The organism is Sorangium aterium, assembly GCF_028368935.1.
GTDB classification, from domain to species: Bacteria; Myxococcota_A; Polyangia; order Polyangiales; family Polyangiaceae; genus Sorangium; species Sorangium atrum.
Genome location: NZ_JAQNDK010000006.1, coordinates 272,672 through 330,342, shown reverse-complemented (window position 1 = coordinate 330,342; position 57,671 = coordinate 272,672). Strand labels below are relative to the sequence as shown.

Below are 57,671 nucleotides of genomic sequence, written 5' to 3'. Positions count from 1 at the left end.
AGGTGCGGCGCCTCTCGCTCGCAGCCGTGGAGTTCGACATACGCGCGCTGTACTTCCTGAACTCGAGCTGCCTGAAGGCGTTCATCGCCTTCATCGCCGGCGTCACCGGCGATGGCCCCAAGTGCAAGGTTCGGTTCATCACGGACGCGAGGCTCGGGTGGCAGCGGCGGAGCCTGGCGGCCCTGGAGCGCATGTCCCCCGGCCTCGTCTCCATCCACGACAAGTGAACGGGGAGCGATAGATCATGGCGGCGAAGCGCCACACGATCGCCCTCCTGACCGACTATCTTTGCGGCGAGTACCAGTCCGAGGCGCGCTTCGGGGTCGAGCGCGCGGCCGAGGCGCACGGCGTCAACCTCATCGTGGCCTTCGGCGAGACGCGCGCCCGCCAGGGCTACACGCTGGACGCCCGGGGCGGGATCTATTCGCTCATCGGCGCGACGACGGTCGATGGGGCGGTGATCATGTCGTCGGCGCTCACCAACTACGTCGGCTCCGAGGGAGCGCACGAGTTCTGCCGAGCGTTCGCGCCCTTGCCCGTGTGCAGCGTGGGGCTCGCGCTGGACGGCATCCCGAGCGTCATCGTCGACAACGCGGTCGGGGGGGAGGCGGCGGTCGCGCACGTGCTCGACGATCACGCGTGCAAGCGCGTCGCCTACATCAGCGGGCCGGCCAACAACGAGGAGGCGAAGCTGCGCGCCGGGGCGTACCGGAGGGCCCTCGAGGCGCGCGCGCTCCCCTATGACGAGCGCCTCTTCGTGTACGGCGATTTTCTGATCGACGGCGGCCGCCGCGCGATGCGCGAGCTCCTCGGGCGCAGGGTCGAGTTCGATGCCGTCGTCGCCGGCAACGACAACATGGCCCTCGGCGCGATGGACACGCTGAAGGCGCACGGCGTCGACATCCCTGGCGACGTCCTCGTGTGCGGGTTCGACGACGTCGCCGTCTCGCGCGTCACCAGGCCGTCGTTGACGACCGTCCGCCATCCGATCAAGGAGCTCGGGGCGCTCGCCGTCGAGACCGTCGTGCGCCAGCTCCGCGGCGAGCGTGTGCCGGAGTGCAGCCTCCTTCCCGTCGAGCTCACGCGGCGCGAGTCGTGCGGCTGCGGCTACTATTCTGCCCTCCCGCGCCCGACCGGGGCGCCTCCGCGCCGCGAGCCGCTCTCCGTCGCCGCGCAGCAGGAGCCCCTGGAGCGCGCGCTCGCGCGGTGCGTGACGGTCCCGGCGGCGTCGCTTCAGGCCTGGCCCCGAGAGCTGCTGTCGGCGCTCGAGGAGGAGCTGACGGGGCGGGAGGACCGCTTCCTGACGGCGCTCCAGGACGTCCTCGACGCGGCGGCGCGCGAGGGCGTCGCCCTCGACCAGTTCCAGGGCGCGATCACGCTGCTCCGCGCGAAGATCGGCCGGGCGCCCGGCCGCGCCTCCGACGACCGCCTCGAGCGGCTCTGGCACACGTGCCGCGTCCTGATCAGCAACGCCTCCGTGCGCGCCGAGGGCGAGAAGCGGCTGTACCTGGAGCGCGCGTCGGTCAACCTCAGCTGGACCGGCATGTTCTTCTCGACCTGCCTGGGCATGCCCACCCTCCGGCGCACGCTCGCGGCGGAGCTGCCGAAGCTGGATCTCACGCACGTCGCCATATCGCTCTTCGACGACCCCCAGCGCGCCACCTTGCAGTCGCTCTTTCTGATGGAGAACAGCCGCGAGGTGGAGCCGCCGCCCGGGACCTTCGCGTCCGCGTGCCTCGCGCCGCCCGGATTCCTGAGCTCGTCGGAGCGCTGGAGCGTCGTCGCGATGCCGCTCACGTTCGGGGAGACGGAGCACTACGGCATCGCGCTCGTCAACAGCGGCGCGAACGAGACGGTCTACGACGCGGTGCGCCTCCAGATCGGCTCCGCGATGAAGGCGGTGTCGATGCACCGGGAGATCGTCCGGCACGTGGAGATCCGCGAGCGGCTGGAGCAGGAGAGGGTCGATCAGGAGACCCTCGTCGCGAAGCACATCCAGACCACGCTCGTCCCGGCGCACCTCTTGGTGGACGGGCTCGAGCTCTCCGCGATGATGCGGCCGGCCGCGGAGGTCGGCGGCGACTACTACGACGTGCTCCCGACGCGGGATGGCGGGTGGCTCGGGATCGGCGACGTCGCGGGGCACGGGCTCGTGGCGGGCCTCGTCATGTTGATGATCCAGAGCATGGTCGCGGCCATGACCCGCAGGGATCCGAGCGCCCGCCCGAGCGAGGTCGTCTCGGCGCTCAACCGGGCGATCTACGACAACATCCGCGACCGGCTGAAGCGCGACGAGCACGCGACCCTGCTGCTGCTGCGCTACGAGCGCGGCGGGCGGGTGACGTTCGCGGGCGCGCACGACGACATCATCGTGTGCCGCGCGAGGACGCGGAGGAGCGAGTGCATCCCGAGCTCCGGCGTGTGGGTCGGCGTCCTGCCGTCCATCGACGCGATGACCAGGGACGCCGAGCTCCTCCTCGAGGACGGCGACCTGCTCGTGCTCTACAGCGACGGGGTGACGGAGGCGCGCAACGCGCACCGGGAGCAGTTCGGGCTCTCGCGGCTCTGCTCCACCGTCGAAGCCGCCCAGGACACGCCTGTCGACGACATCCGCGACCGGATCCTGCGGGAGGTCGACGGCTGGTGCCCGAGCCCGGACGACGACATCACGCTCGTCGTGGCCAGGTACCGCGCGCCGCGGTGATGGCGGCTCGCCGGGCTCGTCAGCCCGTGACGCGGCCCTCGATGATGCCGCCGTCCGCGGTGATGGCGACGACCACCTCGCCGTCGACGAACAGCGACACGACCGGGCCGACCCACGCGTCGTTCTCCCAGACGCACTCCCACACCCCCGCCATGGGCGGGATGCCGCCGCGCCGCACCCAGATGCGCCCCGCGCTGCCCGCCCAGGCGCGCCCCTCCGCGTCGATCGTCGCGGCCGACAGGGCGCGCCGCGGCTCGATGTTCTCCGTGAAGATGCTCTGCCCGTACCGCCAGACGACGCTCCCCTCCGCGCCGACGGCGATGCCCACGCCGAGATCGGGCCGCCCGGCGCACGCGACGAACGCCCGCGCGGGCGGCGCCGGGATGCGCTCCAGGTGCCAGTCGAGCGGCGCGTAGAGCGCGACGAGCCCCTCGCCCTTGCTCGATCGGCCGACGACGAGCCACCGCTCGTCCTCGACGCGCGCGACCGCGGCGAGGAGCGCGACGCCGTCGGCCGGCATCGGCCGCAGCCAGCGCTTGGCGATGAACGCGTGGAGGAGCGGCCGCGGATCGTTCGGCGTCGTCGAGACGAGGATGCCCATGTCCTCGAGGTCGCCGCTCAGCGCGACGTGGCTCTGCGGCTCTCCCGGCAGCTGGAAGACGCCCGTCACGCCGCCCGTCGTGTACACAGCGAGCGTCGAGGCGTCGCCGCCGATCAGCCACCGGCCGGGCCCGATCCGGTGCACGAAGCGCACGCCCTGCGGGCTCGGGAGTCCGCCGGACGACGCCTCGCTCCAGCTCGTCCCGTTCCAGAAGAGCAGCCCCCCCGTGGCCGCGGCGAGGCACCGGCCATAGCCGTCCCAGGCCACGCTCCGGATGACCGAATCGAGGCTCGGGTGGTGGAGCACGCTCCACGTCCAGCGCTCGACGACCGCCGACAGGCGCGGCGCGGGCTCCCGCGAGGCGCGCGGGGGCACAGTGATGATCTCGGCCTCGATCGGGCGGTCCTGGCTCGGGCGCTCGGCGGCCTTGGCGTTTCGCGGCGACAGCAGCGTCTGGCCGAGCTCCCCCTTGAGCAGCACCGGCGCCTTCAGGTGCGTGGACGGGACGGTCATCGGACCGACCTCCTCGGCGGCGCGCACGCGCTGCTCGCCGGCGCTCGCCACGATCCGCTGCTCCAGCGCGGAGATCGGCGAGGCGGGGCGGAGGTACGGCGAGAGCATCGCGGCCACGGCCACCGCCTCCTGGAGGCGCTCCTGCGCCTCGCCGGTGGACGCCCAGCGGAGCGCGAAGTCGATCGACTTGCACGCCTGCTCGTTGGCGCGCAGCGCGGGGTGGAGCCACCGCGTCTCGACGATGCTCCGGCGCGCGCGCGCCATGGCGGCCATGAGCGCCTGCGCCTGCGACTCCGCGATGATGTACTCCTCGCCCGTGAGCAGGAAGAAGATGACGGACGCGAGGTTGAAGATGTCGGTCCACGGGCCGATCGTGCTCGGATCCGCGGACAGCATCTCCGGCGGCGCGACCCCGGCGTTGCCGACGACGCCGGCCATGATCGTCTCGCGGATGCCGCGCGGCCGCGCCATGCCGAAGTCGCTGATCTTGAACAGCTCGTCGTCGCCGGAGCCGCAGCAGAGGATGCTCTCCGGCGTGAGCTGCCGATGGACGACGCCGACGTCGTGCACCGCCGACAGCCCGCTCGTGATGCACTCGATGGCGCGCGTCGCGCGCGCAGGATCGAACGCGTGGCCCGTGGCCTGGATGGTCCCCTGCACCCGCTGCCGGAGCGTCACGCCCTGCACGCCGCCGTGCACGTACTCGATGGTGATCCAGGGAAGATTGAGCGCCTTCGTGCCGCGGCGGACCTCGAACGTGCCGGTGTCGATGAGCCGGACCACGAAGGGGGTCGGAGGGACCTGCTCGTTGAGGCGGCCGAGGGACACCGCCTCTTTCTTCACGATGACGGCCGCTGACGGACCCATCTGCCTGAAGAGCGACGGCCGGAGGATCTTGACGACCACGGGCGTCTCGCCTTCGGGCGCGGTGCGGACCGCGTAGAACGAGACGAACATCGCCCCGGCCCCGGCGCGCGACACGATGCGGTAGCCGATGCTTGACGAGAGGTCGCTGGCGATCGTGGCACCCTGCAGACCTCCGAGGGCCTCTTCATCGCTGGGTATTGTGAGCACGTGAACGACCATAGCGCACCCGGCGCGGCGTGGAACAACTTGCCGAGGGGGAGCAACGCCGCCGCCTCGGGCATCGCCGGAGCGCCTCGGGGAGCGGCCCGTCGGTCTGCTCGCGGCGGCGAGCGCCGAGGGGGCGCCCCCCTGTAAGCCGCCGTGGGCGGCGCGCGTTGCACGGGCATGAAGAACCAGCGCTCCCTGTCCCGCACGTGCCTCGCCGGGCTCCTGCTCTCGGTCACACCGCTCCTCGCCGCGTGCGCGGCGCAGGCGTCGCCGCCCCTGGCCAACGCTCCGGAGGTCAACACCATCACGGTCGTCGGCCGCGGCGACGTCAGCGCGAGGCCTGACGTCGCCCGGGCCCAGATGGGCATCGAGGTGATGGCGCCGACGGTGCACGAGGCGACGAAGCTGGCCGCGGCGCGCATGACCGAGATCCTCGCCGCGCTCAAGAACGCCGGCCTGGCCGAGAAGGACATCCAGACCAGCAACTACTCCATCCAGCTCGTGCGGCAGTCCGACGTGCCGCCCTGGATGGCCATGGGCTACGCGCCGCCGGCGCCCGCGCCCGCGCCGGCGGCGCCGGCCGCGGCGCCCGCGGCGCCCGCGGGGCGCGGACCGAAGCCGACGCCGACGCCCGCGCCGAAGCCGCCGCCTGCCGACCTGGCGCCGGCAGCGCCGCCTCCGCCGACGCACTTCTATCAGGTGAGCAACACGGTGATGGTCGTGATCCGCAAGCTCGATCAGGTCGGGGCGGTGCTCGACGCGGCCGTGGCCGCCGGCGCGAACAACGTCTGGGGCGTCTCGTTCGGCCTCGACGAGACCGACCCGCTCGAGGCGCGCGCGCGGGAGAAGGCGATCGCGGACGCGCGGGCTCGCGCCGAGGCGCTCGCCAGGCTCCAGGGCGTCTCGCTCGGCCACGTCGTCTCGATCAGCGAGGTCGTCGAGCAGGGCCCGATCTACGCCCCCCGCCCCATGGCCGCCTCCGGCGGGTACTCCGCGGACATCGGTACGCCCGTGTCGTCCGGCGAGGTCCCGTTCGGCACGCAGGTGAAGGTCGTCTACGCGCTGGAGAGCGCGCCGGCGACCCCGCGCAAGTGACCTCGCGGCGCAAGTGGCGGGGCCGCGTGGGCCCCGCCCTGCGCGGCGGCCGCCAGATTCCAGCTAGATCAACCGCACATCGCCCCAGCAGGTAGAGTCCCAGAATCCAGCACGGCCCCAACCCCATCGGTCCCTGCACAGCGCCACCATGATCGCTCCGTCCCGCCCTTTCCCTCGCCGCGCTGCCGCCTTCGCGGCGCGCTCGCGCTGCCCCGCCGCGCTCGTTCGCTCGCTCGCGGCGGCAGCGCTCGCCGTCTCGACCACGGGCTGCCTCGTGGTCTCGCCGCCGGTGTACGAGCATCCCGAGCAGACCGCACCGGTGCTCACGGCGGTCTCCCCTCTCCCGCACAGGCCCATACACGTCACTCCGGAGGACAAATCCAACTACAGATCGAAGGATTTCGTCGCGACGGTGCTGTCCGAGGACAGCGGTGATCCCGTGCGGATCGCCCTGTACGTCGACTACGGGAGCCGCACATCGGAAGACTACCCGTATCCGTACCGGAGGTTCGCGGAATTGCCCTCGTTCCCGGCCGGGGCCATCGCCGACGGACAGCGCGTCATCACGGCCACGTTGAACTTCGGCCTCGTGGCTTTCCCGAACGACGGAGCGACGCCGGTGCGGGAGTGCCATACCGTCACCATGGTGGCAACACACGCCTTGAACGCGAACAAGTGCAATTGTCCGGACAACCCGGACGACATGGGCTTGCTCACCTGGCAGATCATCGACTGTGACCCGAGCGAGCCGACATGCCCCAAGTCGTGCCCTCCGCTGGACTGCGAGACCATCCCGTGCCTCTTCTGCGATGATCCCTCGCTCGAGGATCGCTGCGCGAACCGCTGAAGCCGCGGGGCCGCCGCGCTCCACGCGGGGCCGCGCGTTCGAGGGGGATGGCGCGCGCCCCTGGCGCCGCAGGGGCGTGGTACATGGGGTCGATGATCGCTCCCCCTGATGTCCAGCCGTCCCTCGCGCCGCGCGGCGGGGTCGTGCGCCCTGCGCGCCGGCCGCCCGGGTGGGTCGTCCCCGGGCCGCAGCCGGCGACGCCGGATCGCCCGGACGTCTGGCCCGGCCCCGGCGAGGACCTCTGCTATCTGTCGGGCGACTTCCGGATCCTGCAGCGGCTCGACGGGCACCGCTGGTCGGCCGACGACCTCGTGACCGCCTGGTTCGCGGCCGAGCGGGTGGCGCACGCGCCCCCGCTCCGCACGGTCGACCTGGGCTGCGGCATCGGCACGGTGCTCCTGTTCACCGCGTGGCGCTTCCCGGACGCGCGCTGCGCGGGCGTGGAGGCGCAGGAGGTGAGCGCCTCGATGGCGCGGCGCTCGGTCGCGTGGAACGGCGTCGACGCACGCGGCGAGGTCCGGTGGGGGGACCTGCGCGATCCGGCGGTGCTCGACGGGCTCGCGCCTGCGGACCTCGTGACGGGGACGCCGCCGTACCTGCCGGTCGGCACCGGCATCGAATCCGGTCGGGTCCAGTGCGGGCCGTGCCGCTTCGAGCACCGCGGCGGCGTGGAGGACTACTGCCTCGCGGCCGCGCGGCTGCTCGCTCCCGGCGCGCCGTTCGTGGCCTGCGCGGCGGCGCGGCAGCGGCCTCGCGTCGAGGCGGCGGCGGCTGCGGCGGGGCTCGCGCTCGAGGCGTGGCGCGACGTCGTCCCCAAGGACGGCAAGGTGGCCCTGTTCTCGGTCTATGCCCTGCGCCGCGCCGAGGCCGTGACGTCGTGCCACGACGAGCCGCCGCTCGTTCTGCGAGGCCGGAACGGGCGCTTCACCGAGGAGTTCGACGCGCTCCGCCGGACGATGGGAATGCCGGTGTAGCCGGGCTCCTGCGCGGGTGTCGCGCCGGTGGCTCACCGCTGTTGGACAGCACTCATTACCGGCAGATCCGCACCGGCAGATCCGCCTCTTTCGGCGGCGGTCAGCTCGGCTGCGACACGAGCGGAAGGGTCATGGTCTGCGCGCGGAACAACGGCCGTCCGTCGCGCGACGCGGGCGCGTCCTTCGCCTGCTGGCCCTGGGCCGGGCGCGGGCGCGCCGGGCGCGCCGGCTTGTCTCCAGGCTCTGGCGCAGGCGCAGGCGCAGCGGACACGCTCTCGACCGGGGCCTCCCATGCGTGCCGGGTCCCGCCGGCCTCGTTGGCCTGGAAGAACACGGCGCGGAGCGCCCTCCCCTCGACGTCCGTCTCGACGGCCATCATCCAGAACCACGGGCCATCCGGCTCGGTTTCTCCCCCCATGAACGAGAAGGCCATCTGTCGCGACTCCGCGCGGCGACCGTGCTCGCTGCGCGCGGCCTCGAGGTGCCGCTGCGAGGGTTTGTCGGCCGGACCGCGGTACACGCGCACCGCAACGCCCTCGATGTGCGGCATGAAGTACAGCCCATCTCGATGGACGGAGAGCCAGGGGTGTTTCCCGCTCTCTTCCAGCTTGCAGAGGGAATGACCGAACCGCTCGTGCGCCTTGCAGCCGATGCCCCAGCTGGTATCGCCCTCCTCGCGGTTCGCCTCGCTGAACGCCTTGTTGCGGACATCGACCGCCGTCTGCGCCAGGAGGACGAGCCGACTCTGCTGGAGGACGGGGTTCAGCTCCCAGGGCAAGGACGCATCCATCGGGTCTGGCACGGTACGCGTGTTCACTGAAAAGTCAATCGGTACCGGCGCTTGCACGTGCGCGAGGTGGCTCCGTGCGCCGCGCGGGCGGCGCGGCTCGCGCAGCGGGGGCGGCGGGTCGACCGGACGCCTTTCGAGCGGCGCCGCTGCGCGCCTTGCCAGAGCGCGCCGTGCTAGAGCGCGCGCCACGCACGACGGGTGTCGCGCGCGGGAGGTGTCCTTGGGAGAGGCGATCGTCGGAGGGAACGCCGCGGAGCGGCCGCTGGTCGGCGTGGGCGTCATGATGGTGCGCGACGGGCGCGTGCTGCTCGCGCGGCGGCGCGGCAGCCACGGCGACGGCAGCTACTCGTGGTGCGGCGGCCACCTCGAGCTCGGCGAGTCGTTCGAGGACTGCGCCATCCGCGAGGTGCGCGAGGAGAGCGGCCTCCTCGTCAGGAAGCTCTCCTTCCTTTGCCTGAGCAACATCCTCGCCTACGGCAAGCACTACGTGGACATCCAGCTCCTCGCGGAGGAGTTCGACGGCGAGCTCGAGGAGCGCGAGCCCCACAAGATCGCCGGCTGGGGCTGGTACCCGCTCGACGCGCTGCCCAGCCCGCTGTTCCGGCCGGTGGAGCTGGCCATCGCGAGCTACCGCAGCGGCCGCCGCTACAATCCCTGATCCCGTCCGCCGTGCGCTGGACGGCCCCGCACAGGCGGCGGGAACGCGCGCTCATGGATGCGGCTGCACCGGATCCCGAGCCCAAAGAAACCATGAGATCTTTTTATGTGTTCGCCCGGACCTCGGCGAGCGAACCGTCGAACCGTCGACATGGCTCGACCCGATGGCGCAGCGCACGCCTGGCACCGCCCAATGCCTCTACCCGAGCCCAGCAGGAGGGTCCTCTCCATTGAGCTTGCGGAGGATCCATGCGATGAGCTGGTGCCCGACACGATGCGATTCACGTTCATGGGGAGGAGGAGAGCTCGATGATCGCCGACCCGTCGCCCCTCAGACCGCGCCAGCCGCCCGTGGCCTTCGAGCAGGGCCTCACCCGCCACTGGCTCGGGGGCCAGGCGCTGCCGACCCACATCGCCAACGCCGTCAACCTGCTGTTCCCCGCGGGCGAGCGCTTCTTCATCCGGAGCGTCGCGCGTTATGCCGACCGCGTGGAGGACCCGGCGCTGCGCGCCCAGGTGAGGGCGTTCTTCGGGCAGGAGGGCCACCACGCGAAGGCGCACGAGCGGTTCTTCGACCTGCTCCGCGAGCAGGGCTACGAGATCGACCGGTTCCTCCGCGCCTACGAGCGGATCGCCTACGACGGTATCGAGCGCCTCTGCTCTCCCGAGCTGCGGCTGTCGGCCACCGCGGCGCTCGAGCACTACACCGCGATCCTGGCCGAGGAGGCGCTCCAGGAGGGGACGCTCGACCTCGCGCACCCGACCGCGAGGGCGCTCCTGCTCTGGCACGCCGCCGAGGAGATCGAGCACAAGGCCGTCGCCTTCGACGTGCTGAAAGCGATCGACCCGAGCTATCGCCTGCGCATGCGCGGCTTCGCGCTCGCCACGTCCACGCTCGCGATGTTCTGGCTCGCCGCCCTGCTCGTGCTGCTCGTCCAGGAGCTCCCCCGCCGCGGCGAGCGCGAGCGCGAAAAATCGACGGAGCGCATCCCGCCCGTGCGGCGCAGGTTCATCGTGAGGCGCGTGTTCCTCCGCGGCGCCCGCGAGTACGTGCGACGCGATTTCCACCCCTCCCAGAACGACAATCTCCACCTCGCCAGGGCGTACCTCGCCGGGATCGGCGTCCTCTGAGCGCGCGACGGCCTGGCCTGGCCGGCTGGCGAGCGCGGCGCAAAGCCACGCTCGCCGCGCAGCGTGGCATCCTGCCACAGCAGCGACACCCCGCTTGACCGTGACGCGCCCGCGACACGCCGCCAGACCGCCGCGTGCACCGCGGTTCGCAGCTGCAGCGCATGACGCTCTCCGTTGATAGGCATGCGCAGGGCACGTATCATGCGCACCATGGCAGACGCGGCGGACGGCTCGCCCGGCTTCAGCACTGGAAGCGCGAACGGCGGCGATCCCCCCGCGCCGCTCGTGCCCGACGTCGCGGATACGCTGCAGGGCGTCGACACCGTGGTACGCGACCGTCCTCCCGGGCGGGCGGAGCCGCCGGCCGAGCGGGACGGCGACGGCTCCACGCTGAGCGACGAGGACCTCTGGAAGGCCGCGGCGCGCTCGAGCATGCACGAGGGAGGCAGCGCGGTTCAGGTGCCGCCCGAGGGCACCTTGCTTGGAGGGGTCTACCGCGTCCTCGGTCGCCTTGGAGAAGGGGCGATGGGCGTCATCCTCCTGGCGCGCGACGAGCAGCTCCAGCGGGACGTCGCCATCAAGCTGCTCCGGCCCGAGCAGCTCGACAACGCGCAGATGCAGGCCCGCCTGCTGGCGGAGGCGCGGGCGATGGCGCGCGTCCACCACCCGAACGTCGTCGAGATCTATGCGTTCGGCGAGTACGAGAACGCGCCGTATTTCGTCATGCAGTACGTGCCCGGGGTCACGCTCGACACGCATGTCCACAGCAAGGGAGGCCGGCTCGGCCTCGACGAGGCCCTGAGCGTCCTCGACCAGGCCTGCCTCGGCGTCTCGGCGATCCACGCCTCGGGCATCGCCCACCGCGACGTCAAGCCGAGCAACATCCTCGTCGGCCAGGCCCTCCGCGTGGTGGTGGCCGATCTCGGGCTCGCGAAGCGGATCCCCCGCGGCGATCGGATCGAGCTCGCCTTCTCCGGCACCCCGGCGTACCTGGCGCCGGAGGTGGCGCTGGGCCGGCAGCTCGATCCCGCGCTGCTGCCGCGCATCGACGTCTACGCGCTCGGGGTGGTCGCGTACTACCTGCTCGCCGGCCGCCTGCCGTTCCAGAGCACGAGCACCGTCGATCTGGTCATGCAGCACGCGTATCAGCCCCCGATCCCGCCGAGCGAGCTCTGCACGGAGCTGCCGGCGTCGTTCGACGCGCCGGTGCTCGCGGCGCTGGCCAAGGAGCCCGACCAGCGCACGGCGAGCGCGGAGGCGCTGCGCGAGGCGCTGCTCGACGCGCGCGGCGCCATGCCGGCGTACGCGCGCACGACGCGCGTCATGGTCGCCGACGACAGCCCGTCGTTCCGCAGCTTCCTCACCAGCGTCCTCGCGGAGGCGCTGCCCGGCGCGGCCATCGAGACGGCGCCCGACGGCGCCGCGGCGCTCGCGGCCATCGAGGCGAACCGCCCTTCCCTCGGCGTGTTCGACCTCGACATGCCCGGCCTGGATGGGATCGCGCTCACGGCGGCGGTGCGCAAGCTCCCACAAGGGGATTTTCCGATCATCGTGGCGACGGGGACCGGGGGCGCGGCCGACTGGCAGTGCCTGTCGCGCCTCGGCGCGTCGGCGTTCCTCGTCAAGCCGTTCGACGCGGGGCAGCTCATCACCCTGGCGCGCGCGCTCGTGGGCGTCGCCGAAGAGCAGAAGCGCCGGCAATGAAGGTCGGGGCGAAGACCCTGGCCCCCGCCACGGTGGGGGTGGAGCAGGCGGCGTGGCGCGAAGCTTGCCGGCGGGAGATCGCCGATGTCCGGCGTGGGCGAGGCCCCCGATGAACGACAGCGAGATGAAGGTCCTGCTTGTGGATGACGACGAGGTCGACCACCTCGTCACGCGGAGGCTCCTCCGCGACGCTCCCCGCACCCGGTACGACGTGACGTGGCTGAGCAGCTCGGACGAGGCGATCCGGGCGCTGCGCGCCGGCGGCTACGACGTCTGCCTCCTCGACTTCCGGCTCGACGCTCGGACGGGCCTCGACGTCGTGCGCGAGGCCAACCACCTCGGCTGCGCGATCCCCATCATCATGCTGACGGGGGTCGGCGACGACGAGATCGACATGGCCGCGATGAGCGCGGGCGTCGCGGATTACCTGGTGAAGGGGAGGTTCGACGCGCAGATCCTCGAGCGCACGATCCGCTATGCCATCGAGCACAAGCGGAGCCAGCTCAAGCTCAAGCAGTACGCCGACACGCTGGAGGAGAGCAACCGGCAGCTCGTCCAGATGCACGAGGAGCTCGCGGCGAAGAACGCGGAGCTGGTCCGGCTGAACGAGGAGAAGAACCGCTTCGTCGGCATGGCGGCCCACGACCTCAGGAACCCGCTCGGCGTCATCCTGGGCTACAGCGATTTCATGCTGATGAGCCACCGGCGCGGGGAGCCGTCGTCGCTGCTCAAGGAGGGTGGCGTCGAGATCGTCAACATGATCAGGAGCTCGAGCAAATTCATGCTCTCGCTCATCAACGATCTGCTCGACGTGTCGATGATCGAGCTCGGCAAGCTGAACCTCGACAGGAAGAGCACGGATATCGTCCAGCTCGTCGAGTCGAACGTGGCGCTCAACATGGTGCTGGCGGGGCAGAAGAACATGAAGCTCGTCGTCGAGAGCGACGAGGGCGTCCCGCGGGTCGAGGTCGACGTCCACAAGCTGGAGCAGGTGCTCAACAACCTCATCAGCAACGCCATCCACTACTCGCCTCCGGGCACGACCATCCGCGTCCGGGTCGAGGGGGGCCGCGGGGGTGACGCCGGCGGAGGGGCCGAGGTGATTCTGTCGGTGAGGGACGAGGGGCCCGGGATCGCGGCGGAGGACCTCGGGAAGCTCTTCCGGCCGTTCGGGCGGGCGAGGACGGTCAGCACCGGCGGCGAGCGCTCGACGGGGCTGGGGCTCGCGATCGCGCAGCGGGTCGTCGAGGGCCATGGCGGGCGTATCTGGGTGGAGAGCGTGGTCTCCAAGGGGTCGACGTTCTTCGTGGCGCTGCCGGTGGCGCGATTGGAAGAGAAGGAAGAGGCGGCCTGACGGGGCGCGACGAGCGCGAGTCCCGCCCCGCTCGACGTCACGATAGAGGGCGTCGAGCGCCCCACAGACCGGCACGAGCCGAGGTCGACCAGCGCCGCGTCGCGTGGGCAGACGCCGCCACATGTAAGCGTTCGGCGCTCCACTCCACCCAAGACACCCTGCTGCGACACGCCGAGCGATCCGCTCTGCCGCCGTTCCGTCGCAGCATTCCACGTTGAGCGGCTCCTCCAGAAGGTGGATACTCCGCTGGATGCAAGCTTACGGTCCGCCGTAGCACGAAGGCGCGAAGACCGGCTCGATTGCGGGCAGCGCCGTGCCGGACGCGCCCTCGACCGCTCGCCGGGACTCGCCGCACCGCCGCCCTCGGGCCGCGACGTTCCGACCACGTTGAACCGTGGTCGAGCCATCGATGTGTGCAGTCTCCGTACCTCGAGCGAGGTACCAGGGAGGAGTGAGCCGTGGTGATGAGAAGAGCACTGTTCAGAGGCGTGCTGTCGGCGCAGGCCAGCGTGATGGCCGCGCTCCTCTTGATGCTCGGACAGGGATGCGGGCGCGACGACACCAAGCCCGTACCCCAGGAGCAGACCCCGCCGGAGCCGGACGAAGAAGAGAACGAGAACCCTCCGCCCGAAGAGGAGGAGCCTGATCCCGATCCTCCCAAGGAAGAGCCCGAGGAGCCAGAGCCCGAGACCCCACAGGGGCCCACCGATTTCGTGTCGGCCGATGATCCGTTCACCGAGGGGTACCTCGGCGAGGAGGAAGAAGAGGAAGAGGAGGAGGAGGAAGAAGAGGAAGAGAGCCGCGAGCTCGAGGAAGGCGACATCTACCGCGTCCTCGGCGGCGGGCAGCTCCTCAACCTCAACACCTTCCGCGGCCTGCAGGTCATCGACATCCAGGACCCGTCGGACCCGAAGTTCCTGGGCCAGATGCAGATCGCCGGCACCCCTGTCGAGATGTACGTCGTCGGCGACCGCGCGGTCGTGCTCCTGAACGACTGGGCCGGCTACCAGCTCAAGGCCGATGGCCTCACCGTGGAGCGGCGGACCGGCGGGACGGTGCTGTTCATCGACATCGCCGACCGCGCCGCGCCGAAGCTCCTGTCGCAGTACCCGGTCACGGGCGCCATCATGACGAGCCGCCTCGCGCGCGGCGAGAGCGCGAGCTCGCTCTACATCGCCTCGAACGGCTCGGAGCTCGAGGAGATCAACCCCGGGCAGTTCCAGTGGGTCAACAAGACCCTCGTCCGGAGCTTCGATGTCGGCGTCGACGCGCTCGTCGAGAGGAGCGCTATCGAGCTCGGCGACACCGTGACCGCCATCCACGCGGAGGCGGACGTGCTCCTCGTGGCGCGCAACAGCGGCAGCTGGTCGCAGGATCCCAGCGAGATCTCGATCATCGACATCTCGAACCGCGACGGGTCCATGGTGCTGCGCGACAGCGTGAGCGCGGCCGGCTACGTGCGCTCCCAGTTCCACATGGACTTCCGCGACAACATGCTGCGGGTCTTCTCCGGTCCGCAGTGGGCCGACGGGTCGCCCAGCTACCTCGAGACGTGGAACGCGGCCGATCCCGACAACATCGTGCCGATCGACAGCGAGGATTTCGGCGCCGAACAGTCGCTCTACGGCGCCATCTTCCTGGACGACAGGGCGTTCGCGGTCACCTACCGGCGCCAGGATCCTTTCCACGCCTTCTCCATCGATCCGAGCGGGAACATCACCGAGGAGAGCGAGTTCATCGTGTCCGGGTGGAACAACTTCTTCCGCCCGGTCTTCGGCGCGACCCGCCTGATCGGCATCGGCGTGAACGATCAGAACGGCCGGAAGCTCGCCGCCAGCCTCTATGACATCACCGATCTGACCAGCCAGGATCCGCTGGTGGCGCGCGCCGAGATCGACGGCGGCGCCCAGGGCTGGAGCTGGTCCGAGGCCGACTGGGACCACCGCGCGTTCACCGTGCTCGACGACGCGGTGGACGCCGTGGCGCCGAGCGGGGAGCCCGAGACGGGCCTCGTGCTGCTCCCGTTCTCCGCGAGCAGGACCGTGGACAACTACCGGCGGCCGTTCTCCGGCGTGCAGATCTTCACCTTCTCGGACACCACGCTGACCCGCCGCGGCGTGATGGAGCACGGGACGCCCGCGCGCCGCACGTTCCGCGCCGAGGACATCGCCACCGCGAACGTCTCCGATGAGGAGCTCACCCTCTATGCGCAGGACAAGCTCGACACGCCCGAGAAGCTCGGACACCTCGATCTCGCCCCGGATTATGTGAAGGTCTTCGCGTTCGGCGAGCACCGCGTCCGCGTGAAGATGCCTTACGATCTCTACTGGACCCCCGCCGAGAACCGGAAGATCAAGGCGGAGGTCGTGCCGAGCGCCGGGCTCACCCAGCTCGCGCAGCCGATCGCCACCTTCGATCTGCCGGCCGACGCGCAGCTGCATCAGGTGGGCGACCTGCTCGTGTCGCTGACCACCACCTTCGAGAACTGGGTGGGCAAGGTGACCCACCTCGAGGTGATCGACCTGTCCGATCCGACCGCGCCGCGGCGGGCGGGCACGCTCGACACGAGCGATCTCCCCGCCACGGGCGGCTACTACGGCGGGGCGAGCTCGTTCTCGACCGTGCACCCCGGGCGCGATGCCCTCGCCTTCCTGCGCGTCATCGGCCACTCCGAGGACCTCGGGGTCGGCTGGGCGTGCCGGACCAACTCGGTCGAGGATCCGGGCTGCTTCGGGCAGGAAGGCTGCACGTACATGGCCGGAGAGCGCACGTGCCGCAACATCGGCGGCGAGGAGTACTGCAACGGCGGGTTCGCGGAGTGCACGGACCACCCCGGCGCGGACACGAGCTGCGCGCCGGTCGAGGTCGACCGGAACGACATCGTGGGGATCACGTCGACGTATTGTTATGAGTACGTCCCGCGCCGCAGCTGGGCGCAAATCGAGGTCCACGTGGTCGACCTCTCCGACCCGGACCACCCGACGGTGGCGCCGGCCGTCGCGCTGCCGGACGACAACGAGACCGTGAATGTCCTCAACGACAACGGGGAGCTCTACTTCAATATCAAGCGCTCGATGAGCGGGCTCGCGCCGGACGATCCGCGCCCGCGCACGCAGTACTTCCTCACGCACCTCGATCTGACCAACCCGTCGCAGCCCGCGCTCGATCCGGGGATCAACGTGCCCGGCGAGGTGCTCGCGATCCAGGGGGCGTCGATCTACGCGAGGGACAGGGTGTGGGGCCAGCAGTTCATCGAGACGGCGATCGCGCGGCTCGAGGTGCACGAGGGGCTCGCGTACCTGCAGGAGTACCAGAAGTTCCCGGACCGCCAGGTCAACGCGATCTCCATCGACGGCCGCGGGCTGCCCGTCCTGTCCCACAGCCTGATCTGGCGTCCGGGCAACGGGTGGTACGGCGGATGGGATCCGAACCAGAAGCTGACCACGCTCTCGCCGACAGGTGAGGCGCCGCCGCCCGAGCCGGAGAACGAGAACCCCGCGATCCCCGAGTTCGACGTGCTCTCCACCGTCCGACTCGCCTCGTGGGCGTCGCTGCGCCACACGGCCGACATGCGGGCGCTCTTCGAGGTGCCCGGCGGCGCCCTGGCGATCTCGCTCGAGGAGCCGGAGGCGCCGAAGGCACAGGCGTTCTTCCCCACGTGGGGCTGGCCCGAGAGGTTCGTGACCAGCGGCGAGGAGGTCCTGTTCGCCGCCGGCCGATTCGGGATTCACCAGCTCGACCGCGAGACCGTCAACCTCGTCCCCTACCTGGGCGAGTAGCCGGGCCGCAAGGCAAGCCGGCCGGGGCCGAGCGCCCCGGGCCGGCTTGCCGCGACGGCGCGCAGCTCCGCACGGCGCGGCCGCTTCATCCCTCTCTTCGCTCTTCGAACGGCACGCATCGCGCAGGCTACGCGCCGCGGCCCTGCCGACCTGCTCCGGCGTCGGCTTGCGCCTGGAACGAACGCCTCGCACCGCGCCGGCCACGCGCCGCGAGAGGTCGACGGGCCGTCACGGGCGCGCGCTCGTGGTTTCGCGCGCCGACCATCGATGGGCTCGCGCGGTCCGCGGCACACGCAGGGCAGCGGGCCGCGCCCCCGCCACGCGTACGAGGCGGTGAGATCCGGTTTCGCGGAGCGCCCGACAACGCTATGGAGGAGCCCCATGGTCGAGCAAAGCACAGCGGAAAACGGGGAGGGGCAACCGGAGAGCGCGGGGCCCGTCGAGGAGCGCGCGACGGAAGCCGCCGGAGGGGCGGCGGAAGCGAGCGTGGAGGCCTCTTCCGGCGGCACGGCGACGACCACGACGGCGGGCGCAGCGAGCGCAGCAGACGCCGTGGTCGTGCCGGCCGACGCTGCGCCCGCTGCACCCTCCGCCGCTGCGCCCGCTCGATCGCGGCCGCCGCGGGTCATCGACATGCGCCGACCGCGCACGCCAGCGCCCGCGCAGGAGCCGCCGCCGCGGCGCTCGGCGCGGCCGGCGGAGCGTGGACCTGCCGACCGTGGAGCGCGCGAGCGCGGGCCGGCGGAGCGCGCAGGACGCGACGGCGGCCCGGCCGAGCGCGGAGCGCGCGAGGGCAACGCGGCCGAGCGCCGCTCGCCGGACAAGGCCAGGTGGACGCGGGATGGGGCGACGCCGCGCGGCCGGACAGGCGCCGGGGGTGCTACCCAGACCCACGCGCCCGCGGCCCCTCCAGCACAGGGCGCCGCCACGCGAGAGCAGCGCGCGGCTGCCGCCGCGGATCCCGCGCAGAACGAGGCGGAGCGCGCCGCGCTCGCCGACGCGAAGCGCGCGCCCGCCGCCGGAGAGGCCAACGCTTCCCGCAAGGCGTCGCGGCAGTCGCAGCCCGCCGAGACGCGCGGCGTGGCGCCGGCTCCGGCGCCAGAGACGACGGCGACTCCCGAGCCGCGCCGGGACGCCGCGTGGGTGCCTCCCCCCAGCGCCGCATTCCCGCGGAAGAAGAAGCCCGCGCTCACCGCGAAGGAGGCAATGAAGGCCAGAGTCCAGGCGCGGGCCGAAAGGAAGGCAGGGAAGCAGGCACCGAGCCGCGCGGCCGAGCGCACCGCGGACCAGAGCGTAGAGGCCGCCCGTGAGGAGCCCGGAGCGCCTCCTGCTGCAGCAAAGCCCCGTGACGCCGCTGTGGCAAAGCCCCGCGATGCGGCGCCAAGGTCAGCACGCCGCGACCAGGCGGAGCCGGCAGCGGCCGCGCCGACCGCGAAACCGGGGCTGCTCAGGCGATTGATGAGCCTGTTCCGGCGATCCGGCTAGCACCGCGGGACAGAAACCCCGCCAGAGAAAGCCGCCGATGGCGAGCGGCCGCCGGAAATGGTAGCGATTTTCATAGCTTCCGCCTGTTTCGCCGCCGAGGGCGGCTCCGGTGTGGCCCAACGGAGCGCCCTCCGCCGCCGCGTCGTCAAAGGGGCCGCGCTCACTCCACGGTCTGCGGCGGCAGGAACAGGGTGAGCCGCCGGTGCCGGCGCTCGATCAGCGCGTAACCTCGCTCCGCTCGATGCTCAGCTCAGGATGGTTCGCCTGGATCCACGCGAGCGCCTGCTCGATCACCGCAGGTTCGTCCGCATAGAGGATACAGGGGGACACGCAGAACTCGAGGTAGGCGGGCGTCGACCAGATTACCAGGTCGTCGCTCGTCCAGAACGACTGCGTCCGTCGCGCTCCTGCACGAGGGAATGGCCCTCGCGGCGCTCGGTGTTTACGGGGTCGTGCGTCCGACCTGAGGAGCCCTGGGATCCTCACTTCCCGCCGGGAGCGCCGAGCAGGCCGAGGCGGAGCCGGCCTTGGTCAGGTCGCTGCTGCGGCGCCGGTGAGGCGGGGAAGCCCGGCGCACCAGTCGAGCACCTCGGCGAACCGGCGCGTGATGAGTACGCCGAAGAGCGGATCGCGCGCGAGCTTGGCCTGGGTGGTCGCCGGGCTCGAGAGGCCGCAGAGGAAACGCGCCGCCTGGCGAGGATGGCCCAGGGCGCCCGCGTGCGCCGCGCGCAGCGCCGTGAACGCGGCGACGTCGAGCCCCACCGGCATCGGCGGCGCGTGCGCCGGCTCCGGCAGCGTCACGGCGACGCCGGCGCGGCAGAAGGTGCAGCGCCCGCACGCGGCGTCGAGGCGTTCGCCGAAGTACGCGGCGAGCGCGGCGGCGTGACAGCGCTCCGAGGTGAGCAGCTCGATCACCTGCCGCACGCGCCCGATCTCGGCGTCCTCGCGCCTCGCGAAGCGCGCGAGGAGCTCGCCGACGAGGGCGCCCGCGTCGTCCGTCGAGGCGACGCGCACGAAGCGGTGCCGGATGTCCGACGCCTTGAGCTCCGCGAGCCCCTGCCGCTCGAGGTACTCGAGCGCGCGCACCACCCGCTCGCGCGGCTGCTCCAGCGCGGCGGCGGCGGCGGCCGGGTCGACCGCGTACAGGACTCGCCCCTTCCTCGCATGGCCGAAGAGCGCCTCGAGGAACCGCGCCGGCTCGCCCTTCACCGACGCGATGACCTCCTCGAGCCTGCGGTGGAGCCGCACCTCGTAGCCGGCGTAGTGCGGCGTGAGCTGCCGGACCGCGCCCATCAGCTCGAGGTAGGTCAGCGCGGTGCGGAGCACGAGCGGCCGGACGTCGTGGCGCGTCCCCAGCGCGTGCAGGCCGAGCTCCACCTGGGGCGCGGCGAGCACGGCGCCGACCACCCCGTGGAGCGCGTCCTCGGTCGGCGTGTCGCCGTAGGCGAAGTTCTCGAGGACCGGCAGATCGTCGCCGCACACGAAGACCTCGACCACCGAGTGCGCCTGGTCCCTGCCGGCGCGGCCGATCTCCTGACTATAACTCTCGAGGCTCTTCGGGAGATTGTAATGGTCGACATAACGCACGTCGGGCTTGTCGATCCCCATCCCGAACGCAATGGTGGCGACCACGATGCCGCGGTCGCTCTGCATCCAGTCGTCCTGCACGCGCGCGCGCTCCGCCGCCTCCATCCCGGCGTGGTACGCGCGCGCCGGCAGCCCCGCAGAAGCGAGCTTCTCGGCCACGTGCTCGGCGGTCTTCTGGAGCGTGACATAGACGATGGTGGAGCCGGGCGGCCGGGATCGCAGGCGCTCAATCAGGACCCGGTCGCGCGCGGTCGCGCTCACCGCCGTCGCGCGGAGCTCGAGGTTCGGTCGGTAGAAGCCGGTGATGACCGTGTGCTCCTCGCGGATGCCGAATGTGGCGCAGACGTCGCGCACGACCCCGGGCGTCGCGGTGGCCGTCAACGCGAGCACGCGTGGCACACCGAGCGCCCGGGCGGTGTCCGCGAGCCTCAGGTAGTCGGGGCGGAAGTTGTGTCCCCACTCGGAGATGCAGTGGGCCTCGTCCACCGCGAAGATGGCGATCTTGAGCTCTTTCAGCAGCGACATGAACCGCTCGCTCACGAACCGCTCGGGGGCGACATAGAGCAGCTTCGTCTTGCCCGAGCGCAGATCCCTGTGCGCCTCCGCCGCGCCGTCGGCTGACAGCGACGAATCGAGCCGGACCGCGGCGATGCCGCGCGCGCTGAGGAAATCGATCTGATCCTTCATCAGCGCGATCAGCGGAGAGATGACGATCGTGACCCCGTCGAGCAGGAGCGCGGGGAGCTGGTAGCAGAGCGATTTGCCGCCGCCTGTCGGGAAGACCGCGAGCGCGCTGTGGCCCGAGAGCAAGGCATCCATGACCGCGCGCTGGCCTGGGCGGAGCTCGCGGAAGTTGAACCGCGCCTCGAGGACGTCGAGCAGATCGGGGCCGGATGGTGTGGGCTGATTCAAGAGGGCATCCTACACCTCGCTCGCGCCGAGGAACACCCCGCCGTCGCGCGCTCCGGACCGTTGCGGCGAAGAGCGGCGCCGTGCTTGTTCGCTGCTCCTCGCTCGACCTGGAGTTCGCCGCGTGGAAGATCCGCGCAGCGTCGCGCCCCGCCGAGCTGGTCGTCGTCTGTCGCCGCGCACGTCATCCAGCCTCGCGCGCCGTCCTCCTCGCGCTCGTTGACCGGGGCGCGCTCGATCACGCGAGCGGCGGGCTCGACGTTCGGCCCAAGCTTGCTCACCTCTCCGGTGCCAGCGGCAGCCCGAGCAGCCGGCCGATCGCCTCGTGAACGACCCGGGCCGCTACCTCATCCCCGAGGGCGACGGCGCGGCTCAGGGTGCTGGCAAACGAGGCGACCACTGCAGCCGCCCGCGCTGCCGACGGGCTCGCACGCCGATGTCGTCCCGCGACGGGTATGCCCGACGAAGGCTCCGGGAGCAGCGTCCGGTGGATGACGGCGGCGGGGCGGTTACGTCGGGCCCGACCATCCGCTGACCGCTGGACCATCGTCTCTCAAAAAGCTTCGAATACGCCAGTCTCAGGCGAATTCTCCGACCTCGCCCTGGTCGCGATTTCCTGAGCTCTACAGATCGGACTGCCGGGCTGCAGAGACGATATCTTCCCTCTTCCCTGACGTACAGGGCCCTCGCCCCGGCAGCCATGCGAGAGAACACAACCATGCGGCCAAGCAACCGCACGACGCCGACCACGCTCCGCAGCATGGTGACGTGAACGGCGAGTTGCCGGGTCAGCAGGCTCGTGCTCTGGCGCAGCTCTCGTGTTACGAAGTTGATGTCCATGGGGGATGCTGGAACGCCGGGCGCCACGGTCGCGAAAGAACGGTTCCGCAAGTGGAACGATTTCGTCCGCGAGCTGGATCTCGCCGACCCGCTGTGCCGTCTCGTGCTCGACTCATGGGAGCGCAGTCGGGCGGCGGCGGTCGACCCCGTTCGTCCGCCCTTCCGGCGGATCGACGACGAGGAGCTCGCGAGAAGGCTGGAACGGAGCGCCGACCTGGTCCGGGCCGCCATCCCTCACCTGCACTGGGCCGCCGCGCTGCTACGGGCGTCGGAGCCGGCCGTCTACCTCGTCGATGGGGACGGCATCGTCCTTCACTCGGTCGGCACGTCTCGTCCGATGATGGAGACATTCGGCCTCCTGCCCGGATTCGACTGGTCGGAGCGGACGATGGGGACCAACGGCGCCGGCACCGCCATTGCAGCCAATCGCCCGGTCGCGATCATCGGGCCGGAGCATTTCGCGAGCGCATTCGACGATTGCACGTGCACCGGCGCGCCGATCCACGCGCCCGACGGTACGATCATCGGCGCGATCGACGTCAGCACGTCCGCCGCGACCGGCAGCCCCGAGCGGCTCGCGCTGGTGGCGCACATCGCCTACACGATCGAGCGCGAGCTGCAGGCGTCATGGGAAAGCCGCCGCCGCGAGGCCGAGGAGGCGGGCCGGATCCAGGCAGAAGAGGCGCGCGAGCAGCTCGCCCGCCTGCAGGCCGTCACGGCCGCGCTCGCCCGCACATGCAGCGCCGGAGAGTCCGCCGGCGTCGCGATCCGCGCGATCGGCGCGATCCTTCAGGCCCAGGGCGCGCGGGCCTACCTGCGAACGGACGACCCACGAGGGCTGCGCCTCGTGGCCTCGACCGGCGACAACGGGACGTCGCCCTTCCCGTCGATCCCGTCCGATCCGGAGCAGCCGGTCGTCCTGGCCCTGTGCCGCGGCGAGCTGGTCATCCTGCCGGACCCCAACGAGGTCGAGGGGACCGCCACGCGCTTCGCCCCGCGCCCCACCATGTCCGCCATGGCCTCGCCACGCCTCGTGGCGCTGCCGCTCCGGATCCACGGTCGGGATCTCGGCGGCCTGGTGTTCATCATCGAGGGTTCGTGCCGCCTCGATCCGGCGATGCGTAAGCTGGTCGCCACGATGGCGGATCAGTGCGCTCAGGCGGTCGAGCGCAATGCCCTCTTCGAGTCGGAGATGCGCGCCCGCGCCGAGGCACAGGATGCGGTCCGGAAGCGCGAGCAGATGCTCGGCATCGTGGCCCACGATCTCCGCAACCCCCTCAGCGCGATCATGCTCCGGGCGGCCCTGCTGAAGCGGGAGCTGGCGTCCCGCGTCGACGAGGAGAAGTTGCGGGACGGCGTACGGACGATCGAGCGCGCAGCGCGCCACAGCAACCGCCTCATCGCCGACCTGCTCGACGTGGCGAGCATCGACGCTCGCCGATTGTCGATCCTGCCCGCCCCCCACGAGGTCTCCGACCTCGTGGCGGATGCGACGGAAACAGCGCGCTTCGGCGAGGCCGGCCGCTCGTTGTCGGTGCACGTGAAGGTTCCGACGGATCTGCCGCCGGTGCTCGCCGATCGCGACCGGATCGTCCAGGTCCTCTCCAACCTGCTCAGGAATGCCCACAAGTTCACGCCCGACGGCGGGGCGATCTGCGTGCGTGCCGAGGCGCTCGACGGCGAGGTGGGGATCCACGTCCGGGATTCCGGTGTCGGAATCGCGGCCGAACACCTCCCACTCATCTTCGACCCGTACTGGACGCGCCCGAACAACGGGCAGCGCGGCACTGGCCTCGGTCTGGCCATTGCGCGGGGGATCGTCCAGGCGCACGGTGGGCGAATCTGGGTGGAGAGCCGGGTTGGCGACGGGAGCACCTTCTCGTTTACCTTGCCGCTCGCCGATCGCTGAAGCGCACCTCGCGCCCGCACCGGGCCGACGCCGCGCGGGAACGTTCGCACCGCGTCGGTCTGGCGCTACCTGAACGACGACATGGTCGCGCCCGCGAACGTCGTCGCAGGCGGCAGCGTTCCCCTGCGCGCGCCCGCGGATCGCGGCAGCTACGCCCCACGGTTCTTCCACGACGACGTCTCCTTGGTGGAAGACGAGCTCTTCATCGTCGTGGAGTGATCAACCGCGGCGGGCTTTTTCGATGGTGGCGACGTCGATCTTCGTCATCGACATCATCGCCTCGAAGGCGCGCTTGGCCTCGGCGCCACCAGCGGCTAGAGCGTCGGTGAGCGTGCGTGGGGTGATCTGCCAGGATAGGCCCCAGCGGTCCTTGCACCAGCCGCAGGCGCTTTCCTGGCCTCCGTTGTTCACGATCGCATTCCAGTACCGGTCCGTCTCCTCCTGATTGTCTGTGGCAATCTGGAAGGAAAAGGCTTCGTTGTGCTTGAACACTGGCCCGCCATTGAGGCCGATGCAGGGAACGCCGCAAACCGTGAAGTCCACCGTGAGGACATCACCCTCCTTGCCTCCTGGAAAATCGCCAGGCGCCTTATGGACGGCGTTCACTTTGCTATCCGGAAAGGTAGCGGCGTAGAAGCGAGCGGCCTCCTCCGCGTCTTTGTCGAACCACAGGCAGATGGTGTTCTTGGGCTGCATGGTCATGTGCTCCTCGTCGTGGGACTCTAGATACGGCTCGCTGTCGGCGTCGAGCGCATTCGCGCGCTTCGCTGCCGGGGCAATCTACGCGGTGGCGCTCCGCTGCGTGGGCGGTCCGAACCAGGTGGTGAGGGCGTCACGAAGGCCGTGGTCCGTCCCCTCTCCGACCCACGCGACGTGTCCGTCGGGTCGGATCAAGACAGCAGTCGGCGCAGCTACCGCGCCGAGCACCGGGAGCTCCCACACACCAGCGGGGCGGGCTTCGAGCAGCCGAACACGAGCGGCCCAGGGAGTGATGTCGAAGGCCCCCGGCTCACCGAGGTTGAGCAAGACCGGCCTTGCCTCGTGCAGCAGCGTGAATGCGCGCAGCGGTCCGCTCTCGGTGACGAGGTCGAGATCGGGCATCCGACGTCCGAGCAGCGGGTGTCCTTCACCGAGGTCGTAGCGAATGTCGAGACCAGACATCATCGCGGCGTAGCGCTTGCGCGGCTCGTCGATCTTGAGCAGCTCCGTCACGGTCTCGCGCAGGGCCTCCGTTCGATCGTCGCCGCGACCGAGCGCGGTTTGTGCCATGGTCAGGCGCAGCACGCGGGCAGCGATGGGGTGCCGCTCGGCGTGATAGGTATCGAGCAGGCTGTCGGGCGATGTGCCGCTCACCACCTGGGCGAGCTTCCATCCCAGGTTCACGGCGTCCTGGACGCCGATGTTGAGCCCCTGTCCACCTGCCGGCGCGTGCACGTGCGCCGCGTCGCCCGCCAGGAGGACACGCCGGTCTCGGTAGGACGCCGCTTGCCGAGCCATGTCGCTGAATCGGGATAGCCAGGTCGGGTTACGAACACCGAAGTCGGTGCCGTAGACCGCGACGAGCGCGTCGCGCAGGTCCTGTAGCGTCGGCTTGTCGGCTTTGCCGACGTGCGGCTCCACGAGCACGACGCCGACACGCTTTCCGTCCTCCAGCCTACCCAGCGCGTTGACGCCCTTCTCGCCGCGGCGGACGCCCCACGCGGGCTCGTCCACCATGTCCACCTCCGCGATCAGGTAGCTCGTCGACGCGTCCCACCCGGCGAAGTCGATGCCCGCCTTCTTGCGGACCAGGCTGCGGCCGCCGTCGCACCCGACGAGGTACTTCGCTCGTAGCGTCACGCCGTCAGACAGCTCGACGTCGACGCCCGTGTCGTCCTGCGCAAACCCCGTCACGTCACGCCCGCGATAGAGCTTCACCGGCAGCTCGGAGACCCAGTCGGCCAGGATGCGCTCGATCCGGTTCTGGCGGAGCGCGAGCCCGTAGTTGTGGCGAACGGGGAAGTCGCTGATGTCGAGAGGGATGAACGAGAAGCCGGCGACCTGCATCGCCTGCCCTTGTGAGAGGAAGCGCTCCGCGACGCCACGCTGATCGAAGACCTCGATCGTGCGCGCGTGCAGACCGCCCGCGCGCGAGCCGGCGAGGTCCTGGTTTTCGCGCCGCTCGACGATGGCCACGTCGATCCGCGCCAGCGCCAGCTCGGCCGCCAACATGAGTCCCGTCGGACCTCCACCAGCGATCACCACGGCGTGCTTCGGCATCTTCATGGTGCAGCATGGTGCGGCATGCCCGGGGGCTTCCGGCAAGCCCCCATGTCTGGTATACGCTGGGGCTGGAGACGGACGGGGGGCGCGCTCGTTTCCTCGCCGCACGCGCGCCTCGCGGCACACGGCGGCGCGCCGAATTTTCCGATCGTGCGGCGTTCGTGGGGGATCGTGGCGACGGCCCCCCCAATGCACTCGCTCATCAGGTGGGCAGCTCCGACGGCACGCCGAACAGGGGGTACACCTCGGGCAGCATGAAATGGTCGACGGTCGCGATAGCGCCGTCGCGCGTGGTGACGAGCTGAATCGCCGACAGGGTGTGTGGCGCGCCAGCGGCTCGGGGACGATAGAAGGCCAATGCCGGTTGTCCGTTCGCGGCGATGCGCAAGTGCAGGAATTGCCCAGGGACGATGCTGCCGAACATCCGCCGGTAGAAGCGCTCGTTGGCGGCGCGCCCGGAGACCCAGGTTGGCGCCGGCGGCATGGTGGTGCGCATGTCTTCGTGGAATAGCGCGACCAGGGCGTCGAGGTTCGCCTCCTCGAAGGCGCGCACGTACTGTTCGAGCAAACGCGGATCCACTTGCGTGGTCGTCGCGATATCGACCGGCTCCGCCCCGCCGAGCTTGCCGCCGATCGCGGTGCGGGCGCGGAACAACGCGCTGTTCGCGGCCTCCACGCTCGTGGCGAGCGCTTGCGCCGTCTCCGCCGCCGACAGTCCGACCACGTCGCGGAGCAGCAGCGTCGCGCGCTGCAGCGGGGACAGGCATTGTAGGGCCGCCACGAAGGCCAAGGCGACGCTCTCCTTGAGCGCGTAGCGCGCCTGGGGGTCGCGCTCCTCGACGCCTTCCAGCCAGGCGCCGGGCATCGGCTCCAGCCAGACGGGCTCTTCGACGCGCGGCAGCGGGGGCCTGGCGTCCTCCGTCGCGGGGAACGCGTCCGTCGGAAACAAGCGCCGCGGCCGGCGCTTCAGCTCGTCCAGACAGACGTTGGTCGCGATGCGGAAGAGCCACGGCTTGACGAGCGCCTCGTCCTCCAACGAATCCTTGGCGCGCCAGGCGCGCAGCCAGGTCTCCTGCACCACGTCGTCGCCGTCGTGCGCGGAGCCGAGCATGCGGTAGCAGTGCAGGCGGATCGCGCCCCGCAGGGGCTCGACCGATCGCAGGAACGTGGCGTCGTCTTTAGGCGGCATGGGGCCTCATGGCGGCTTGGGCGTCGGCGAGGGCGCGGCGCATGCTATCGCGGCCGAGCACGCGCGTGAGCCACGACTCGAGGCGCGGAAATTCGGCCAGCGAAAGCCCGCACAGGGGCGCCAGGCTGTAGTGCGACGCGAGCGCGAAGTCGGCGAGCGAGAGCGATCCGGCCAAGTAGTCGCGCCCGGACAGCGCCGCATCGAGCACCTTGCTGAGCTGCGCGAAGTCGGCGCTGCTGATGGCGATGACCGCCTCGTTGGGCGCCCCCTGGCCGGTCAGGCGCTTCACGATGCGCTCGAACGCGACCGCGGTCATGGCCGGTCCCAGGTGCGCGAGCTGCCAGGCCAGCCAGCGATCCAGCTCGGCCTGGGCGCGCGCCGTGGCCGGCACCAGTCCGCCGCCGCATTTTGCGGCCAGGTAGCGCATGATGGCTGTCGACTCCCAGAGCACCAGGTCGTCGTCCACCAGCACCGGGACGCGCCCGTTCGGGTTCAGCTCGAGAAACTCGGGCGCGCGGGAAGCTCGTTGAAAGAGGTCGACGTGGACCGGCTCGAACGAGACGCCGAGCTCGTAGGCGACGGCACGGACCTTGCGGCAATTGGGAGAAAACGCAAAATCATAGAGTTTCATGGCAGTTTTGGCCTCTCCTCTCCAAGACTGCCGCCGGGGCCGAAACTGTTCGGGGGCCCCGAAGTTTTTTCAACCGCGGCCGGCCGAAGCGCCCGCGCCCAGTCGGGCCAGGAGCTCGTCCACCTGCTCCTGCTGCCCATCCCGGGGGCGAGCTCGCTCGCGCACCTGGAAGAAAGCTGGGCGGCGCGACGCATCGCGCTGGAGCCGGGCGAGATAGGGGCTCTGGCCCCCGCCGGCTCCGCCGTTCCGGCGCGCGGGCTGAAATCCGCGTTCGACCGTAATGCGGCGGAGGCCCGCGCGTCTTCCACCCAGAACCTCAAGGAGATTCTCGCATGAAGATCAGACACGCAATCTTCTCGATCGCGCTCGGCATCACCACGGTCGCCTCCGCGCTCGGCTGCTCGCAGCCCGCGAGCGCCGAGCCGCAGAAGGCGCCGCGCGTGGTCGAGATCATGATCCACGGCGCCTTCGTGCCCGACAAGATCGCCGCGGTCGAGGGGGAGCGGCTGGAGCTCAGGCTCGTCCGCCACGACAGCGGCGACTGCACCAAGGAGGTCGTCTTCCCGAGCCTCGGCATCCGCAAGGAGCTGCCGACCGGACAGCCGGTGACCATCGACCTCCCCGAGCTGAAGGCAGGGGAGCTCAAATTCGAGTGCGGCATGGGGATGATCAAGGGCACCATCGCCGTCGCGCCGAGGAAGTGAGCAGCAGACGGGAGCGCTCCCTGAGTCGCCGCGAGCGAGCCCTCCGGCTGGCGGATCGGTCGACAGGTGGGACGCGGTGCCTCCACGTAGGCAGCACGCCGTGACCGACGCGCCGCACCTCGAGCACGTCGTCACGGCATGCAGCGTCGCCTGGCACACCACCGCCTGACATGCCATCGAAGACGGATGCATATCCTACGATCGATTGTCTTATCCTCAGGTAACCGGACGTGCGCCGATTGCAACGTATTTGAAATATACCGGAGCTTGTCCCTCGGTCTGGGCTTGCTCACCTCTCTCCTGCTCGCGGCGGGCTGCAGCGGCGCGGGGAACGACGGTGGATCGGGCGGCAGCGGCTCGGTCGCTGGCAGCGGCGTCGGCCCGGTCGCTGGCAGCGGCGGCGGACCGGTCGCCGGCAGCGGCGGCGGCTCGGTCGCGAGCAGCGGCGCCGGCGGCGAATCGCCGGACCGTTGTACGCTGCCGCAGGAGACCGGGCCGTGCGACGCGTCGATCCCGAGCTACTGGCACGACCCCGGCACCGGCGAGTGCGTTCCGTTCATCTATGGTGGCTGCGAGGGCAACGAGAACCGCTTCGAGTCGCTCGCGGCGTGCCTGGAGGCCTGTCAGGGCACCACGACGGACATGGATGCATGCGCGGCGCCGGGGGATTGCGTCCTCGCGCCGCCGCGCTGCTGCGCCTCCTGCGACCCGGTCGATGCCAGCGCGTTCGTCGCCCTCCACCGCGACGCGCTGGCGGATTTCTGGAATGCCAGCGGATGCGGGGACACGCAATGCGCGCCATGCCCGGAGGTCGGCGAGGCCGAGCGCACGTCCCAGTACTTCGCCGCCACATGCGAGAGCGGGCGCTGCGTCGTCGTCGACGTGCGCGAATCCCCGCTGACGGAATGCACGAAAGACGCGGACTGCGCCCTGCGCGACGGCGTCGGGTGCTGCGAGTCGTGCGATGGGAAAGGCATCGTCGCCCTCAACCAGAGCGCGGATCTCGGCGCCCTCGTCTGCCCCGAAGAGATCGTCGCGTGCCCTCCCTGCGCGCCCGTGTATCCGGAAGGAATGGCGGCGGTGTGCTCGGAGGGCAGGTGTAAACCGCAGCTCTCCGAGGCGCCCTGACCGACGGGTATTCGTTCCTCTCCTTCGCGCTCGTCCAGGCCGGGAGACGGCGGCGCCGATCTCGAACGATCTCCGCGAGCGGGTGGTCGCGGCGTACAAGGCGGGTCCGCCGCGGAGAGCCGCCGCTCGGCGCCGTGGTAGCCTCGACCCGATGTCGCACGGCCAGCCATCGCCCTCCTCGCCCGACGAGACCCGCGCGCTCGTGTCCCGCTCCACGGAGCTCGTGTTCAGGCGCTTCCGGCTCAAGGTCCTGGAGGGCCCGGAGCGCGGCCTCACGCGGGACTCGGACGAGCCGGAGCTCGTGATCGGCTCCGCGCCGGGGACGCACCTCACGCTCACCGATCCGACCGTCTCCCGCCATCACTGCGCCATCACCGCGACGGCCGAGGGGTTCCTGCTCCGCGATCTCGACAGCAAGAACGGCACGACCATGGCCGGGTACCGCGTCCGCTCCGCCTACCTCAAGGCCGGGACCGTGCTCGGCGTCGGCGAGACCTCGCTGCGCTTCGAGCACCTCGACGAGGAGGTCCGCCAGCCGCTCAGCCACGAGGAGCGCTACGGCCGCGCCCTCGGGCAGAGCGCCGCCATGCGCCGCGTGTTCGCCCTCCTGCCCAGGATCGCCGGGAGCGCCTCCACCGTGCTGATCGAGGGCGAGACCGGCACCGGCAAGGGCCTCGTCGCCGAGGCCATCCACCAGAGCAGCCCGCGCGCGGGCGGGCCCTTCGTCGTCGTCGATTGCTCCGCGATCCCGCCGAACCTCATCGAGGCCGAGCTCTTCGGGCACGTGAAGGGCGCCTTCACCGGCGCGGTCGCGTCGCGCCCGGGCGCCTTCGAGGCGGCGCGCGGCGGCACCGTCTTCCTCGACGAGATCGGCGAGCTGCCGCTCGACATGCAGCCCAAGCTGCTCCGCGCGCTCGAGGAGCGCATCGTCAAGCGCATCGGCAGCCTCGATCCGGTGCCGCTCGACATGCGCGTCGTCGCGGCGACCCACCGCGACCTCCGGAAGGAGGTCAACCGCGGCCGCTTCCGGGCCGATCTCTTCTACCGCCTCAACGTGGTGCGGATCCGCATCCCGCCGCTGCGCGAGCGGATCGAGGACATCCCGCTGCTCGTCGCCCATTTCTACGAGCAGCTGGTCACGGACGGCGATCCGAGCCCGCCCGCCGAGCTCCTCCAGGCGCTCGCGCAGCAGGACTGGCCCGGCAACGTGCGCGAGCTGCGGGCCGCCGTGGAGCGCGCGGTCCTCCTCGGCGACGCGGCGCCGTGGCGCGACGGCGCGGACGACGAGGGGGGCGCGCCGGACAGCGCCGCGCCGCCCGCGCCCGAGGACGCCTTCGACCCGGCGCTCTCGTTCCGCGCCGCCAAGGAGAAGGCCACGTCGCGCTGGGAGCGCGCGTACCTCCGGGGGCTGCTCCGCGCCCACGGCGGCAACCTCTCGGCGGCCGCGCGCGCGGCGCGCATGGACAGGAGCCACCTCCACGAGCTGCTCCGCCGGCACGACCTGTCGGCCCGCGAGGAGTAGCCGCGTAGGCGCGCGCCTACACCTGTGGGCGCCCGCCTACGGGGACAGGGGCGCGCGGCGCGGAAAGCGCCGCCGGAAGGAGGACGGCAGCGCCGGCGATCCGCGAGATCCGCCGCCCGGCACCGGCGCACAGCGCCCGGCACGGGTGCTGCAGGCACAAGCGCTGCAGGCACAAGCGCTGCAGGCACAAGCGCTGCAATAGAGATCCGCGACACCATGACAATGCAAGGCACGCCCCGGTACCTGCTCCTGGCACTCCTCGGATCGAGCCCCGCTGCGCTTGGCTGCGCCGTGGCGGCGGACGAAGCCCCCGCCGCGCTCGGCGAAGCGGCGCAAGCCGTGCTCAGCGGCGATGAGCCGCCGGCGCCGGCGCCGGCGCCTGATCCGGAGCCGGACAACAGCTCTCCGAGGCCTGAGGTCATCTCGTTGAACGGCATCAAAGCCAATTTCACGCGGGACGTCCGCGTCCTAGACCTTCTCTTCAACCTCAAGTCTGCCCCCCTCGCCAGCGCGTCCAAGTTGATCTCCACGAGCGTGACCGGCGAAAAGAACAAGCTGCTCCGCACAGCGATGGCGTACATGATATCTTGCGCCCTGAGCCAGGGGCAACGGCTCCTCGTAAAGAATCCGCAACCGACAGCTTTCTATCAGTTCGACGGTCTCCACGGCCTTGCCCCGTCCTGGAGCGACCAGCGCGGGCTCACCGAGCAAGAGCAGCGCTGGGTGAGCGCGTGCCTGCTCGCGCACGCCAACAAGAGGGGCAATCCGGTCCGCTTCTCGCTGCGCGCGCCGCGCCTGACCATCACCCCCGAGGAAGCGATGGACTACACGGCCCAGGAAGCCACGTACTTCGGCGACCTCTTCCTCCGGGAGCCAAAGACGTTCGCGTGCATCGGCGCGACGAGCAACCAGGCGGCGATAGAGGGAGGGCGGACTTGCCACGAGTCCGGCGAGGAGTGCGAGTTCCAGGTCCTCGGTCCCTGCGCCGCACATTGCTCCAGAGACGGGGACATCTTCGGGCAGTGCGGGGACGGCGGCGTCACGTACCGGGAGGTCGTCACGGTCTACAACCGATCGAGCAACGATCTCGCGCCGACCACGCCTGGGGCAACCGGCGTCGGAGTCTTTCGTGCAGGCACCTTCGTGCTCGATCGCAACCGCAACGGGTGGGACGGCGACGCCGGGATCAGCTTCTCCGTCACCGGCAACACGCCTGTCGTGGGCGACTGGACCGGAGACGGTCACTCGAAGCCCGGCGTGTTCCGCGACGCCGACGGGATGTGGTTCCTCGATCTCGACGGCGAGGGCTGGTCGCCCCGCGTCGATCGGCAGATCCAGTTCGGGCTCCCCGGCGACGTGCCCGTGGTCGGCGACTGGACCGGCGAAGGCCAGACGCGCGTCGGCGTCTTCCGGGCCGGCGTCTGGTACTTCGATCTCGACGGCGACGGCTACGACACGTCCGATCGCGTCCTCCACTGGGGCAGTCCGGGGGACACCCCGGTCGTCGGGAGCTGGGACGGCAGCGGCAAGACGCGCCCCGGCGTCGTCCGCGTGCTGCCCGATGGCATGATGTACTGGTTCCTCGACATGAGCAGCGACGGGCTGGACGGCTCTTACCGCGTGCTCCAGTTCGGCCTGCGCGGCGATGTGCCCCTCGTCGGAGACTGGACCGGTACCGGCCAGACGCGCGTCGGCGTCTTCCGGAACGGGGAGTTCCACCTCGATTTCAACGGCAATGGGTACGACGGCGAGCTGCCCATCCTGCTCGGCCAAGCGGGCGATATCCCCGTCGTGGGGCGCTGGAGCGGCACCGCCCGGAGCCTCGTCGGCGCATGGCGGCCGCCGACCGGGACATGGCTCCTCGACATGAACGGCAACGGCTGGGACGGCGCAGACCGCGCCGTCCAGTTCGGCCTCCCCGGCGACGTCCCCCTCACCGGCTCCTGGTGAGCGAGAGCGGCGGGCACCCGCTTCGGATACGGGCCCATCTCGACGTTTTCGGTGCTCGGCGCACCGGAGTGCGCCTGCGCGCCGAAAACGCCGTTCTGGACCCGTCTCCTGTGCGGGTGACCGCCGCTCTGTGACGCAGGGTGCCTGGGCGGAGAGGTAGACGCTTTAGAACAACCGATTCGGGACAGCTGATCTCGGGCCGCGCTGACGCGGGGCGATCGCTGTTCGCAGATAGGCGTGTGTCGTCATGCCGGCGATCCGCGCCATGACCGATGGATCCTAGAAGATGAGGATGAAATCTATGAATTCGATGTCGACAAAGTCCACTACGCTGCTTCTTCTGATCGCCGCTGTCACCGCCGCGGCGGGCTGCGGGGAAGCGCCGCTCGACGGCGCCGACGCGCTCGAGGACTCCCTCGGCGAGGCGGACGGCGCGCTCGATGGCGAGAGCGATGACGGCAGCGACAGCCCGATCTTGCCGCCCATCTCGCGCGTTCGGACCGGCGTCGGGGTCTTCCGTGGGCTGAGCACCTTCGTGCTCGATCGCAACCGCAACGGGTGGGACGGCGACGCCGGGATCAGCTTCTCCGTCGCCGGCAACACGCCTGTCGTGGGCGACTGGACCGGAGACGGTCACTCGAAGCCCGGCGTGTTCCGCGACGCCGACGGGATGTGGTTCCTCGATCTCGACGGCGAGGGCTGGTCGCCCCGCGTCGATCGGCAGATCCAGTTCGGGCTCCCCGGCGACGTGCCCGTGGTCGGCGACTGGACCGGCGAAGGCCAGACGCGCGTCGGCGTCTTCCGGGCCGGCGTCTGGTACTTCGATCTCGACGGCGACGGCTACGACACGTCCGATCGCGTCCTCCACTGGGGCAGTCCGGGGGACACCCCGGTCGTCGGGAGCTGGGACGGCAGCGGCAAGACGCGCCCCGGCGTCGTCCGCGTGCTGCCCGATGGCATGATGTACTGGTTCCTCGACATGAGCAGCGACGGGCTGGACGGCTCTTACCGCGTGCTCCAGTTCGGCCTGCGCGGCGATGTGCCCCTCGTCGGAGACTGGACCGGTACCGGCCAGACGCGCGTCGGCGTCTTCCGGAACGGGGAATTCCACCTCGATCTCAACGGCAATGGGTACGACGGCGAGCTGCCCATCCTGCTCGGCCAAGCGGGCGATATCCCCGTCGTGGGGCGCTGGAGCGGCACCCCCCGGAGCCTCGTCGGCGTCTGGCGGCCGCCGACCGGGACATGGCTCCTCGACATGAACGGCAACGGCTGGGACGGCGCAGACCGCGCCCTCCAGTTCGGCCTCCCCGGCGACGTCCCCATCACCGGGATCTGGTGATCGCCGGGAGGGCGCGCGCGTAGAGCCGCGCCACGGCCCCGGCCGGCGCCGCCTCGATCCCGAGCCCGTCGAGCAGCGCCGCCGTCGCGAGGTCGAGCAGCGCCGCCGTCGCGAAGAGGCCGGCGGGCAGGCCCTCCGGGAGCCACGCCGCGACGTCGAGCAGCGGGCCCCCTGCCGGCGCGCCGCCGTCGAAGCGCGCCGGGGCGGCGTGGAGGCACAGCGCGACGTGCACCCGCGGATCGCGCGCGGGACGCGCCTCGAGCGCGCCGAGGAGCGCGCGCGCCGCGTCGATCGCCGACCGCCGCGCGGCGCGCTCGCCGCCGGGGAACCCGCCCGGATCGACGACGTAGAGCGCGGCGTGGCCGGCCTCGACCGCGGCGCGGAAGCCGCGCTCGGCGAGCCACGCCTGCGCGGCGGGCAGGATCGCCTCCAGGTCGTCGAGCAGGCCCGGCTCCGCGTCCTCCAGCGCCGCCGCGTCGGCGCGCGCCTCGACGTGGAGGGCGACCGCGAGCCGCTCGGCGCCGGACGGGAGGCCAGCGCGGCCCGCCGCCTCCCGGAGCTCGGCGAGCAGCGCCGCCGCGCCCTGCTGGCGGCGCCCCGGGTCCTTGCTGAGCGCCCGCAGCACCACCTCGTCGATCGCAGGCTCGACCGGCGCGCGCGCGCTCGGGCGCGGCGGGCGGGCGTGGAGGTGCAGCTGCGGGAGCAGCGCCGACGTCGCCGGGAAGGGCGGCTCGCCGGTGAGCAGGGCATAGAGGAGCGCGCCGAGCGCGTAGACGTCGGTGCGCTGATCCGTCGGCAGGCCGCGGATCTGCTCGGGCGCCATGAACGCCGGCGTGCCGACCATCTGCCGCGAGCCGGTGATCGCCGGCCCCGAGTCGTCGAGCAGCTTGGCCACGCCGAAGTCGAGGAGCACGACGCGCCGCGCGCCGCCTTCGTCCGCCAGGAAGACGTTCGAGGGCTTGATGTCGCGGTGCACGATCGCCTGAGCGTGCGCGGCCGAGAGCGCTGACGCGAGCGGATCGAGGATCGAGAGCGTCTCGTCGAGCGACAGGCGCCCGGCCGCCGCGAGGTGCGCCCGGAGATCCACGCCGTCGAGCAGCTCCATCGCGAAGTACGGGTTCCCGTCCGGAAGCTCGCCGACGTCGTGGACGGCGATGACGTTGGGGTGCCGGATGCGGCCGATCGCGCGCACCTCGCGCGCGAAGCGGAGCGCCGCCTCGTGGCTCGAGACGAGATCGGCGTGGAGCACCTTGAGCGCGCGCGCGGCGCCGCCCCCCTCCGCGGGGACCACGCGGTACACGGCGCCCGCGCCGCCGTGGCCGAGCAGCGATGCGACGACGTAGTCGCCGACGCGATCCCCGGGCGAGAGCACGCGCCGGTCCCCGGAGGAGCATCCCCGCGCCACGACCGTGGTGAGCGGCACAGGGTCGGTCGCGTCGCACTTCACAAGACATACAGCGTAGCATGCGGGGCGCGCGGAGCGCCGCCGGGGGCGCTCCGGATCTCAGCTTCTCGTACTCAGCCCCTCGCCCTCGCCGCACCGGACGCCGCCGCCCGAGAGGTCCTTTGCCTCGCTGCCCACGTTGCCACATCCGGGTCTCCGCCTCGCGCCCGTGTCCCCGCGACGGCTTCACGGCGCCCGCGGTCACGGAGGCGAGCGCCGGGGCGCCGTCGCGCATCGAGGGCTTCGCCGTGGGCGGCGAGCTCGGCCGCGGCGGGTTCTCGGTGGTCTGGGAGGCCACGCGCCGCGACGACGGCGCGGCCGCCGCCATCAAGGTGGCGCGCGCCAGCACCGGGCTCGCGCGGGCGCGCTTCGCGCGGGAGGCAGCGGCGATGTCCCGCGCCGGCGCGCCGCCCGCGCCCGCGCTCCACGCGCGAGGGCAGCTCGACGACGGGCGACCGTACCTCGCGACGGAGCGGGTGCGGGCGCCGACGCTCGCCCGGTGGATCGAGGACCGCGCCGCGGGCGCAGGCGCGGCGGCCGCCCCCGACGGCGCGCTCGCGGTGGCCGCGGCGGTGCTCGAGGCGCTCGGCGCCGTCCACGCGCGCGGCGTCGTGCACCGCGATCTCACGCCCGACAACGTGGCGATCGACGCGACCGGCCCCGCCGTGCGCGCGACGCTGCTCGACTTCGGCCGGGCTTGCACGCTCGGCGGCGGCGCCGCTCGCGAGACGGGCGACGGCGCGGCGTGGGCCGGCGCCGAACGGACCGGCGCGGGCTTCGCGCTGGGGACGCCCGAGTACATGGCGCCCGAGCAGATCCGCGGCGAGGCGGCGGCGGACGCGCGGACGGACCTCTATGCGTTCGGCGTGATCCTCCACGAGCTCTTCGCGCTGAGGCCGCCCTTCGTCGGCGATCGCAGCGCGATCGAGCACGGCCACCTCCACCTGCGCCCGCCGCGCCTGCCGGAGGAGGCAGGCGCCTCCGACGCGGTGCAGGAGCTCATCCTCGCCTGCATGGCCAAGGACCCGGCCGAGCGCCCGCCGAGCGCCGACGCCCTCCGGCGCGCGCTGGACGACGCGCTCCCGCGCACGCTGGACGATGCGCGCCGCCGCGCGCCGTGCGCCCTGCCCGTGGCCGCCGCCGCGCCCGCGCCGGCCGAGACGCCCGCGGCGGCCGAGATGCCCACGGCGGCCGAGACGCCCGCGGCGGCCGAGACGCCCGCGGCGGCCGAGACGCCCGCGGCGGCCGCAGCAAAGGCGCCGGGCGCGGCGCTCATCGCAGAGGGCCGCCGGCTGATGGCGCTCGTCGCCGTCGAGACCACGGCTGACGCCGCGCAGGTGAGCGCCGCCGTCGCGCGGCGCGCGGGCTTCGTGGCGCGGCGCCGCGGCCGACGCTTCGTCGCGGTCTTCTCGGGCGCCGACGTCGAGGCGCCGCTCGCGGCCGCGCTCGCCGCCGCCGAGGACCTCACCCGCGGCGGTGAAGCGCGCGCCGCTGTCCACCTCGCCCCGCTCCGCAGCCGCCCGCGCAGCGACGGCCCGCCCGCCGTCTACGGCGCGGCGGTGGAGCAGCCCGAGACCTGGATCCCCGAGGGCGCGGCGGATCCCGTAGTGCTCACCGAGGCCGCCGCCCGCGCGCTCCCGGCGGCGCGCGCCGGCGCTGGCGCCGAGACGGACCTCCTGCGGCAGCGCGCGGGACCGCCGCTCGTCGGCCGAGACGACGTCCTCGACGCGCTCGCCGCCAGCGCCGGCGCCTGCTTCGCGCGCGGCGCGCCTGGGCTGTTCACGCTCCTCGGCGAGCGCGGCCTCGGCAAGTCCCGCCTCCTCGCGGAGGCGGCCGCGCTGGTGCAGCGCCTCTGGCCCGACGCGGCGGTGATCGCCGCCGCCGCGGAGCCGCCCGCGGCGGGAGAGCCGGCGCGGCCGCTGCAGGAGCTCCTGCGCCAGGCGCTCGCCGGAGCGCCGCCGGGCGACGAGCACGGCCCGCGCGCGCTCGCCTCGGCGCTGCGCGCGCGGGCGCGCAGCGGGCCGATCGCGGTCGTCCTCGACGACGCGCACTGGGCGCCCGACGGCCTCCTCGACGCGCTCGAGGTCGCCACCCTGGACGGCGAGCGCGGGCCCTGCTGGGTGCTCGTCGCCGCGGATCCGCGGCTCGCCGCGGCGCGCCGGGGGTTCGGCGCGCGCGCCTCCCGGAGCGACGCGCTCACCCTGGCCCCGCTCGACGCGGCCGCCGGGGTCCGGCTCGCCGCCGCGCTCCTCGCGCCCGCCGAGTACCCGCCCGCGGCCGCGCTCGACCGGCTGCACGGCTGGGCCGCCGGCAACCCCGCGGCGCTCGTGGAGCTCGCCGCCGCGCTCAGGGAGGCCGGCATGGTGCGCCGGCGCGCGCGGACGGGCAGCTTCTACCTCGCCACCGCGGCGCTCGACCGCATCCCGCCCTCCCCCGCGTGGCAGTGGCTCGCCACGCGCCAGCTCGACCTCCTGCCGCGGGAGATCTCGGCGTGCGCCCGCCTGTGCGCGGTCCTCGGCGTCACCTTCAGCGCCGCCGAGGTCGAGCGCGTCCAGGGCGCGCTCGAGCGCGGCGGCGGCGCGACCACGCCCGTCGACGCGCGCGCCGGCCTGCGCGCGCTCCGCGACCACGGCCTGCTCGAGCAGCGCGCGCCCGATCGGTTCGCCTTCCGGAGCGCCGCGCTCCGCGACGCGCTGTACGGGATGCTCGACCCGTCGCACCGCCGTCGCGTCCACCAGGCTGCGCTCGAGGTGTGGCGGGATGCCCGGGATCCGGGCGCGGACGCGCTCGAGCGCCTCGCCCTGCACGCCGCCGCGGTGGGCGCGCGCGCGGAGGCCGCGGCGGCGTCGATCCGGCTCGCCGAGGCCGCGCTCGCGGCGCACGAGCACGTGGCCGCCGACGCCCATGCAACGCGCGCGATCGAGGTGATCGAGGTGATCGACGCGATTGACGTGGGCGACGTGATCCACGCGCCGGGCGAGGCTCCGGGAGGCGTGCCAGGCGAGGCGCTCGGCGGCGCCGACGGCCTGGCCAGGGCGCGCGCGCTCACGCTGCGGGGCGCGGCGCGCTACCGGATGTCGCGCACGCGCGAGGCGCTCGAGGACCTCACCGCGGCGGCCGCCTCCGCGCGCGCGTCGGGCGCAGACGCGCTGCTCTGCGAGGCCCTGCTCGAGGAGGCCACGGCGCTCGATTGGGACAACGACTTCGCCGGCTCGGCGGCGCGCGTGGAGGAGGCGCGGCCGATCGTCGCGCGCCTCGGCGACCGCCGGCTCTCGCGCCGCTTCCTCGTGGCCGAGGGGCGCTGCGGGTGGCGCCACGCGCGCGTGCCCGAGGCGGTCGAGCAGCTCGGCCGCGGCGCGGCGATGGCCGAGGCGGACGGAGATCACGAGGCGCGCGTCGTCGCGCTCCTGCTGCTCGCGTGCGCGCTGGTCGTGGCCGGTCGGCTCGCGGAGGCCGAGGCCCGCTTCGACGAGGTGATCGCGCTCGCGGCCGGGGCGAAGGACAGCGTCCACCTCTGCGTCGCGTACTGCAACCGGTTCTTCCTGTGGACCGCGATGGAGGCGCTGGACCGCGCGATCGACGATCTCCGGCGCGCGGTCGATCTGGCGCGCGAGGTGGGCAACCCGTGGCCCGAGCGCGCGGCGACCGGCAACCTCGCCGAGCAGCTCTTCTGGAACGGGAGCGACGACGAGGCGCTCGAGCTCGCCCGCCGAGGCCGCGCGCTCGAGGAGCGCTTCATGGAGCGCCCGGTGGTCGAGCTCTCGCTGATGCTCGCCCGGCTCCACGCCGCGCGCGGCGAGGACGCCGAGGCCGCGGCGGCGGTCGCGTGGATCCGCGCGAGCTGCCCGCCCGGCCCGGGGGCGCCGAACGCGCAGGCCTTGCTGGACTCCGTGGCGCTCGCGATCGGCGCGCCCGGCGGCGCGGGCTGGGAGGAGACGCTCGCGCGCTCGCGCGGCCTGCTCCCGATCGAGCGGCTCGAGGCGCTCTACTTCCTGGCGCGCGCCGCCCGCCGCGCCGGCCGGGAGGCCGACGCACGCGCGGCCTTCGCCGAGGCCCGCCCGCTGCTCCCGTCGGGCCTCTCGTTCGCCCGGCGCTTCGCCGCGCTGGGGATCGACGGATAAGATCCCCTGATGCCGAAGGAGAAGGCCAGGCCGGGCGAGACGCTCATCGCGCGCAACAAGCGCGCGGGCTTCAATTACGACCTCGGCGACCGGTTCGAGGCGGGGATCGTCCTCAAGGGGAGCGAGGTGAAGATGCTTCGCGCCGGCAAGGCCGACTTGACCGACTCGTTCTGCACGGTCCTCCGGGGCGAGGTGTTCCTGCACGGCGTGAGCATCGCCGCGATGGCAAGCGCCGCCTTCGGCCACGTGCCGAAGGGCGCGCGCAAGCTCCTCCTCCACCGGCGCGAGATCGAGCGCATCGATCTCTCGATCGCCCGCGAGGGCATGACCGCCGTCGCCACCCGGCTCTACTTCAAGAGCGGTCTTGCCAAGGTCGAGATCGCGCTGGCGCGGGGGAAGAAGAGCCACGACAAGCGCGAGACCATCAAGGAGCAAGACGCCGAGCGCGAGATGCGCGCCGTGGTGGTGCACGGACAGCGAGGGTACGGACGCGCGTGACGCTCCGGCGAGCTCGCGGAGGACCCGGCTCGGCGTCGATCGCAGGCCGGCGTCCCCGTGACGAGGCGGCTCGTCTCGCTGGACGTCTCTAAACGTCTTCGCGACGTCCTCGCGACGCCTTCGCCCGGAACGCCGCGCGCCGTGGAGCGCGCGGTGAAGTAGGATGCCCGCGTTGGCCCGCCCGAAACGCCCGCCGTCAGGCCCCCACCCGCTCGAGCTGCCGGGCGACGCCATGCGCGAGATGGTCGAGCTCGCGATGGACCGCATCGTCCAGCACATCGAGAGCCTGCCGGAGCAGCCGATGCACGCGACGCGGGGAGGCAAGCGGGTCGCGCGCTCGCTCCGCGAGCCGCTGCCGGAGCGCGGCGTGCCTTATGAAAAGCTCCTCCGGAAGCTCTTCGGCAAGCTCATCCCGATGAGCCTGAACACGGCGTCCCCCGGTTACATGGGGTACATCCCGGGCGGCGGGCTCTTTCACGCGGCCGTGGCCGATCTGATCGCGGACGCGGTGAACAGGTATGTGGGCGTCTTCCAGGCCGCCCCCCTGCTCGTGCAGATCGAGGCGAACGTGATCGCCTGGTTCTGCGCCATGCTCGGCCTGCCCGAGGGTTCGGGGGGGATCCTCACGACGGGCGGCTCGCTCGCGAACCTCGTCGCGGTGATCACCGCGCGCCGCGAGCGCCTCCCGCCGGACTTCCTGCGAGGGACCCTCTATGCCTCGGAGGAAGCGCACCACTCGGTGACGAAGGCCGCGCTCCTCGCCGGCTTTCCGCCGGAGGCCGTGCGCGAGATCCCGGTGGACGGGCGCTTTCGCATGCGGCTCGGCGCGGCGGCGGAGGCTGTCGCGCGCGACCGGGCGCGCGGCCTCTCCCCTTTCCTCCTCGTCGCCTCCGCGGGCACGACGGGCACCGGCGCGATCGACGAACTGCCCGCCCTCGCCGACCTCGCCCAGACCGAGCGCCTCTGGCTGCACGTCGACGCGGCGTACGGCGGCTTCTTCGCGCTCACCGAGCGAGGGCGCGCGGCGATGCGGGGGATCGAGCGCGCCGACTCGGTGACGCTGGACCCGCACAAGAGCCTCTTCTTGCCGTATGGGACAGGCTGCCTCGCGGTGCGCGATCGCGAGGCGCTGCGGCGCGCGCACGCGCTCTCCGCCTCGTACATGCCGCCGATGCAGGCGGAGGACGATCTCGTGGATTTCTGCGCGATCAGCCCCGAGCTGTCGCGCGACGCGCGCGGGCTGCGGGTGTGGCTGCCGCTCAAGATGCATGGGGCCTCCGTCTTCCGGGCCGAGCTCGACGAGAAGCTCACGCTCGCCTGCGGCGCGGCCGACGCGCTCCGGCAGATGGCGCACATCGAGGTCGTGGCGGAGCCCGAGCTGTCGCTCCTCGCGTTCAGGGCGCGGCCGCCCGGCGTCGACGACGGGCCGGCGCTCGACGCGCTGAATCGGCGCCTCCTCGCGCGGGTGAACGCGAAGCAGCGGGTGCTGCTCACGGGGGTGGTGGCCGGGGGGCGGTTTCTGCTGCGGATGTGCATCCTGAGCTTCAGGACACACGCGGACCGCGTGAACGCGGCGCTCGCCGACGTCGCGACGAGCCTTGCGGAAGTGCTGGAAGAGCTCCGAGATGGGCGGCTTTCGCCCGCGCGCGGAAGCGATCGGCACGGAGGAGCGGACGACGACTGAAGGGGCGCGACAGCCCAGCTCGCCCGGCGCTGGCTCAGCTCGGTCTCGTGGAACGGCCAGCCGTCTCGACCTCCACCGGCGAGGAGATCCCGAAGCTCGTCCTGGTGCTCACGGTGGTTTGGCTCCGGCGATCCATCTACGATCGAACCGAGGAGGTTCTCATGCGCACACAGCGACCTGTCTTGTTTGCGACGCTCCTATCGGCCGTCGCCGTCGCGATGTCCGCCGTGCCCGGATGCGGGGATGACGAGGCGCGGGCAGGCAGCGATTTCCTCTCCAGCTATGCGAAGGCCCTCTGCGAACGCACCTTCGCGTGCTGCGACGCGGCGACCCGCGCTGCGCACGACCTGGACGCGAGCTCCGCCGACGCGTGCGCCTCGGAGCTCGAGGCGATCCTCGTTGCCGTCAGCGACGGAGGCGAGGTGAAGGGCACCTTCGTCCCGGAGAAGGCGGAGGCGTGCCTCGCCGAGGTGGACGCGGCCCCCTGCGCCGAAATTCAAATCGTGAGCGTGCTCTTGGGGGTGAACGCCAAGTTCACGCCGTCCTGCCCCGGTGCGTGGGACGGCTCCGTGCCCGAGGGCGGGACGTGCGGCAACAACTGGGACTGCGCCCGGGACCGCTGCTTGCACACCGTCGACGCGAGCGGGCAGTCGACGTCGGCGTGCAGAGCGAGGGCGGTGGCCGGAGAGCCATGCTCGTCGAGGTTCGACTGCGACGACGGGCTCCGGTGCGACCAGCCCTCGGCGCCCGACGCGGGGACGTGCGCGCCACGGCTCGCCATGGGCGAATCGTGCAAGGGAAGCCTCGACTGCCAGGACGAGCTTCGCTGCGGCGAGGACGGGACGTGCCAGGCGCGCGAGCAGGCGGGTGGTGCATGCGCGTCGGACGAAGACTGCGCGGCCGGCGCGGCGTGCGATGGCGCCACGTGCACGCCGCTCGGCGCCGCCGGCGCGCCCTGCTCCGCCGATTCGGACTGCGCGTCCTTCGCGTGTGCTGATGCGACGGGCACCTGCGCCGACGTGTGCAAGGGCGGCTGATCTGGATCTCACCGGCGTCGAGCTCCGCGCCGGCGTCGTCGCGTCAAGCGGGCGCCTGGACGGGCGACGCCGCCTGGTCGAGGAGCGTGAAGGCGCGGAGCGCCTCGCCGACGCTCCACGCCTGGGCGATGCAGCCGCGCGGCACGAAGGGGGCGTCACCATCGAAGATCTCGCTGATCGAGCCGAGGCCGGCGGCGTTGATGTGATCACCCATCGGCGCGAGCAGCCGGCGGGCTGCGTCGGGATCGCGGTAGACGCGGAGGTGCGCCTCGATGAACGGGCCGATGAGCCACGCCCATACAGTGCCCTGGTGGTAAGAAGCGTCGCGGCGCTCCTGATCGCCGACGCAGACCCCCTGATAGGCCGGCTCCGACGGGGCGAGCGAGCGCAGCCCGTGCGACGTCAGGAGCGCCCGGGCGCACGCGTCGACAACGGCGCGCTGTCGCTCGGGGGAGAGCGGGCTCTCGGGGAGCGACACGGCGAAGAGCTGGTTCGGCCGGAGCGCCGCCTCGGCGCCGGAGGGCCCGTCGAGGACGTCGTAGCAGTAGTCCGCGGCGGCGTTCCAGAAGCGATCGAAGGACGCGAGGGCCCTCGCCGCCATCCCCTGATACGGCTCGGCGGGCTCGCCGAGGCGGGCGGCGAAGGCGACCATCGCCCGCAGCGCGTTGTACCAGAGGGCGTTGATCTCGACCGGCTTGCCGATACGCGGCGTGATCACGCGATCACCGACCTTGGCATCCATCCAGGTGAGCTGGACGCCTTCCTGCCCGCCGCGGAGCAGACCATCGCCCGGGTCGACATGGATCCCGTAACGCGTGCCCTTGATATGCCAGTCGATGATGTCCTGCAGCACCGGGAACAGATCGCGCAGGAGCCCGTCGTCGCCGGTCGCCTCGTGACAGGCGCGGATGGCCTGGAAGTACCAGAGGGTGGCGTCCATCGTGTTGTATTCAGGGACCGTGGCACCGTCGGGGAACCGGTTGGGCAGCATCCCCTGATCCACGAAGGCGGCGAACGTGCGGAGGATCGGCGCGGCGATGCTCGCCTGTCCTGTCGAGAGCGCGAGCCCGGGGAGGCTGATCATCGTGTCGCGGCCCCAGTCCTCGAACCAGGGATACCCGGCGATGATGCTCTTACCGGGGCTACCGCCGGGGCTCTTACCGGGGCTGCCGCCGGGGCTCTGCGCGCGGTCCACGACGAACTGGTCGGCGGCGAGGACGAGCTGTGCGACCCAGCCGGGGGCGGCGGCCGCGCCCGACGGCCTCGCCCCGCTCCACGCCGAGAGGAGGGCCCGATCGCGCGCGCGGCGGCGCGCGAGGGCCTCCGGCTCGACAGCGGTGGTGCCGTCTCCGGCGGCGGCGAGGAACACCACCGTCTCGCCGGGCAGGAGCGTCGTCTCGAAGGTCGCGACGTGGATGTGGTCGTCGCGATCGAGGAGGCCGCGCGCCGTCTCGGCCGGGAGCGCGAAGCCGCGGTAGAGCTCCGTCGCGGGGGTGGCCGCGCTGCCTTCCAGCTTGAGGAACAGCGGCAGCGCGTCGCCGGCCGTGACGACGCGGACGCCGCCCGAAGCGGCGCTGACCCCGGCCGGCCACGCGACGGTGCCGGTGTTGTGGAAGACGCGGTTGTTGGCGATGGCGCGCGCGGTGAAGCGCAACGGCTCGCGGGCCCGGAGCGCGGTGTAAGCGATGTAGGTGGTGTTCTGGCCGTGCTCCATCCAGATGCGCTTTTCGAGCAGCGCGTCGGCGCAGGCGTAGCGCCAGCAAGGGATCGAGCCGTCGAGCGCGAAGTGCTCGATGTTGACGAAGCCGCCCGGCGCGACGGCGCCGCTCGCCCAGCGGTTGGTCGCGAGGTCCCAGGCCGCGCCGCGGTACGTGACGGTCTCGTCGAGCTTGACCAGCATCAGCCGCCGATCGACGGGCGGCCGGAGGGCAGCGACGAGGAGCCCGTGGTAGCCGCGCGTGAGCGAGCCGGCCACCGTCCCGGAGCCATAGCCGCCGATGCCGTTGGTGACGAGCCACTCGCGCTCTTCGGCGATCCCCAGGTCGCCGCAGATTTCCCTCCCCATCCCGACCATGCGCTCCTCCTCCGGGACATCTATAGCTGACCGAGCGGGCTCGACGCGACCCTCGAAATCGCCGAGACGCCCTCGGTCGGCCTCGCCATGGGCCGGTCGCTCCCGACGCCGCGTTGCCCCCGCGACGCCCTATCGCTCGCCGACGACAGGCAGCGATCGGCGCGCCGGCGTGCCCTCGGAGGACGGGATGCGCGGCGGATCGGCCCACGACCCGAACAACTGCGGCTTGGCTCCGGCGCGATTGGAGCGGTCAACTCATCGACACGTGCAGTCGACCGAGATGGTGTAGCTGCCTTCGGCCCCGGCGTAGCCGTCCACCACCAGGTAGGATGTCTGGCCTGGCGCGCTCGTCCAGCTCACGGTCTCGACGGTCTGTAGATCCAGCGGGGTCGAGGACGCCATCTCGTTCGACCGGATGGGGTCGCAGGCGGAAAGCAGCAGCAGGTCCAGGTCCGTCGCGAGGTTCTCGAGCTTTGCGACCACCATGCACTCGGTCGTCGAGGAGAAGGCATAGACCGTCTCACGCCCGGACTCGGCACGGGCGGTCCGGCCGTAGCCCGTCCACACATTCGCGCGCCCCTGGCTCGTCGTGCTGTGATTCAAACGATCGCCACACGTGATCGGTAACGCTCCCCCACACGGGTCGACCGCCCCATCCCCGCCCCCGCCCGCGACACCGCCCCCGGCGCCGCCCGGGTCGCCGCCGGCGCCGGTGCCCCCGTGGCCGCCCTCGGCGCCGGCCGTTCCCGCCGAGCCGACGGCGCCGCCTTCGCCGCTGTTCGCGACGGATCCGCCGGCGCCGCCGCCGCCACCGGTGGCGCCAGAGCCATTGCCGGCAGCACCACCCGGCGCGTCCGCCTCGGGCACATCGTTGCCGCACGCTGCAACCATGAAAACCGCGCAACCAAGGGCCAGGTGAAGTCGAAACACATTGCCTCCTTCCGTTCCGCCTGCGCCCCGCAGCCTATCATGCCAATTCGGTGATCTGCCCCGAGGCGTTCCTCGCCGAGCGCGGCCTCCTGCGCGCTATGCTCGGTCATGCTCGCGTCCAGAGGTCACCTCATGTCCCGCGCGCATATCGCAGCGGTCCTCCTCGTTCTCCTCCTGCCAGCCGCGTGCGCTCACGGCCCGGCGCCGTCGCAGCCCGCCGACATCGCGGCGCTGCGGCTCGCGGACTGGCAGCCCACACCGCTTGTGGCGCTCGAGCGCACCGCGATCACCCACCTGGCCGTGCCCGCCATCGATGTCCACACGCACCTGCGCCGGGTCGTGGACGTGGCCGCCGAGGTCGCGCGCATGGACGCGTTTCACGTCGAGACCATCGTCAACCTCGATGGCTTCTCGGGCAAGCGCCTGGCGCGCGAGCTCGAGCGCTTCGACCGCGCATATCCAGGGCGCTTCCTGACCTTTGCCAACCTCGACCTCACGCTCGTGGGCGCGCCGGGGTGGGGCGAGCGCGTGGCCGCTCAGCTCGCGACCGACTTCGAGGCCGGGGCCAAGGGGCTCAAGATCTTCAAGGAGCTCGGGCTCACGGTGCGCACGCCCGAGGGCCGGCGCGTCGCGCTCGACAGCCCGGAGCTCGAGCCGGTCTGGCGCACGTGCGCGCGCTACCGCCGGCCCGTGCTCTGGCACGTGGCCGACCCGGCGGCGTTCTTCGTCCCGCTGGACGCGAAGAACGAGCGCTGGCACGAGCTGCGCGAGTTCCCGGGCTGGTCGTTCGCAGACCGGACGCGCTTTCCCACGCGCGCGCAGCTCTTCGAGGAGCGCAACCGCGTCCTCGAACGCCACCCCGACGTCACGTTCGTGGGCGCGCACATGGGCAGCTCGTCCGAAGACCTGAAGCAGCTCGCGGGCTGGCTCGATCGCTTCCCCAATTTCAACGTCGACATGTCGGCCAGCATCAGCGAGCTGGGCCGGCAGCCGCGCGCGGCACACCGCTTCTTCGTCCGCTACCAGGACCGCGTGCTCTTCGGCACCGACCTCAAGAGCGCAAAGACCGCAGGCTACGAGGTCTACGCGCGCTTCCTCGAGACCGAGGACGACTACTTCGACACCGAGGCAGCGAACGGCCGCCAGGGGTTCTGGAGGATCTACGGCATCCAGTTGCCCGCGCCCGCGCTGCGGAAGATCTACCGCGACAACGCCCGTCGCCTGCTCTGGCCCGCAGAGGCCGATCGGCCCGCGGCACGCCCGTGATGCTCGGCGCCGGGCGCAACATACGATGTTCCGTCCGGCGCGACACGCGATGTTCCGTCCGGCGTTCCGCGCGGTGTGCCTCGTTCCGCCCGTCACACGCGTTGTTTCACCTCCCGTTCATTCCATCGTCTGCTCGCTCGTTTCGCCCCTCCCCCTGGCCGTGGCGAAACGCTCGATCGCCATGCCGGCGGCCATCGCCGCGACGAACGCGAGGACGGCGCTCGATCCGGTCGCCAGCGAGACGAGCGCCGGCCCCGGGCAGTACCCGGCGAGACCCCAGCCGACACCGAAGAGCCCGGCACCGGCGACGAGGCGCGCGTCGATGTCGGCGCGCGTCGGGACGACCGCCCGATCGGCCAGGAGGGGAAACCTCGGCGCGCGAGCAAGGCCGGGCGCATCGGAGCCGCCCCCGCGCCGCCGCCGGCGAAGGACGCGGTAGGCCAGGAAGTGGACGGAGACCGCGCCGGCCATCACGAACGCGAGGCTCGGGTCCCAGTCGCCGGCCACGTCGAGGAAGGCGATGACCCTGGACGGCTGCGTCATGCCGGAGACGCCGAGCCCCACGGCGAACAGCAAGCCGGCCAGGAATGCGGCCGCGCCCTGCCTCATCGCGCCGCCCCGAGCAGGTGCCGGCTGAGGTACACCGTGATGGCCGCGGTCGCCATGAACGTCACCGTGGCGACGAGAGACCGGACCGAAAGGCGGCTAAGGCCGCAGACTCCATGGCCGCTCGTGCACCCGCTGCCGAGCCGCGCGCCGCACCCGACGAGCAAGCCGGCGACGATCACGAGGCCGAGCGAGCCGCCGCCCCCCGCCGGAGGGAAGGCGCGCGGGTGCGCGGCGACGAGCGCGAGACCGCCGAGGAGGAGGCCCCCGACGAACGCCGCACGCCAGGCGGTATCACCAGGCTTCCGGAAGAGGAGCCCTCCGAAGACGCCGCTGATGCCAGCGACCCTCCCGTTGAAGAGCAGGAGGAGAGACGCGCCCAGGCCGATGAGGACGCCGCCGAGGAGCGGGCCTATCGCGCCTATCGCAGTGAATTCATTCACGATGAGACCTCGCTGAGGAACCGGTGGCCAGCATAGCAATGCGCGTCATCCACGGAAGACGAACCACCACGCGGTGCGCAATGCCGGAGCCCGCTCGGCGTGTGTCGACCGGCCCCGCCGGCTCGCGCGCCCCTCGCCCCCGTCCACCGCCGCTCGCCGCGCAGCCGCTGCTGCCAGCGCGCGGCGCCACACCCCGCCACGATCGCCGCCCGACAGAGCGGGTGGGGCTGGAAGCGGGCGTATCGCACACGGCGCCGGCAGGCGGCCGAGATTCTGCCGGGTCCCAGAGGTGCTGGTGTATACTGACGGCCGATGGCCCACGCAGGCTCGGACGCGGCGGAACCGGCTTCATGGCGCAGGATTCCGCGCGTCGGGGATGTCGTCGGCGGCAAGTACCGCGTCGAGCGGGTGCTCGGACGCGGCGGCATGGGGATCGTCGTCGCGGCGCACCACCTCTCGCTGCGCCATCGCGTCGCGCTGAAGTTCCTGCTGCCCGAGGGGCGCACAACGCCCGGCGCCACGGAGCGATTCTTCCGAGAGGCGCAGGCCGCGGCGGCGATCGCCAGCGAGCACATCGCCCGCGTCATCGACGTGGGGCAGACCGACGACGATCTGCCCTATTTCGTGATGGAGTACCTGAATGGCATCGATCTGGAGGCGCTGCTCGAATCGCGGGGCCCGCTGCCCGTAGAGCACGCGGTCAGCTACGTGATCGAGGCCTGCGAGGCGCTCGCCGAGGCGCACTCGCTCGGGATCGTCCACCGCGACCTCAAGCCGGGCAACCTCTTCCTCGCGAGCCGCAAGGACGGCTCGACCCTGATCAAGGTGCTCGACTTCGGCATCTCGAAGGCGTCCGAGGAGGGCGTGCTCGGCTTGAACGCCCAGCTGACCGCATCCGCCGTGGTGCTCGGCTCTCCCCGCTACATGTCGCCGGAGCACATCCGCAGCACCCGGACGGTGGACGCCCGCAGCGACATCTGGGCGCTCGGCATGACGCTCTATCAGCTCCTGACAGGGCGGCTGCCGTTCGAGACCGAGTCCGTCTCGGCGCTGTTCGTCAGCATCGTGACCGACGTGCCCGTGCCGCCGCGCAGCCACCGGCCGGAGATCCCGCTCGCGCTCGAGTGGATCATCCTGATGTGCCTCGAGAAGGATCCGGCGCGCCGTCCCCAGACGATCGCCGAGCTGGCCACGCTGCTCGAGCCGCTCGGGTCGGAGTACGCGCGCCAGACGGTGGCGCGCATCCTGCGCAGGGCGATGGGGAACGAGGCCGTCGACGCGCCGCCTCCGCCGGATCGCCCGCGGGCCATCGACGAGGAAGCCGAGACCCTGACCGGGCCGATCGGCCCCACGCGTGGGTCCCGGCACAGCTTGAGCGAGCAGGCGAAGGAGCGCGCCCCCTCGATGCCGCCCACGCAGGCGTCCGTCGCTCCACCCGCCCTCGCGATGGCGGCCTCGCCCTCGATGCCGCCTGCGCGGGTGTCCGTCGTTCCTCTCACGCTCACCGCGACGGCCTCGCCGTCGGTGACGCCCGCGCGGGCGTCCGTCGCTCCTCTCACGCTCACGGCGGCGGCCTCGCCGTCGGTGCCGCCGGCGCAGACGTCGGCTGCCGGACCTCCCTCCGTGCACGCGTTGCCCCCGGACGAGTCGCTGGCGCCGACGGCGGCGCCGTCCAGGCGGGGCGAGCGCGTCGCCGCAGGGGATCCACAGGAGCGGCGCCGGCGAAGCATGGTCGCGCCCATCGCGGCGGCGGCGCTCGTCGCGCTCCTCGGGGGCATGGCGGCGACCGCGTGGCTCGGGCGCGGCGCGGCGCCGGCCGCGGGCGCGCCGCCTGCCGGCGAGGCGGCCTCGCAGGTCGCGCCGGCGCAGGGCGAGCCTTCTGCGCCCTCGAGCGAGGATCCCGGGCCCTCGTCCCTCCCGCCGTCCGAGGCCGCCTCGCCGCCCACGGCCGCGGCGGCCGCCGCGGCGAGCGGGTTCGCCACGGCCGGGGCCGCGCTCACGCCGCTCGGCTCGGCGAGGGCGGGCCGCCCGCGCGCGGTGCTCGCGCCCTCGTCGCCGTACCCGGCCAGCAGCGAGCCGGCGCCGACGAAGGCGACGCGCCTGCGCGAGCACCGCTAGCGGCATGCGTCGAGCGCCCTCGAGCACGCGCGCTCGCCGGTGGAGGCTCGCCGCGGTGCCCCTCCTCGCGGGCGCCCTGCTCCAGGCCCCCGCCGCCCGCGCCGACGGCGAGGGCCAGGCCGACGAGGCCGACCTCCACTTCGACCTGGGCCGCGATCTCTACAAGCAGGGGCGGTTCCAGGCCGCCCTCGAGCACTTCCTCGCGTCGAACCGGCTCGTGCCGAACCGCAACGTGGTCTTCAACATCGCGCTCACCTACGAGGAGCTGGGCCGCTTCGCCGACGCGCACCGGTACTACGACGACGCGCTCGAGGGCGAGACCGATCCGGAGGTCGTCGCCGAGCTCCAGGCCGCGCTCCAGCGGATCGCGCCGCGCGTGGCCGTGCTCCAGATCGTCACGTCGCCGCCGGGCGCCAGGATCTACGTCGATCGCAAGGACCTCGGCGCGCGCGGCACGGCGCCGCGCCGGCTCGCCATGTCCGAGGGGCGCTACCGGATCCTCGTCGAGCTCGCGGGCTACGAGCCCGTGGCCGTGGACGACGTCCCGGTGAAGCTCGGGCAGAGCAAGGAGGTCCTCATCGTGCTCCGCCGCATCGTCGGCACCGTGCGGGTGGACGTGCGCGGCGCGAGCGAGGCCACGGTGCACGTCGACCACGAGGGCGCGCCGCCCGCCTGCACCGCCCCGTGCGATCTCGATCTGCCGCCGGGCCGCCACGTGCTCCATTTCTCGCGCCCGGGCTTCGAGGCGGCGCCGCAGCCGCTGACGCTCGCCGCGCACGAGACGGTGCCGATCACGGCGACGCTCAGCCCGCTCACCGGCTCGATCCTCGTGCGCGCCGACGAGCCCGCCGCCCTCGTCGAGATCGACGGCCGCCCCATGGGCTTCACGCCGTCGGTGATCCAGGGCGTCCCCGTGGGCCGGCGCCGCGTCCGCGTCAGCCTGCGGGGCTTCACGCCCGTCGAGCGGACGATCGAGGTGGCGGCCGGCCAGCAGGCGGAGCTGCGCGACGTCACGCTGGCGCCGCTCCGGGAGGTGTCGTCGGCCTCACGCGTCCTCGAGCGCCTGGAGGACGCGCCCGCATCCATCAGCGTCATCGACCAGCAGGAGCTGCGCGCCTTCGGGTACCCGACCATCGCCGAGGCGCTGCGCGGCACGCGCGGCGTCTACCTCTCGAACGATCACGTGGTCTACTCGGCCGGGATCCGCGGGCTCGGCGAGCCGCTCGACTACGGCAACCGGCTGCTCGTCCTCTCCGACGGCCACTCGACGAACGACAACGTGCTGAACGCCTCGTTCGTGGGCTCCGACGCGCGCGACGACCTCCACGACGTGGATCACATCGAGGTCGTCCGCGGCCCTGGCTCGCTGCTCTACGGCACGGGCGCGCTCTCCGGCATCGTCAACCTCGTCCCGCGCGGGCGCGACGAGCCCACGGCCGCGCACGTGGCGGCCGGCACCTACTACGACGGCGTGGGCCACGCGCGCGCCGGGTTCCACTACAACGCCCGCAAGGACGCGGGCGTGCGGGCGAGCGTCACCGGGGCGCGCTCCGACGGGTTCGACGTCCCGGTGTCGCTGCGGGACCCCGGCGAGGGGCCGCGCGCGCAGATCGCCGAGCGCGCCGAGACGTTCCGGGCCGGCGGCACGTCCGGGCGCGCCTGGTACGGGCCGTTCACGGCGCAGTGGATGTACCACACGCGCGAGCAGCTCGTCCCGACCGGCTACGTGGGCACGCGGCTCAACGACCTCGGGACGAGCTACGAGGACGCGCACATGATGGCCGAGCTGCGCTTCGAGCCGCGGCTCGCGCCCGACCTGCAGCTCATGGCGCGCGCCCACGTGAACCGCTTCGTCTGGCGCGGCGTCTACGCGTTCGAGGAGGAGACGATCTTCGAGCAGCAGCACGGCACCTGGCTGGGCGGCGAGCTCAGGGCGGCGTGGACGCCGCTCCCCTGGCTGAGGGTCACCGGCGGCGGCGAGGTGCAGGCGCATCCCGAGGCGACGCTGGGCAGCGTTCTCGGGGACGGCCGCGTGACCACGAAGCCCGAGCCGTACCGCTTCGGCGCCGGTTACCTCATCCTCGACAGCTCGCCCGCCCCGTGGGTCCGCCTCTCGTGGGGCGCGCGCCTCGACGTCTACAGCACGTTCGCGCCGATCGTCGTGCCGCGCGCCGCGATCATCCTCCGGCCCGCGCCGGGAGGCGTCCTGAAGATCATGGCCGGGCGTGCCTTCCGCGCCCCGAGCATCTCCGAGCAGTTCTACACCGACGGCAAGACGCAGGTGCCCGCCGTCGACCCCGCCCGGGGCCTCGTGCTCAAGCCGGAGTCCATCGCTTCGGCCGAGATCGAGTACTCGCAGCGCCTCGGCGACGACTGGACCGCGCTCGGCGCCGTCCACGCGAGCAAGCTGTCAGCCCGGATCATCTCCGCCGAGGACAGGCCCGGGGTGCCCGGCGTGGTGCGCTACGTGAACAGCCGTCCAGACGCGTTCGTGGCGGGGGGTGACGTCGAGCTCCGCCGCGAGTGGCGGCAAGGCTGGATGCTCGCGGCGACGTACGGCTACCAGCGCGGCGAGCTCAGGCGCGGAGAGCGGCTGATCAACGCCCCGGAGCACCTGGCGTCGTTTCGCGGCGTCGTGCCCGTGGTGGAGCGGCTCGTCGCCGCCGGGCTCCGGGTCAACCTGGAGGCGCCCCGGCGCATCGCCCGCAGCTCGGCCGACGAGACCGCGGGCGCGATCGTCGCGGACCTCACGGTGTCCGGGGAGCTCCAGCGCTTCCACAGCCGCTATGTGATCGGCATCTACAACGCGATGGACACGCGGTACGACTATCCGGCCGCGGAGAGCTACCTCTCGACCACGAGCCGGCAGAACGGCAGGACGTTCCTCGCCGAGATCACCGTCAGCTATCCCTAGTTTCGCCCGCCAGGGGTCCAGCCAGGGATCCGGAGAGAGATTTCAACGCAAAGACGCGAAGGCGCAAAGACGCAAAAAAGAGCAGATTATTTGTATTTTGCGCCTTTGCGTCTTTGCGTCGAAATCTCTTCGTTCGCGCTACAGATCCCTGGTTGGACTTCTGACAGGCGGAGCCAGTTCGGTCGATCGGACTGGCGACCAGCGAGCACGGAGAGCGATCAAGAGCGCAGAGGGCGCTGGCCCAGGTCGGTGAAGAACCGCAGGAGATAGCCGTCAGGGTCGGCGACGACGAACTGGCGGTTGCCGAGCTCCGTATCGCCCTCACGGTACCATCGATCCTCGAAGGGGATCACGATCTGGAAGCCGCCTGCGCACACGCGCTCGTACAGCGAAGTGACGTCGGCGACCTCGATCTGAAAATTGACGCCGCGCCCGTAAGGATGCTCCAGCGGCGCGGTGCGGAACCTGCGGCCCGGCCCTGCCGCCTCCTGCAGCATCAGCTGCGCGCCCTCGAGGTCGATGAAAGCAAATCTCTCCTCGGGCCTCTCGAACCGCAGCGTGCAGCCGATGACGCCAACGTAGAAGCGGAGCGAGGCGCCGAGATCCGCCACGTCGAGCTCCGGGATGAGCTTCTGCCCGTTCATTCTCCTTCCCAAGCGAGATCGACCGATGGCTCGAGCCACGCCGCCGTTTGTCGCAGCGCGAGGAGCCGCATGCTGAGAGCGTACCGAACGCTCGGGCGGGGCTGCCAGTACCATCTCAGCAGCGACGGAGCTCCGCTCGCGCCCCAGCGGCGCGCTCGCCTCAGCTCTTCAGGGCGGAGGAGCCGGCGGGCGCTCCGGCGGATTCAACGTCCCGGCGGCGCTGAGCGACCCCCGCGCGGACCGCGCATTCTGGCCCACGATCCCGGGTACGGGCGTGCAGGTGCACGGTGGGGTGGACGCCCCCCCACGATCGACATCCCCCTGCCCTGAGCGCGAAACCGCCGGTCGCGATCTGCGTAGGTGCCGGTGCGTGGACGAGAAGAGCACGACGCGGCCCGCGCCTTTGGCCAGGCGCGGAGCGCCAACCACCTCTGCGACGATCGACACCAACGAACGAGGAACCCACCATGAAACGGACGCTCTCGCCCCCCCATCACTCCCTCCTGCTCCTCGCCGCCCTGGGCGGGCTCGCAGGCGCACCTGCGTGCGCGGCGCCTCCGGACGACGGAGAGGTAGACCGCGTACCGCTCGAGGAGAAGGTCGCCGGAGAGGCGGCGCAGGCGCTGGGCACGGGGTCTCCGCGATTCAACGAGGTCGTGAGGAAGGGGACCCACAACTCGTACTTCACGGCACGGTGGATCAACGAGGAGTTCGGCGCCAGCGGGGCGGCCATGCCGCTCCTCGATCAGCTCCTGCACGAGCACGTGCGCAGCATTGAACTCGACATCTCGCGAGATCACGACCTCGCCGGCCAGTTCGTGGTCCGGCACTCCTACAACCACCTCGATCCGTTGCTCGCGGGCGCGGTCGCCCCGCTCGCGGGCCTGCCGCCACCGTTCGATCCGCTTTTCGCGTTCACGGTGCCGCCGCTGCTCGACGACATCAGCCACAAGAACACGCAATGCACGCACCTCTTCGATTGCCTCCAGATCCTCCGCAAGTACGACTACGCCCTGCCGAGCCACGAGGCGACGGTCGTCCACCTCGAGTTCAAGGAGATGAACATCTTCACCCAGGCGCGGCGCATGTTCGACGCGAGCCACTCCGCCGCCGACCTCGACGCGACGCTGTGGGAGGGGCTCGGCACCCGCCTGTACACGCCGCGCGAGATGCTCTCCCGGCCAGGGTGCCAGGGGAAGACGATCCGGCAGTGCGTCAAGGACGCCGGCTGGCCGACGCTCGAGGAGCTGCGGGGGCGCTACCTCGTCACCGTCCACGCGAACTGGGGGGACAATTACTGGGACTGGCTCGATTATGCGTCGGGCGACATGATGACGCACGTCGCATTCCCGATGCGGGAGTTCTTCGCAAAGGACGCTTTGAGGCTGCCCGGCGACGTCCAGGCGAAGCTCCGCGTTTGTCCCGAGTACGACCCCTGGATCGAGATCAACGCCCAGTCGCTCGAGCTCAACAATGGCAACCCGAAGGTCGCGGACGTCGCCTGCGAGCCCTGGTACGCGGCCGCGATCGAGAGGGCGCGTGAGAGCTCGGTGTTCGCGGGGGTCTGGCTGGACTCGCTGGATCCCGTCGAGCGCACCGAACTGCTGAACGAGGGGGTCGTCCTGCGCTCCGACAGCGCGGCCACGACCGCCAGCACGGCAGCGCAGAACGAGCACGTCAGCGCGGGCTTCCGGCTCATCACGAACGATCAGCCGTGGGCGTTCGCTGGGGATGCGGGCAGCGCGCCCCTGCCCACGGACCCGGGGAACGCGGTCTTTCTGCCGTCGCCGCTCGGTCCGGATCCGGCAATCCGGGAGCCGGGGCAGCGCCTTTACCTCCACTTGACGGGCCTCCCGAGCCCGGCGGCGTACGCCGGCACGACGCTCCCGATGCGCGGATCGCCCACGCTCGATGCCTGGGAGGTCCAGCCCTCGACGACGCGCGGGCCTATCTCGCCCGAGTACGCCGCGAAGCTCGGCGGCCCGGGTACGCCGGCGCCGAACGCGGCCGTGCCCGGCGAAGGGTGCCTGTTCGCGGCGACGCCCGATCACGCGACCGAGGTCCGCCTCTGCCGCGATACGCGCGGCGAGGACGGCGCGCACGACGATCTGCTGCGCACCTGGCTGACGTTCACCGTCATCCGTCCCGGCCAGGCGCCGCAGACGACGCGCTGGCAGCTCCCGCATGGAACCTACGGCCGGTACCGTGGCGATCTCCTGCGGCTCCAGGTGACCCGCACGTCCCAGGGCGGCGTGGTGACCAGCACGGTGTTCCCGATGTCGGCGGGCGAGATCGGTGAGAGCGGCGTGCCCGCGTGGGAGCTCGCCGCCTTGCAGCTCGACTTCTCCGCGGATCTCTCCTTGCAGGGCATCTACGGGACGAACGACGTCGAGTTCGTGAAGCTGACGCGAAACGGCACGGAGGTCCCTGCGTCCATGCTCGCGACCCCCCACGCCGATCGGCTCGTGGATCTCTCGACACCGGCTTTCGGCGAGCCGAGGTGGAAGGGGACGAAGCTCGTGCTCTGGAATCAGTTCGGCAGCGCGTTCACCGGGGTGCACCGCGCCTTCGGCACGCGTGCGGGCCAGGGCCGCCACCTGTACACAACGGACCTCCACGAGGCGCGGACCGCGGGCGTCACGGCCGAGGCCGAGGGGTATTTCTTCCTGGCGCGCGATCCGGGCATGAGCGGCACGAGCGCGCTGCTCAGGGCGCGCATCGGGCCGAAAACGCTCCTCACGACGTCCCCCGACTGCCAGCTTGGCACCGAGGAGGCCGCGCGCATGTGCGCCGAGCGCGTGGGGTACATCGCGACATCGCAGCTCCCAGGCACGACCCCGCTGTACCGGCTGCACCGCAACGGCGGCAACTACTTCAACTCCGGCGATTACCTCTACACGATCTCGAGCGCGGAGCAATCGAGCGCGATAGCGCAGGGGTACAAGGACGAGGGGATCATCGGCTACGTGTGGACTGCCGGTACGCTCGACGGCCTGCCGGTCCACGCGACCTGCAACACGCTCGCGCCGCCCGACTTCTGCACGCCGCACGTGTTCAACGGCAGCAGCGCGCACCAGATCGACGAGGATTACATCGAGCCGCACGAGGCCGTCTGGTACGCGTTCCAGGTGCCGTCGGGCGGGATCGTCGAGTCCTACCTGAACATCGTGGGCCCCGAGGACGTGGATCTCGCGCTCTTCGCTGATCCCGC

The 57,671-nt window shown here is 71.9% G+C and carries 41 protein-coding genes (2 of these 41 running past the window's edge); 28 read left to right on the top strand and 13 right to left on the bottom strand.

All coding sequences use genetic code 11. The features are described 5' to 3' along the window. Nucleotides 1-227 carry the 3' portion of a hypothetical protein gene (locus POL72_RS45295; RefSeq protein WP_272103134.1) on the top strand. 151 nt of this gene lie to the left of the window's left edge, so only the last 227 of its 378 coding nucleotides appear in the window; its start codon lies beyond the left edge, outside the window; its stop codon occupies nt 225-227. Nucleotides 228-244: 17 nt separating this feature from the next. Beyond that, entirely contained in the window at nt 245-2,704 is a 2,460-nt protein-coding gene (locus POL72_RS45290; RefSeq protein WP_272103133.1) for a SpoIIE family protein phosphatase, read from the top strand. Between the two features lie 19 nt (nt 2,705-2,723). Here the strand turns inward: POL72_RS45290 and POL72_RS45285 are convergent, their stop codons facing one another. Further along, on the bottom strand, nt 2,724-4,892 hold the full coding sequence (locus POL72_RS45285) for a serine/threonine protein kinase (protein WP_272103132.1): 2,169 nt from the start codon (nt 4,890-4,892) through the stop codon (nt 2,724-2,726). 177 nt (nt 4,893-5,069) lie between these two features. Here POL72_RS45285 and POL72_RS45280 point away from each other — a divergent pair, with 177 nt between their 5' ends. The 3 genes from POL72_RS45280 (at nt 5,070) to POL72_RS45270 (ending at nt 7,808) form a co-directional block, all read left to right on the top strand. Next, entirely contained in the window at nt 5,070-5,987 is a 918-nt protein-coding gene (locus POL72_RS45280; protein ID WP_272103131.1) for an SIMPL domain-containing protein, read from the top strand. A 148-nt stretch (nt 5,988-6,135) separates the two neighbouring features. Next, on the top strand, nt 6,136-6,834 hold the full coding sequence (locus POL72_RS45275; protein ID WP_272103130.1) for a hypothetical protein: 699 nt from the start codon (nt 6,136-6,138) through the stop codon (nt 6,832-6,834). Between the two features lie 92 nt (nt 6,835-6,926). Continuing rightward, nucleotides 6,927-7,808 carry a tRNA1(Val) (adenine(37)-N6)-methyltransferase gene (locus POL72_RS45270; protein ID WP_272103129.1) on the top strand — a complete coding sequence of 294 codons (882 nt, stop codon included), beginning with the start codon at nt 6,927-6,929 and terminating at the stop codon, nt 7,806-7,808. A 100-nt stretch (nt 7,809-7,908) separates the two neighbouring features. Here the strand turns inward: POL72_RS45270 and POL72_RS45265 are convergent, their stop codons facing one another. Further along, a complete protein-coding gene (locus POL72_RS45265; RefSeq protein WP_272103128.1) occupies nt 7,909-8,625 on the bottom strand; it encodes a hypothetical protein in 717 nt (238 codons plus the stop codon). A gap of 193 nt (nt 8,626-8,818) precedes the next feature. Here POL72_RS45265 and POL72_RS45260 point away from each other — a divergent pair, with 193 nt between their 5' ends. The 6 genes from POL72_RS45260 (at nt 8,819) to POL72_RS45235 (ending at nt 18,708) form a co-directional block, all read left to right on the top strand. Next, the gene (locus tag POL72_RS45260; RefSeq protein ID WP_272103127.1) at nt 8,819-9,256 is read left to right on the top strand and encodes a nucleotide triphosphate diphosphatase NUDT15; all 438 of its coding nucleotides are present in this window, start codon (nt 8,819-8,821) and stop codon (nt 9,254-9,256) included. 308 nt (nt 9,257-9,564) lie between these two features. Then, nucleotides 9,565-10,386, top strand: coding sequence for a metal-dependent hydrolase (locus POL72_RS45255; RefSeq protein WP_272103126.1), 822 nt, complete (start codon nt 9,565-9,567; stop codon nt 10,384-10,386). A gap of 201 nt (nt 10,387-10,587) precedes the next feature. After that, entirely contained in the window at nt 10,588-12,090 is a 1,503-nt protein-coding gene (locus POL72_RS45250; RefSeq protein ID WP_272103125.1) for a protein kinase domain-containing protein, read from the top strand. A 124-nt stretch (nt 12,091-12,214) separates the two neighbouring features. Next, nucleotides 12,215-13,444 (top strand): hybrid sensor histidine kinase/response regulator, encoded by a 1,230-nt coding sequence (locus POL72_RS45245; protein ID WP_272103124.1) that lies wholly within the window; start codon nt 12,215-12,217, stop codon nt 13,442-13,444. A gap of 464 nt (nt 13,445-13,908) precedes the next feature. Next, nucleotides 13,909-17,223: a beta-propeller domain-containing protein gene (locus tag POL72_RS45240; protein ID WP_272103123.1), complete on the top strand. Its 3,315-nt coding sequence runs from the start codon at nt 13,909-13,911 to the stop codon at nt 17,221-17,223. A 381-nt stretch (nt 17,224-17,604) separates the two neighbouring features. Further along, nucleotides 17,605-18,708: a hypothetical protein gene (locus POL72_RS45235; protein ID WP_272103122.1), complete on the top strand. Its 1,104-nt coding sequence runs from the start codon at nt 17,605-17,607 to the stop codon at nt 18,706-18,708. Nucleotides 18,709-19,239: 531 nt separating this feature from the next. On the opposite strand, the gene POL72_RS45230 is transcribed toward POL72_RS45235, so the two are convergent. Continuing rightward, nucleotides 19,240-21,207, bottom strand: coding sequence for a RecQ family ATP-dependent DNA helicase (locus POL72_RS45230; protein WP_272103121.1), 1,968 nt, complete (start codon nt 21,205-21,207; stop codon nt 19,240-19,242). An 80-nt stretch (nt 21,208-21,287) separates the two neighbouring features. Here POL72_RS45230 and POL72_RS45225 point away from each other — a divergent pair, with 80 nt between their 5' ends. The 3 genes from POL72_RS45225 to POL72_RS45215 all read left to right on the top strand — a co-directional run bounded on the left by POL72_RS45225 (nt 21,288) and on the right by POL72_RS45215 (nt 24,172). Beyond that, on the top strand, nt 21,288-21,533 hold the full coding sequence (locus POL72_RS45225) for a hypothetical protein (RefSeq protein WP_272103120.1): 246 nt from the start codon (nt 21,288-21,290) through the stop codon (nt 21,531-21,533). A gap of 509 nt (nt 21,534-22,042) precedes the next feature. After that, nucleotides 22,043-23,953, top strand: a complete 1,911-nt coding sequence (locus tag POL72_RS45220) for an ATP-binding protein (RefSeq protein ID WP_272103119.1) — start codon at nt 22,043-22,045, stop codon at nt 23,951-23,953. Nucleotides 23,954-24,034: 81 nt separating this feature from the next. Beyond that, the gene (locus POL72_RS45215; protein ID WP_272103118.1) at nt 24,035-24,172 is read left to right on the top strand and encodes a hypothetical protein; all 138 of its coding nucleotides are present in this window, start codon (nt 24,035-24,037) and stop codon (nt 24,170-24,172) included. Here the strand turns inward: POL72_RS45215 and POL72_RS45210 are convergent, their stop codons facing one another. The 4 genes from POL72_RS45210 to POL72_RS45195 form a co-directional block, all read right to left on the bottom strand. After that, the gene (locus POL72_RS45210) at nt 24,173-24,655 is read right to left on the bottom strand and encodes a VOC family protein (RefSeq protein WP_272103117.1); all 483 of its coding nucleotides are present in this window, start codon (nt 24,653-24,655) and stop codon (nt 24,173-24,175) included. A 78-nt stretch (nt 24,656-24,733) separates the two neighbouring features. Further along, nucleotides 24,734-26,218, bottom strand: a complete 1,485-nt coding sequence (locus POL72_RS45205) for an FAD-dependent monooxygenase (protein WP_276598046.1) — start codon at nt 26,216-26,218, stop codon at nt 24,734-24,736. A gap of 199 nt (nt 26,219-26,417) precedes the next feature. Continuing rightward, nucleotides 26,418-27,404: an RNA polymerase subunit sigma-70 gene (locus tag POL72_RS45200; protein ID WP_272103116.1), complete on the bottom strand. Its 987-nt coding sequence runs from the start codon at nt 27,402-27,404 to the stop codon at nt 26,418-26,420. Further along, nucleotides 27,394-28,035: a glutathione S-transferase family protein gene (locus tag POL72_RS45195; protein WP_272103115.1), complete on the bottom strand. Its 642-nt coding sequence runs from the start codon at nt 28,033-28,035 to the stop codon at nt 27,394-27,396. The genes POL72_RS45200 and POL72_RS45195 overlap by 11 nt, the downstream gene beginning before the upstream one ends. Between POL72_RS45195 and POL72_RS45190 the strand changes: the two genes are divergently transcribed. From POL72_RS45190 to POL72_RS45165, 6 genes are all read left to right on the top strand, one after another. After that, nucleotides 27,946-28,371 carry a hypothetical protein gene (locus POL72_RS45190; RefSeq protein WP_272103891.1) on the top strand — a complete coding sequence of 142 codons (426 nt, stop codon included), beginning with the start codon at nt 27,946-27,948 and terminating at the stop codon, nt 28,369-28,371. The genes POL72_RS45195 and POL72_RS45190 overlap by 90 nt on opposite strands. Further along, complete coding sequence (locus tag POL72_RS45185; protein ID WP_272103114.1) at nt 28,368-28,739, top strand: cupredoxin domain-containing protein; 372 nt, start codon at nt 28,368-28,370, stop codon at nt 28,737-28,739. Before POL72_RS45190 ends, POL72_RS45185 begins: the two co-directional genes overlap by 4 nt. A gap of 267 nt (nt 28,740-29,006) precedes the next feature. Beyond that, nucleotides 29,007-29,867 carry a BPTI/Kunitz domain-containing protein gene (locus tag POL72_RS45180; RefSeq protein ID WP_272103113.1) on the top strand — a complete coding sequence of 287 codons (861 nt, stop codon included), beginning with the start codon at nt 29,007-29,009 and terminating at the stop codon, nt 29,865-29,867. Nucleotides 29,868-30,069: 202 nt separating this feature from the next. Continuing rightward, nucleotides 30,070-31,389 (top strand): sigma 54-interacting transcriptional regulator, encoded by a 1,320-nt coding sequence (locus POL72_RS45175; protein ID WP_272103112.1) that lies wholly within the window; start codon nt 30,070-30,072, stop codon nt 31,387-31,389. Nucleotides 31,390-31,605: 216 nt separating this feature from the next. After that, the gene (locus POL72_RS45170) at nt 31,606-33,339 is read left to right on the top strand and encodes a hypothetical protein (protein WP_272103111.1); all 1,734 of its coding nucleotides are present in this window, start codon (nt 31,606-31,608) and stop codon (nt 33,337-33,339) included. 292 nt (nt 33,340-33,631) lie between these two features. Beyond that, entirely contained in the window at nt 33,632-34,681 is a 1,050-nt protein-coding gene (locus tag POL72_RS45165) for a hypothetical protein (RefSeq protein WP_272103110.1), read from the top strand. On the opposite strand, the gene POL72_RS45160 is transcribed toward POL72_RS45165, so the two are convergent. Then, nucleotides 34,665-36,128: a serine/threonine-protein kinase gene (locus POL72_RS45160; RefSeq protein WP_272103109.1), complete on the bottom strand. Its 1,464-nt coding sequence runs from the start codon at nt 36,126-36,128 to the stop codon at nt 34,665-34,667. The genes POL72_RS45165 and POL72_RS45160 overlap by 17 nt on opposite strands. Before the next feature lie 119 nt (nt 36,129-36,247). Here POL72_RS45160 and POL72_RS45155 point away from each other — a divergent pair, with 119 nt between their 5' ends. The 4 genes from POL72_RS45155 to POL72_RS45140 all read left to right on the top strand — a co-directional run bounded on the left by POL72_RS45155 (nt 36,248) and on the right by POL72_RS45140 (nt 43,465). Then, nucleotides 36,248-40,246 carry a serine/threonine-protein kinase gene (locus tag POL72_RS45155; RefSeq protein WP_272103108.1) on the top strand — a complete coding sequence of 1,333 codons (3,999 nt, stop codon included), beginning with the start codon at nt 36,248-36,250 and terminating at the stop codon, nt 40,244-40,246. Between the two features lie 9 nt (nt 40,247-40,255). After that, the gene (gene smpB, locus POL72_RS45150) at nt 40,256-40,744 is read left to right on the top strand and encodes an SsrA-binding protein SmpB (RefSeq protein WP_012234932.1); all 489 of its coding nucleotides are present in this window, start codon (nt 40,256-40,258) and stop codon (nt 40,742-40,744) included. A gap of 172 nt (nt 40,745-40,916) precedes the next feature. Continuing rightward, entirely contained in the window at nt 40,917-42,428 is a 1,512-nt protein-coding gene (locus POL72_RS45145) for a pyridoxal phosphate-dependent decarboxylase family protein (protein ID WP_272103107.1), read from the top strand. A gap of 161 nt (nt 42,429-42,589) precedes the next feature. Next, nucleotides 42,590-43,465: a hypothetical protein gene (locus POL72_RS45140; RefSeq protein WP_272103106.1), complete on the top strand. Its 876-nt coding sequence runs from the start codon at nt 42,590-42,592 to the stop codon at nt 43,463-43,465. Nucleotides 43,466-43,508: 43 nt separating this feature from the next. Here the strand turns inward: POL72_RS45140 and POL72_RS45135 are convergent, their stop codons facing one another. Then, nucleotides 43,509-45,530, bottom strand: a complete 2,022-nt coding sequence (locus POL72_RS45135; protein ID WP_272103105.1) for an amylo-alpha-1,6-glucosidase — start codon at nt 45,528-45,530, stop codon at nt 43,509-43,511. Between the two features lie 264 nt (nt 45,531-45,794). Continuing rightward, the gene (locus tag POL72_RS45130; RefSeq protein WP_272103104.1) at nt 45,795-46,430 is read right to left on the bottom strand and encodes a hypothetical protein; all 636 of its coding nucleotides are present in this window, start codon (nt 46,428-46,430) and stop codon (nt 45,795-45,797) included. Between the two features lie 171 nt (nt 46,431-46,601). Here POL72_RS45130 and POL72_RS45125 point away from each other — a divergent pair, with 171 nt between their 5' ends. After that, nucleotides 46,602-47,735: an amidohydrolase family protein gene (locus POL72_RS45125; protein ID WP_272103103.1), complete on the top strand. Its 1,134-nt coding sequence runs from the start codon at nt 46,602-46,604 to the stop codon at nt 47,733-47,735. Nucleotides 47,736-47,852: 117 nt separating this feature from the next. Here the strand turns inward: POL72_RS45125 and POL72_RS45120 are convergent, their stop codons facing one another. Together POL72_RS45120 and POL72_RS45115 are read right to left on the bottom strand one after the other, a co-directional pair. Beyond that, nucleotides 47,853-48,344, bottom strand: a complete 492-nt coding sequence (locus tag POL72_RS45120) for a DUF6691 family protein (RefSeq protein WP_272103102.1) — start codon at nt 48,342-48,344, stop codon at nt 47,853-47,855. Next, entirely contained in the window at nt 48,341-48,784 is a 444-nt protein-coding gene (locus tag POL72_RS45115; protein ID WP_272103101.1) for a YeeE/YedE family protein, read from the bottom strand. The genes POL72_RS45120 and POL72_RS45115 overlap by 4 nt, the downstream gene beginning before the upstream one ends. 312 nt (nt 48,785-49,096) lie before the next feature. On the opposite strand from POL72_RS45115, the gene POL72_RS45110 reads away from it, so the two are divergent. Together POL72_RS45110 and POL72_RS45105 are read left to right on the top strand one after the other, a co-directional pair. Then, nucleotides 49,097-50,902: a serine/threonine-protein kinase gene (locus POL72_RS45110; RefSeq protein ID WP_272103100.1), complete on the top strand. Its 1,806-nt coding sequence runs from the start codon at nt 49,097-49,099 to the stop codon at nt 50,900-50,902. Nucleotides 50,903-50,957: 55 nt separating this feature from the next. Further along, complete coding sequence (locus tag POL72_RS45105) at nt 50,958-53,816, top strand: TonB-dependent receptor domain-containing protein (RefSeq protein WP_272103099.1); 2,859 nt, start codon at nt 50,958-50,960, stop codon at nt 53,814-53,816. A gap of 218 nt (nt 53,817-54,034) precedes the next feature. On the opposite strand, the gene POL72_RS45100 is transcribed toward POL72_RS45105, so the two are convergent. After that, the gene (locus POL72_RS45100) at nt 54,035-54,460 is read right to left on the bottom strand and encodes a bleomycin resistance protein (protein WP_272103098.1); all 426 of its coding nucleotides are present in this window, start codon (nt 54,458-54,460) and stop codon (nt 54,035-54,037) included. 467 nt (nt 54,461-54,927) lie between these two features. On the opposite strand from POL72_RS45100, the gene POL72_RS45095 reads away from it, so the two are divergent. Further along, on the top strand, nt 54,928-57,671 hold the 5' portion of the coding sequence (locus POL72_RS45095; protein ID WP_272103097.1) for a Ca2+-dependent phosphoinositide-specific phospholipase C. It continues 484 nt past the right edge of the window; only the first 2,744 of its 3,228 coding nucleotides appear in the window; it begins with the start codon at nt 54,928-54,930; its stop codon lies off the right edge, out of view.

Bases quoted from the DNA above. Each gene is read 5' to 3' on its own strand.
- POL72_RS45270 (WP_272103129.1), top strand. From the start codon at position 6,927: ATGATCGCTCCCCCTGATGTCCAGCCGTCCCTCGCGCCGCGCGGCGGG.
- POL72_RS45235 (WP_272103122.1), top strand. From the start codon at position 17,605: ATGGTCGAGCAAAGCACAGCGGAAAACGGGGAGGGGCAACCGGAGAGC.
- POL72_RS45110 (WP_272103100.1), top strand. From the start codon at position 49,097: ATGGCCCACGCAGGCTCGGACGCGGCGGAACCGGCTTCATGGCGCAGG.
- POL72_RS45205 (WP_276598046.1), bottom strand. From the start codon at position 26,218: ATGAAGATGCCGAAGCACGCCGTGGTGATCGCTGGTGGAGGTCCGACG.
- POL72_RS45275 (WP_272103130.1), top strand. From the start codon at position 6,136: ATGATCGCTCCGTCCCGCCCTTTCCCTCGCCGCGCTGCCGCCTTCGCG.
- POL72_RS45280 (WP_272103131.1), top strand. From the start codon at position 5,070: ATGAAGAACCAGCGCTCCCTGTCCCGCACGTGCCTCGCCGGGCTCCTG.
- POL72_RS45245 (WP_272103124.1), top strand. From the start codon at position 12,215: ATGAAGGTCCTGCTTGTGGATGACGACGAGGTCGACCACCTCGTCACG.
- POL72_RS45200 (WP_272103116.1), bottom strand. From the start codon at position 27,404: ATGCCGCCTAAAGACGACGCCACGTTCCTGCGATCGGTCGAGCCCCTG.
- POL72_RS45120 (WP_272103102.1), bottom strand. From the start codon at position 48,344: ATGAGGCAGGGCGCGGCCGCATTCCTGGCCGGCTTGCTGTTCGCCGTG.
- POL72_RS45140 (WP_272103106.1), top strand. From the start codon at position 42,590: ATGCGCACACAGCGACCTGTCTTGTTTGCGACGCTCCTATCGGCCGTC.
- POL72_RS45100 (WP_272103098.1), bottom strand. From the start codon at position 54,460: ATGAACGGGCAGAAGCTCATCCCGGAGCTCGACGTGGCGGATCTCGGC.
- POL72_RS45255 (WP_272103126.1), top strand. From the start codon at position 9,565: ATGATCGCCGACCCGTCGCCCCTCAGACCGCGCCAGCCGCCCGTGGCC.
- POL72_RS45290 (WP_272103133.1), top strand. From the start codon at position 245: ATGGCGGCGAAGCGCCACACGATCGCCCTCCTGACCGACTATCTTTGC.
- POL72_RS45125 (WP_272103103.1), top strand. From the start codon at position 46,602: ATGTCCCGCGCGCATATCGCAGCGGTCCTCCTCGTTCTCCTCCTGCCA.
- POL72_RS45240 (WP_272103123.1), top strand. From the start codon at position 13,909: ATGAGAAGAGCACTGTTCAGAGGCGTGCTGTCGGCGCAGGCCAGCGTG.
- POL72_RS45135 (WP_272103105.1), bottom strand. From the start codon at position 45,530: ATGGGGAGGGAAATCTGCGGCGACCTGGGGATCGCCGAAGAGCGCGAG.
- POL72_RS45215 (WP_272103118.1), top strand. From the start codon at position 24,035: ATGGTCGCGCCCGCGAACGTCGTCGCAGGCGGCAGCGTTCCCCTGCGC.
- POL72_RS45210 (WP_272103117.1), bottom strand. From the start codon at position 24,655: ATGACCATGCAGCCCAAGAACACCATCTGCCTGTGGTTCGACAAAGAC.
- POL72_RS45170 (WP_272103111.1), top strand. From the start codon at position 31,606: ATGACAATGCAAGGCACGCCCCGGTACCTGCTCCTGGCACTCCTCGGA.
- POL72_RS45220 (WP_272103119.1), top strand. From the start codon at position 22,043: ATGGGGGATGCTGGAACGCCGGGCGCCACGGTCGCGAAAGAACGGTTC.
- POL72_RS45130 (WP_272103104.1), bottom strand. From the start codon at position 46,430: ATGGTTGCAGCGTGCGGCAACGATGTGCCCGAGGCGGACGCGCCGGGT.
- smpB (WP_012234932.1), top strand. From the start codon at position 40,256: ATGCCGAAGGAGAAGGCCAGGCCGGGCGAGACGCTCATCGCGCGCAAC.
- POL72_RS45250 (WP_272103125.1), top strand. From the start codon at position 10,588: ATGCGCACCATGGCAGACGCGGCGGACGGCTCGCCCGGCTTCAGCACT.
- POL72_RS45165 (WP_272103110.1), top strand. From the start codon at position 33,632: ATGAAATCTATGAATTCGATGTCGACAAAGTCCACTACGCTGCTTCTT.
- POL72_RS45185 (WP_272103114.1), top strand. From the start codon at position 28,368: ATGAAGATCAGACACGCAATCTTCTCGATCGCGCTCGGCATCACCACG.
- POL72_RS45195 (WP_272103115.1), bottom strand. From the start codon at position 28,035: ATGAAACTCTATGATTTTGCGTTTTCTCCCAATTGCCGCAAGGTCCGT.